The organism is Vibrio sp. Y176 (assembly GCF_033438945.1).
The window spans coordinates 361,633-419,303 of the sequence record NZ_JAWOQS010000004.1 but is presented as its reverse complement, the minus strand read 5'-3'; the positions used below and the strand labels follow the sequence as shown (position 1 = coordinate 419,303).

At 46.3% G+C, this 57,671-nt stretch carries 54 protein-coding genes (2 of these 54 only partly in view); 29 read left to right on the top strand and 25 right to left on the bottom strand.

Annotated elements, in window-relative coordinates; all coding sequences use genetic code 11:
• Both dtd and R7O13_RS13155 read left to right on the top strand, forming a co-directional pair.
• Positions 1-10, top strand: partial view of a D-aminoacyl-tRNA deacylase gene (gene dtd / locus R7O13_RS13160; RefSeq protein WP_005379282.1) — the end only. It extends 425 nt beyond the left edge of the window; 10 of the gene's 435 nt are visible here — the last part of the coding sequence; the start codon falls outside the window, past its left edge; it ends in the stop codon at positions 8-10.
• Between the two features lie 106 nt (positions 11-116).
• Positions 117-1,034, top strand: a complete 918-nt coding sequence (locus tag R7O13_RS13155) for a bifunctional GNAT family N-acetyltransferase/hotdog fold thioesterase (protein ID WP_318304009.1) — start codon at positions 117-119, stop codon at positions 1,032-1,034.
• Here the strand turns inward: R7O13_RS13155 and R7O13_RS13150 are convergent.
• The 4 genes from R7O13_RS13150 to hslR form a co-directional block, all read right to left on the bottom strand.
• Complete coding sequence (locus R7O13_RS13150; RefSeq protein WP_318304008.1) at positions 1,020-3,137, bottom strand: AsmA family protein; 2,118 nt, start codon at positions 3,135-3,137, stop codon at positions 1,020-1,022. The two genes, R7O13_RS13155 and R7O13_RS13150, sit on opposite strands and share 15 nt — an antisense overlap.
• A 190-nt stretch (positions 3,138-3,327) precedes the next feature.
• A complete protein-coding gene (gene pckA / locus R7O13_RS13145) occupies positions 3,328-4,956 on the bottom strand; it encodes a phosphoenolpyruvate carboxykinase (ATP) (protein WP_017820689.1) in 1,629 nt (542 codons plus the stop codon).
• A gap of 336 nt (positions 4,957-5,292) precedes the next feature.
• Entirely contained in the window at positions 5,293-6,168 is an 876-nt protein-coding gene (gene hslO, locus R7O13_RS13140; protein WP_031780788.1) for an Hsp33 family molecular chaperone HslO, read from the bottom strand.
• 31 nt (positions 6,169-6,199) lie between these two features.
• Complete coding sequence (gene hslR, locus R7O13_RS13135; protein WP_005379292.1) at positions 6,200-6,586, bottom strand: ribosome-associated heat shock protein Hsp15; 387 nt, start codon at positions 6,584-6,586, stop codon at positions 6,200-6,202.
• A 253-nt stretch (positions 6,587-6,839) separates the two neighbouring features.
• On the opposite strand from hslR, the gene gspC reads away from it, so the two are divergent.
• Genes gspC through R7O13_RS13075 form a run of 12 tightly spaced genes read left to right on the top strand, consistent with a single transcriptional unit; the run spans position 6,840 to position 18,148 of the window.
• Complete coding sequence (gene gspC, locus R7O13_RS13130) at positions 6,840-7,766, top strand: type II secretion system protein GspC (protein ID WP_115385654.1); 927 nt, start codon at positions 6,840-6,842, stop codon at positions 7,764-7,766.
• Between the two features lie 36 nt (positions 7,767-7,802).
• Complete coding sequence (gene gspD, locus R7O13_RS13125) at positions 7,803-9,821, top strand: type II secretion system secretin GspD (protein WP_005379295.1); 2,019 nt, start codon at positions 7,803-7,805, stop codon at positions 9,819-9,821.
• A complete protein-coding gene (gene gspE, locus R7O13_RS13120; protein ID WP_005379296.1) occupies positions 9,821-11,323 on the top strand; it encodes a type II secretion system ATPase GspE in 1,503 nt (500 codons plus the stop codon). The genes gspD and gspE overlap by 1 nt, the downstream gene beginning before the upstream one ends.
• Positions 11,323-12,540 carry a type II secretion system inner membrane protein GspF gene (gene gspF, locus R7O13_RS13115; RefSeq protein WP_033905910.1) on the top strand — a complete coding sequence of 406 codons (1,218 nt, stop codon included), beginning with the start codon at positions 11,323-11,325 and terminating at the stop codon, positions 12,538-12,540. Before gspE ends, gspF begins: the two co-directional genes overlap by 1 nt.
• 59 nt (positions 12,541-12,599) lie before the next feature.
• Complete coding sequence (gene gspG / locus R7O13_RS13110) at positions 12,600-13,043, top strand: type II secretion system major pseudopilin GspG (protein WP_005379298.1); 444 nt, start codon at positions 12,600-12,602, stop codon at positions 13,041-13,043.
• Positions 13,044-13,072: 29 nt separating this feature from the next.
• Positions 13,073-13,672 carry a prepilin-type N-terminal cleavage/methylation domain-containing protein gene (locus R7O13_RS13105; protein ID WP_213969808.1) on the top strand — a complete coding sequence of 200 codons (600 nt, stop codon included), beginning with the start codon at positions 13,073-13,075 and terminating at the stop codon, positions 13,670-13,672.
• The gene (gspI, locus tag R7O13_RS13100) at positions 13,659-14,048 is read left to right on the top strand and encodes a type II secretion system minor pseudopilin GspI (protein WP_017635009.1); all 390 of its coding nucleotides are present in this window, start codon (positions 13,659-13,661) and stop codon (positions 14,046-14,048) included. The genes R7O13_RS13105 and gspI overlap by 14 nt, the downstream gene beginning before the upstream one ends.
• Positions 14,035-14,712 (top strand): type II secretion system minor pseudopilin GspJ, encoded by a 678-nt coding sequence (gene gspJ, locus R7O13_RS13095; RefSeq protein ID WP_132936677.1) that lies wholly within the window; start codon positions 14,035-14,037, stop codon positions 14,710-14,712. The genes gspI and gspJ overlap by 14 nt, the downstream gene beginning before the upstream one ends.
• On the top strand, positions 14,705-15,715 hold the full coding sequence (gene gspK / locus R7O13_RS13090) for a type II secretion system minor pseudopilin GspK (RefSeq protein WP_005382999.1): 1,011 nt from the start codon (positions 14,705-14,707) through the stop codon (positions 15,713-15,715). The genes gspJ and gspK overlap by 8 nt, the downstream gene beginning before the upstream one ends.
• The gene (gspL, locus tag R7O13_RS13085) at positions 15,684-16,886 is read left to right on the top strand and encodes a type II secretion system protein GspL (protein ID WP_025768306.1); all 1,203 of its coding nucleotides are present in this window, start codon (positions 15,684-15,686) and stop codon (positions 16,884-16,886) included. The genes gspK and gspL overlap by 32 nt, the downstream gene beginning before the upstream one ends.
• Before the next feature lie 7 nt (positions 16,887-16,893).
• On the top strand, positions 16,894-17,385 hold the full coding sequence (locus R7O13_RS13080) for a type II secretion system protein M (protein WP_005383002.1): 492 nt from the start codon (positions 16,894-16,896) through the stop codon (positions 17,383-17,385).
• A gap of 1 nt (position 17,386) precedes the next feature.
• Complete coding sequence (locus tag R7O13_RS13075; RefSeq protein ID WP_318304006.1) at positions 17,387-18,148, top strand: type II secretion system protein N; 762 nt, start codon at positions 17,387-17,389, stop codon at positions 18,146-18,148.
• 303 nt (positions 18,149-18,451) lie between these two features.
• Here the strand turns inward: R7O13_RS13075 and cysQ are convergent, their stop codons facing one another.
• From cysQ to R7O13_RS13055, 4 genes are all read right to left on the bottom strand, one after another.
• Complete coding sequence (cysQ, locus tag R7O13_RS13070) at positions 18,452-19,279, bottom strand: 3'(2'),5'-bisphosphate nucleotidase CysQ (RefSeq protein WP_005379308.1); 828 nt, start codon at positions 19,277-19,279, stop codon at positions 18,452-18,454.
• 44 nt (positions 19,280-19,323) lie between these two features.
• Positions 19,324-19,893, bottom strand: coding sequence for an ADP compounds hydrolase NudE (gene nudE / locus R7O13_RS13065; RefSeq protein ID WP_005379309.1), 570 nt, complete (start codon positions 19,891-19,893; stop codon positions 19,324-19,326).
• A gap of 176 nt (positions 19,894-20,069) precedes the next feature.
• Positions 20,070-20,654, bottom strand: a complete 585-nt coding sequence (nfuA, locus tag R7O13_RS13060) for a Fe-S biogenesis protein NfuA (protein WP_005379313.1) — start codon at positions 20,652-20,654, stop codon at positions 20,070-20,072.
• Between the two features lie 97 nt (positions 20,655-20,751).
• The gene (locus tag R7O13_RS13055; protein ID WP_025998648.1) at positions 20,752-21,477 is read right to left on the bottom strand and encodes an amidophosphoribosyltransferase; all 726 of its coding nucleotides are present in this window, start codon (positions 21,475-21,477) and stop codon (positions 20,752-20,754) included.
• 84 nt (positions 21,478-21,561) lie between these two features.
• Between R7O13_RS13055 and bioH the strand changes: the two genes are divergently transcribed.
• Positions 21,562-22,329, top strand: a complete 768-nt coding sequence (gene bioH / locus R7O13_RS13050) for a pimeloyl-ACP methyl ester esterase BioH (protein ID WP_213886567.1) — start codon at positions 21,562-21,564, stop codon at positions 22,327-22,329.
• Positions 22,330-22,453: 124 nt separating this feature from the next.
• Complete coding sequence (locus tag R7O13_RS13045) at positions 22,454-22,918, top strand: hypothetical protein (protein WP_005379316.1); 465 nt, start codon at positions 22,454-22,456, stop codon at positions 22,916-22,918.
• 104 nt (positions 22,919-23,022) lie between these two features.
• Here R7O13_RS13045 and R7O13_RS13040 read toward each other — a convergent pair whose 3' ends face one another.
• Complete coding sequence (locus R7O13_RS13040) at positions 23,023-25,344, bottom strand: Tex family protein (protein WP_318304003.1); 2,322 nt, start codon at positions 25,342-25,344, stop codon at positions 23,023-23,025.
• A 229-nt stretch (positions 25,345-25,573) separates the two neighbouring features.
• Here R7O13_RS13040 and R7O13_RS13035 point away from each other — a divergent pair, with 229 nt between their 5' ends.
• The 5 genes from R7O13_RS13035 (at position 25,574) to envZ (ending at position 30,808) form a co-directional block, all read left to right on the top strand.
• Entirely contained in the window at positions 25,574-27,454 is a 1,881-nt protein-coding gene (locus R7O13_RS13035; protein ID WP_086013892.1) for an ATP-dependent zinc protease, read from the top strand.
• A gap of 117 nt (positions 27,455-27,571) precedes the next feature.
• Positions 27,572-28,063, top strand: a complete 492-nt coding sequence (greB, locus tag R7O13_RS13030) for a transcription elongation factor GreB (protein WP_005379321.1) — start codon at positions 27,572-27,574, stop codon at positions 28,061-28,063.
• A gap of 105 nt (positions 28,064-28,168) precedes the next feature.
• Positions 28,169-28,564: a DUF1090 domain-containing protein gene (locus tag R7O13_RS13025; protein WP_017635004.1), complete on the top strand. Its 396-nt coding sequence runs from the start codon at positions 28,169-28,171 to the stop codon at positions 28,562-28,564.
• Positions 28,565-28,693: 129 nt separating this feature from the next.
• Positions 28,694-29,413 (top strand): two-component system response regulator OmpR, encoded by a 720-nt coding sequence (gene ompR / locus R7O13_RS13020; RefSeq protein ID WP_005379333.1) that lies wholly within the window; start codon positions 28,694-28,696, stop codon positions 29,411-29,413.
• 102 nt (positions 29,414-29,515) lie between these two features.
• Complete coding sequence (envZ, locus tag R7O13_RS13015) at positions 29,516-30,808, top strand: two-component system sensor histidine kinase EnvZ (protein WP_017820700.1); 1,293 nt, start codon at positions 29,516-29,518, stop codon at positions 30,806-30,808.
• Positions 30,809-30,880: 72 nt separating this feature from the next.
• Here envZ and R7O13_RS13010 read toward each other — a convergent pair whose 3' ends face one another.
• The 13 genes from R7O13_RS13010 to R7O13_RS12950 form a co-directional block, all read right to left on the bottom strand.
• Positions 30,881-32,269 carry a uracil-xanthine permease family protein gene (locus tag R7O13_RS13010; RefSeq protein WP_165401604.1) on the bottom strand — a complete coding sequence of 463 codons (1,389 nt, stop codon included), beginning with the start codon at positions 32,267-32,269 and terminating at the stop codon, positions 30,881-30,883.
• A gap of 232 nt (positions 32,270-32,501) precedes the next feature.
• Entirely contained in the window at positions 32,502-34,583 is a 2,082-nt protein-coding gene (recG, locus tag R7O13_RS13005; RefSeq protein WP_205391079.1) for an ATP-dependent DNA helicase RecG, read from the bottom strand.
• Positions 34,584-34,836: 253 nt separating this feature from the next.
• Entirely contained in the window at positions 34,837-35,520 is a 684-nt protein-coding gene (gene trmH, locus R7O13_RS13000) for a tRNA (guanosine(18)-2'-O)-methyltransferase TrmH (protein WP_017635001.1), read from the bottom strand.
• A 52-nt stretch (positions 35,521-35,572) separates the two neighbouring features.
• On the bottom strand, positions 35,573-37,693 hold the full coding sequence (gene spoT, locus R7O13_RS12995; protein WP_005379340.1) for a bifunctional GTP diphosphokinase/guanosine-3',5'-bis pyrophosphate 3'-pyrophosphohydrolase: 2,121 nt from the start codon (positions 37,691-37,693) through the stop codon (positions 35,573-35,575).
• Positions 37,694-37,732: 39 nt separating this feature from the next.
• Positions 37,733-38,005 (bottom strand): DNA-directed RNA polymerase subunit omega, encoded by a 273-nt coding sequence (gene rpoZ, locus R7O13_RS12990; protein WP_005379346.1) that lies wholly within the window; start codon positions 38,003-38,005, stop codon positions 37,733-37,735.
• Positions 38,006-38,186: 181 nt separating this feature from the next.
• Positions 38,187-38,810 carry a guanylate kinase gene (gene gmk, locus R7O13_RS12985; protein ID WP_005379347.1) on the bottom strand — a complete coding sequence of 208 codons (624 nt, stop codon included), beginning with the start codon at positions 38,808-38,810 and terminating at the stop codon, positions 38,187-38,189.
• 448 nt (positions 38,811-39,258) lie between these two features.
• Positions 39,259-40,482 carry a tetratricopeptide repeat protein gene (locus tag R7O13_RS12980; RefSeq protein WP_017635000.1) on the bottom strand — a complete coding sequence of 408 codons (1,224 nt, stop codon included), beginning with the start codon at positions 40,480-40,482 and terminating at the stop codon, positions 39,259-39,261.
• A 9-nt stretch (positions 40,483-40,491) separates the two neighbouring features.
• Positions 40,492-41,124 (bottom strand): energy transducer TonB, encoded by a 633-nt coding sequence (locus R7O13_RS12975; protein ID WP_005379353.1) that lies wholly within the window; start codon positions 41,122-41,124, stop codon positions 40,492-40,494.
• Between the two features lie 4 nt (positions 41,125-41,128).
• Positions 41,129-41,536: an ExbD/TolR family protein gene (locus R7O13_RS12970; RefSeq protein WP_005379359.1), complete on the bottom strand. Its 408-nt coding sequence runs from the start codon at positions 41,534-41,536 to the stop codon at positions 41,129-41,131.
• Between the two features lie 25 nt (positions 41,537-41,561).
• Positions 41,562-42,089 carry a MotA/TolQ/ExbB proton channel family protein gene (locus tag R7O13_RS12965; protein WP_005379363.1) on the bottom strand — a complete coding sequence of 176 codons (528 nt, stop codon included), beginning with the start codon at positions 42,087-42,089 and terminating at the stop codon, positions 41,562-41,564.
• A 9-nt stretch (positions 42,090-42,098) separates the two neighbouring features.
• The gene (locus R7O13_RS12960; RefSeq protein WP_318304001.1) at positions 42,099-43,460 is read right to left on the bottom strand and encodes a MotA/TolQ/ExbB proton channel family protein; all 1,362 of its coding nucleotides are present in this window, start codon (positions 43,458-43,460) and stop codon (positions 42,099-42,101) included.
• Between the two features lie 3 nt (positions 43,461-43,463).
• Positions 43,464-44,228: a DUF3450 domain-containing protein gene (locus R7O13_RS12955; protein ID WP_005379365.1), complete on the bottom strand. Its 765-nt coding sequence runs from the start codon at positions 44,226-44,228 to the stop codon at positions 43,464-43,466.
• A 65-nt stretch (positions 44,229-44,293) separates the two neighbouring features.
• The gene (locus R7O13_RS12950) at positions 44,294-46,894 is read right to left on the bottom strand and encodes a TonB-dependent receptor plug domain-containing protein (protein WP_033905922.1); all 2,601 of its coding nucleotides are present in this window, start codon (positions 46,892-46,894) and stop codon (positions 44,294-44,296) included.
• Between the two features lie 820 nt (positions 46,895-47,714).
• On the opposite strand from R7O13_RS12950, the gene R7O13_RS12945 reads away from it, so the two are divergent.
• From R7O13_RS12945 to R7O13_RS12920, 6 genes are all read left to right on the top strand, one after another.
• Positions 47,715-48,740, top strand: coding sequence for an ABC transporter permease subunit (locus tag R7O13_RS12945; RefSeq protein WP_005384771.1), 1,026 nt, complete (start codon positions 47,715-47,717; stop codon positions 48,738-48,740).
• 1 nt (position 48,741) lies between these two features.
• A complete protein-coding gene (locus R7O13_RS12940; protein ID WP_005379369.1) occupies positions 48,742-49,785 on the top strand; it encodes an ABC transporter permease in 1,044 nt (347 codons plus the stop codon).
• Positions 49,786-49,822: 37 nt separating this feature from the next.
• Positions 49,823-51,649: an extracellular solute-binding protein gene (locus tag R7O13_RS12935; protein WP_318303999.1), complete on the top strand. Its 1,827-nt coding sequence runs from the start codon at positions 49,823-49,825 to the stop codon at positions 51,647-51,649.
• A 9-nt stretch (positions 51,650-51,658) separates the two neighbouring features.
• Positions 51,659-52,516, top strand: coding sequence for an ABC transporter ATP-binding protein (locus tag R7O13_RS12930; RefSeq protein WP_080960121.1), 858 nt, complete (start codon positions 51,659-51,661; stop codon positions 52,514-52,516).
• Between the two features lie 35 nt (positions 52,517-52,551).
• Complete coding sequence (locus R7O13_RS12925) at positions 52,552-53,391, top strand: ABC transporter ATP-binding protein (protein WP_005379372.1); 840 nt, start codon at positions 52,552-52,554, stop codon at positions 53,389-53,391.
• Positions 53,392-53,559: 168 nt separating this feature from the next.
• Positions 53,560-53,985, top strand: coding sequence for a phosphate-starvation-inducible protein PsiE (locus R7O13_RS12920; RefSeq protein ID WP_025768316.1), 426 nt, complete (start codon positions 53,560-53,562; stop codon positions 53,983-53,985).
• A gap of 55 nt (positions 53,986-54,040) precedes the next feature.
• On the opposite strand, the gene R7O13_RS12915 is transcribed toward R7O13_RS12920, so the two are convergent.
• A complete protein-coding gene (locus R7O13_RS12915) occupies positions 54,041-54,907 on the bottom strand; it encodes a YicC/YloC family endoribonuclease (protein WP_151514496.1) in 867 nt (288 codons plus the stop codon).
• Positions 54,908-55,091: 184 nt separating this feature from the next.
• Here R7O13_RS12915 and rph point away from each other — a divergent pair, with 184 nt between their 5' ends.
• A complete protein-coding gene (gene rph, locus R7O13_RS12910) occupies positions 55,092-55,808 on the top strand; it encodes a ribonuclease PH (protein WP_017634994.1) in 717 nt (238 codons plus the stop codon).
• Between the two features lie 104 nt (positions 55,809-55,912).
• The gene (gene pyrE / locus R7O13_RS12905; RefSeq protein WP_005379384.1) at positions 55,913-56,554 is read left to right on the top strand and encodes an orotate phosphoribosyltransferase; all 642 of its coding nucleotides are present in this window, start codon (positions 55,913-55,915) and stop codon (positions 56,552-56,554) included.
• A gap of 84 nt (positions 56,555-56,638) precedes the next feature.
• On the opposite strand, the gene R7O13_RS12900 is transcribed toward pyrE, so the two are convergent.
• Together R7O13_RS12900 and slmA are read right to left on the bottom strand one after the other, a co-directional pair.
• On the bottom strand, positions 56,639-57,589 hold the full coding sequence (locus R7O13_RS12900; protein WP_033905948.1) for a Kdo(2)-lipid IV(A) acyltransferase: 951 nt from the start codon (positions 57,587-57,589) through the stop codon (positions 56,639-56,641).
• 6 nt (positions 57,590-57,595) lie between these two features.
• Positions 57,596-57,671, bottom strand: the 3' portion of a protein-coding gene (slmA, locus tag R7O13_RS12895) for a nucleoid occlusion factor SlmA (RefSeq protein WP_005379386.1). It continues 515 nt past the right edge of the window; only the last 76 of its 591 coding nucleotides appear in the window; the start codon falls outside the window, past its right edge; it ends in the stop codon at positions 57,596-57,598.

Sequence of the window (57,671 nt, the reverse complement as noted above, 5' to 3'; positions counted from 1 at the left end):
GCAGGTCTAATCTGGTAACACAGGCGCCATAGTCTAAGCTTTAACTCCAAGCTCATGGAATTGGCTTGGAGTAATTTTTCCGACACTGATTAGTGTTGTGCTTTCAAAGGATTGATATGTTCAAACTCATTACTCCCAAAACCGATAATCAGATAAACAAGTATTATCAGTTTCGCTGGCAACTGCTTCGTGAGCCATGGCGTATGCCGATCGGCTCAGAGCGCGATGAATACGACGAAATGAGCCATCACCGCATGATTGTTGATGGTCGAGGTCGTCCTATGGCGATTGGCCGTTTATACATTACGCCGGATAATGATGGCCAGATCCGCTATATGGCGGTTAAAAATAATCGCCGTAGCAAAGGAATGGGGTCGCTGGTTTTGGTTGCACTAGAGTCGTTAGCGCGCCAAGAAGGAGCGAAACGCTTGGTGTGTAATGCTCGTGAAGATGCCATCGCCTTTTATGAAAAAAATGGCTTTGAGCGTCGAGGCGAGCTAACCGATGAGCGTGGCCCTGTGCGCCATCAGCAAATGGTGAAGCAACTGGATCCGATGGCCAATGTGTTACGTCGCCCTGAATGGTGTACTGAGCTTCAACAGCGATGGGAGCAACAAATCCCAATTAGCGACAAAATGGGGATCAAAATTAACCAGTACACGGGTTACCAGTTTGAATGCTGTGCGCAGCTTAATCCTAACCTTAACCCGCATAACACCATGTTCGCTGGGTCAGCTTTTACCTTAGCAACCCTGACAGGGTGGGGGATGACGTGGCTGCTGCTTAAAGAGCGTGGGCTGCACGGTGATATTGTGTTGGCCGACAGCTCGATTCGTTATCGTCAACCAGTCGAACAAAACCCCGTGGCGAGTACTTCGTTGGATGGGATCAGTGGTGACCTAGACCGATTGGAGTCGGGACGCAAAGCACGCATCGTTATTCACGTAGAGATTTATAGTGGTGACACGCCAGCTGTGGATTTTGTCGGTACCTATATGCTGATACCGAACTACTCGCAGTTACTCAGTTGCTGATGGGGTAAGCGCCGACTGATCTGCTGGGCGCTTATCTGTTTCACCTTCTTGCTCTGTCGGTGAGAGGGTTTGTTCTGCTGCGGAATTCGTGTCGGGTACTTCATCTTCTTCGATAACTTCTTCGTAAAGCTCTTCCTCTTGAGTCTCCAAATTGATGTTATCAATCACGATTGGTTGCTCGATGGAAGGTTCATTTTTCTGTGGAGTCTCAATATCAGTAGGCTCGGCCAGTTTTGATGCGTTCACGCACTCATTACGGTGGGTTTCACCACTTAGTAGATCGCCTTCAATGTTTCCGCACGACTCTTCCAATTGATAAGTAATGCCACTTAGCGGGTTGTTGGCCATATCAAATGTTCCCCAAACCTTACCATTTATGGCTTTTCCTGAAATTGTGACCGGCTTTATGGCAACTTCCCCTCGTTGCGCGCTTAAACGCAGTGGACTTAAGGTAATGGCTTTGAGCCAATGATCCGCTTGGGAATTCAAGCGGGTATCTCGGAGATTGGCTTCCACTTCACCCGATAAGCTGTAGGCCAGCATGTTGCGATCACCTGATAACCCTTGTAGATCGAGGCTAAGATCGGAAAAACCATCAATAGCCAGTGTGTCGGGTAAAAAATAATCGTGGAAGAGCGATAAGGGAATACCATCAGCATTGACGTTGAGCGCCCAAGGTTGGCTCGGGGTACTCAAATCTATTTGTCCGATGCCTTCTACGTAGCCTTGCTCGAGTGGCGCAAAAAGGCGAGTCAATTGCCAAAAGCCATCTTTGCTTTGCATGGCAAGTGCTGCGTGAGACGTGAGTATTTGGTCATAGCTAGCGTTGACAACGCTGACTTCCAATTCGCCTTGCCAAAGGCCCCAACGTTGAGCCGACTGTTTAATATCAAGCTGTTGCCCTTCGATATTTAAACCGGAAAGTTGCCAATAAGGTTCGTGAGATAGCTGGATAATTTGGCTGCGCTCAATGTCGAGTCGTTCGATTGCAACATGCTCTAACTCGCTGGTGGCGGCGTGCCACCAATTTAGGTTGTCTTCTGGCTGTGTTGCCCACTTGAGGCCTTGAATAGAGGCTTCTTTGAGCTTCCATTGTGTTGGCGTGAACAATCCAGAAACTTGCACTCGACCTTGCTGCCAATCTAAGCTGAGCTCGTTGAGCTGGATTACTCCTGGCTCGATAGCGGCACTCAAACGTGGCTCTATTGCGGTTTGCTGCTGGAATCGAACGCTATCCGCCTGCAATGACACTTGAGCTTTTGTCTTCCAGAGAGACAGTGGCAGTGTGGCGTTTTCCACAGAAAGATCCAAGTTCTGCCAGTGCCAGTCGCCCCATTCAATATCGGCGTTAAGCAAATCTAAGCTATTAATATGATTAATGTTGAATGGTAGATCGTGCCAAGGTTTTGCAAGCAGTGATTGGCGCTGCGTATTACTCAGTTTCAGCTTGTTGATGGTCACATTTACTAAAGACCAGCCTTGAGGATACTGCTCCCCTTGCCCAGATATTTGACTGTTACGCCAGTTAAAAGAGGTGCCATAAAGCGTACTGTCTTGCGGTTTGTAGTCTATATCGACTAAGACTTGATTAAAGGCTTCGCCATTCCAATAGAGTTGGTCAGCTGCAAGTTGAACTTCGCCATATGGTATTAATTGACCATTCCATTGTGGTGATTGAATTTGAAGATCAATGCCATTGGCAGAGAACTGCTCGTCGGCGTAATCAATATTTTTGAGCGCGATTTGATGGAATAAAACGTTGTCTAAAGGTGGGAGCTTTGGTGCGCCATACTGCAAGCTCATACCATCAATCAATAAACTATCAACGATCCATTTACCATCGCGATAAACATCGGGATTCATCCATAAATCGACTTGCTCGATGTAAGACGCATCGTCTCCGCTGGTGTTCACGCGTTGTAAAGTTAGGTGATAGGGAAAGCCATAACCCACGCTTCCGGCCCGGAAGGGAAGAGAAAAGGTGTTTGACAGCAAGCGCCAGGTTGCGTCCGCGTAAGATGTTGTTAGCAGCGCAATCGTAGCGGCTGGAATGGCAACTAAGATAACCAATAACAGAAGTAGAACTCGACGCGCTGTTTTCATCTTTGCTAGAACCTACGTGTGTTATGAAATAAAACTAGATAGGCTTTAGCTTGTATCAATATTCTGTGGTATTCAATAAAAAGCCCCTCAAAAGAGGGGCTTGAAGCAATTTTTGTAACTTGGCCTACGTAAAGGTGATAAGTTAATGCCAACTTTTCACTGCGTTTACGCGACGTCGCTGTTACTCGATTTAATCAATCTGAGGACCAGCCGCAACCAGGGATTTACCTTCAGCGTTGTCTGTGTATTTATCAAAGTTATTGATAAAGCGCGCTGCTAAATCTTTCGCTTTGCTTTCCCACTGAAGTGGGTCAACGTACGTGTCGCGAGGGTCTAGAATGCTAGGATCCACACCTGGTAGTGAAGTCGGTACTTCAAGATTGAAGATAGGAATGTGCTTAGTTGGTGCATCTTCAATCGAACCATCAAGAATGGCATCAATAATTCCGCGCGTATCTTGAATCGAGATACGTTTGCCAGTGCCGTTCCAACCTGTGTTCACTAGGTAAGCCTCAGCGCCTGCTGCTTCCATGCGTTTAACCAGTACTTCTGCGTATTTAGTTGGGTGAAGTGTTAGGAACGCCGCGCCGAAACAAGCAGAGAAAGTTGGTGTTGGCTCAGTAATACCGCGCTCTGTTCCCGCTAGTTTGGCGGTAAAGCCAGACAGGAAGTGGTACTTAGTTTGCTCAGGTGTCAATTTAGATACTGGAGGCAGTACGCCAAATGCATCGGCTGATAGGAAGATCACTTTATTCGCGTGACCGCCTTTTGATACTGGCTTAACGATATTATCGATATGGTAGATAGGGTAAGAAACACGTGTGTTTTCTGTTTTCGAACCATCATCAAAGTCGATAGAGCCATCGCCACGTACTGTTACGTTTTCTAGCAGTGCATCACGACGAATTGCGTTGTAGATGTCCGGCTCCGCTTCTTTCGAAAGTTTGATGGTTTTTGCGTAACAACCACCTTCGAAGTTGAAGACACCGTCATCATCCCAGCCGTGCTCATCATCACCAATTAGCGCACGTTTAGGATCAGTCGACAGGGTCGTTTTACCCGTACCAGATAGACCGAAGAATACCGCTACATCGCCATCTTTGCCCATGTTAGCGCTACAGTGCATTGATGCGATGTCTTTTAGTGGAAGGAAGTAGTTCATCATGGCGAACATACCTTTCTTCATTTCACCGCCGTACCAAGTACCACCGATAAGTTGCATGCGCTCAGTTAGGTTAAATACGGTGAAGTTTTCTGAGTTCAGGCCTTGCTCTTCCCATTTTGGATTAGTGCATTTTGCGCCATTCATTACTACGAAGTCTGGTTCAAATGTCGCTAACTCTTCTTCTGTCGGGCGAATAAACATGTTTTTAACGAAGTGCGCTTGCCATGCGACTTCTGTGATAACACGAATGCTCAAACGTGTATCTGGGTTTGCACCACAGTAACCGTCAACAACAAACAAGCGTTTGTTAGAAAGCTGGTTTGTGACCAGTTCTTTTAGCTCGTCCCACACTTCAGGAGTGATTGGCTTGTTATCATTTTTCACTTGATCAGACGTCCACCACATATGTTCTTCTGTCGTAGCGTCTTTGACGATGTATTTATCTTTTGGTGAGCGACCAGTAAAGATGCCAGTGTCAACGGCAACCGCACCTAGTTCAGTAACCACGCCGCGCTCATAACCGGTTAGGTCTTCACGCGTTTCTTCCTCAAACAACATTTCGTAGCTTGGGTTGCGAATAACCTCTTTTACGTTATGCAGTCCGTGCTTGGTTAGATCAAGTGTTGCAGCCTTAGTATGTTCCATAACGGTCATAGGTGCTCCTTATAAGGATTTTGTAGGGATTTTGTAAGAATGTTTTAATTTTAATCTGCTCACCATGCTAGCAACGGGGCGGGGAGAAAACAGGGAGATAGCTCAAAATTTACCCATGATTTCAATAAGGTTTTAGGTAACCCGTCACATATTGGTGGGAATAGTCTATCGTGCACGCAATCCTTTGCGCTAGGGCAAAATCATTATTAATTGTTTAAAATTAAGCAGTTGTTTTATTACGCTTGAGGTTAGTTATTACGAGGGGTTGATCACAAAAAGGCCAGCATTAAGCTGGCCTTTTGTAGGGTAAATTACGTGCTTGATAAGCTATGTAAATTAATGCAGGGTTTTCTTGTCCGTAGAAGCTTGTGCATACAGTTCAGTGACTTCAGATTCGTCGAACGTATAAGTTGTGCCACAGTAATCACAATGTAAAGAAACTGATCCAACTTCTGCCAAAATGTCATAAATTTCAGCTTTCTCAACGGTGATGATTGCGGCACCGCTACGCTCACGAGAACAGCCACAATGGAACTCGACAGGTTGCGGCTCGTACAGACGTACTTTGTCTTGGTTATATAGTCGATACAATAACTCGTTCGCTTCTAAACCAAACAATTCTTCATCTTTTACTGTATCAGTGAGCTGCTCTAGATGTTCGAAATCATCTGGAGAGCCAGTGCCGTCAGGGATCACTTGAATCAACATACCTGCTGCGTGTGCTTTGCCCTCATGCTCACCAGTGCGGATCCATAGGCGCGTTTTTAACTGCTCTGAGTTTGCAAAGTAGCCTTCTAGCACTTCTGCTAAAGTGTCACCTTCTAATCCAACGACACCTTGGTAACGCTCGCCGTTTTTCGGTTCGATAGTGATCACAAGGTAGCCCTTACCCATTAGATCGTGAATGTTTGCGTCATCGGCAATATCGCCTTCCCAGCGAGCTACGCCACGAACACGTTGGTTATGGTCACCGTTGATAACGGCAAGAGACACAGGACCGTCGCCTTGTAGCTGGATGGTGATCGAACCTTCGAACTTAAGAGTGGCAGTTAAAAGAGTAGTTGAAACGAGTAGCTCACCCAGCAGTTTCTCTATTGCTGCCGGATATTCCTTGCTGGAGATAACACGTTGGTACGCTTCATCTAATTGTACCAACTCGCCACGTACTGAAAGATCTTCGAATAGGTAGCGGTTTAAAACATTATTTGCCATGGAGTGCTTTCCTCGTTGGTAATTCCGGCTTTTATTGGTGTTTGAACTTAATGATGTCTCGGCGCTGCTTTTTATCTGGGCGGCGTTCCGGACTTGGGTTGTGGGCATTAAGCTTACGTTGAGTCGCGTGTTCCTCACGTTTCGCTATACTTTCATTAGTTTCGCGATATAAGGTTTGTGCGATGGGAGCGCCTCGGCGTTGATCTGAGATTTGTTCGATGATCACGATTTTTTCTTCGTTGCCTTGACGAAGTCTTACTTCAGCGCCCACTTCAACGATTTTACTCGGCTTGCTTCGTTGGCCATTATAGTGGACTTTACCGCCATCGACCATGTTACGCGCGATGGAGCGGGTTTTGTAAAATCTTGCGGCCCATAGCCATTTATCTAGCCTAACGGCTTCATTTAGGGAACTCATAGAACACTACGCTATCTAATCACTGCCCGAATACGGCAATGAGTGATGGATTATTCACCTACAGATGGAGTCAAGGCGTATTTTTTTCAAGGGAGTTGGCAAAAACTGCATAAGAAAAAGGTATGAAAGACAACTTGTGATATAGTTCACTGCTCTTTGTTGAGTAATAATTTTATTGCAAATTTAGCAATTTAAAGTCGATAGCTATCGTTATAGCTTAAATGACGGACGTTAGAATAAAGGAATCCATTCAGTGAAACGTTTAGAGCTAAGTGCAGGATTATCAAGCAGACCGCTACTGGCTCAGATCAAGTCCAATCATTATACCATTCAAGCCAAACTTAGCTTGTTGCTTACCTGTCTGTTTATTGCGATAACCGGATGGATACTTGGCAAAATTGTGTGGTTAGCCATACCTCAATCGTCGGAAGTGCCGCAATGGCGTCCATCGGCGAGTAGCGTTACTGCGAGTAATAAAGGCGACGCGATAGATTTTAATGCCCTTCAGAATGCCAACCTATTCGGTAAATTCACTGAGCAAAAAGCGGCAGTTGTAGAACAGCCTATTGTTAAAGACGCCCCTAAGACGCGCCTTAACCTCACCCTAGTCGGTGCGGTTGCCAGCAGTGATGCCAATACCAGCCTTGCTGTTATTGCTAACCGAGGTAAGCAAGCTACGTACGGTTTGGGTGAAGAAATCGAAGGGACACGTGCGACGCTAAAAGCGGTATTGGTGGATCGCGTCATCATTGATAACCAAGGTCGAGACGAGACCTTAATGATGCAAGGTATAGAATATAAGAAGCTATCTGAATCGCCGCAGGTAGCTAGGGCGCAAGCTCAGCGAGCAGAAGCAGCGACGTCTGACGTTGGAGAGAAATTAGAGCAAATCCGCGAGGAAATTGCGAAAGATCCACAAAGCGTTTTTAAATACATCACCATTTCACCCGTCAAAAAAGACGGAGACATTGTTGGTTATCGAGTATCACCTGGTCGTGATGCCGCATTATTTAATGATGTAGGGCTACAACCTGGTGATATTGCGGTTCAACTGAACGGGATCGATTTAAGTGACCCGTCTTCTTCAGTACAACTGATGCAAGTGATGAGCGATCCGCAAGAATTAAATTTAACTGTTGAGCGAGACGGCCAACAGTACGATATCTATATCCAATTGTAAGACTTAGGCAACCGGCGTAAGTTCAGGGAGACATACGTGAAACATTGGTTCAGCAAAAGTGCTTGGCTACTAGCAGGAAGTTTACTCTGCGTACCAGGTGCAATGGCAAACGAATTTAGTGCGAGCTTTAAAGGCACTGATATTCAAGAATTCATCAACATAGTGGGTCGTAACCTCGAAAAGACCATCATTGTTGATCCTTCAGTACGCGGTAAGATCGATGTCCGCAGCTATGACGTACTTAACGAAGAGCAATATTACAGCTTTTTCCTTAATGTCCTTGAAGTATACGGTTACGCAGTCGTAGAGATGGACAATGGGGTACTTAAGGTTATCAAAGCAAAAGACTCAAAAACCTCAGCAATCCCTGTGTTAGGTGATGGCAGCGCGCAAGGCGATAGTGTTATCACTCGAGTTGTCGCGGTGCGTAATGTGTCGGTCCGTGAGTTGTCTCCTCTACTTCGTCAGCTGATTGATAACGCCGGTGCCGGTAACGTGGTTCATTATGATCCAGCGAATATTATCTTGATTACTGGTCGTGCGGCAGTAGTGAATCGCTTAGCAGAGATCATCAAGCGTGTTGACCAAGCCGGTGATAAAGAAATTGAATTGGTGGAGCTGCGTAATGCATCTGCTGCTGAAATGGTACGCATTGTCGAAGCACTGAATAAAAGTGCGAATCAGAAAAGCACGCCAGAGTTCCTTGAACCTAAAATTGTGGCCGATGAACGTACTAACGCGATTTTAATTTCTGGTGATCCAAAAGTAAGAGCCCGCTTGAAACGTTTGATTCGTCAACTTGATGTTGAAATGGCGACAAAAGGTAACAACCGAGTTGTGTACCTGAAAAATGCGAAAGCTGAAGACTTGGTGGATGTATTGAAAGGTGTTTCCGATAACCTGCAAGCTGAAAAGCAAGCCGGTCAGAAAACATCAGGTGCATCGCGTGGTGAGGTCGTCATTGCTGCTCACGCTGCAACTAACTCGTTAGTTTTAACAGCGCCACCAGATATTATGATGGCATTACAAGACGTCATTTCTCAACTCGATATTCGTCGTGCTCAGGTTCTTATTGAAGCGTTAATTGTCGAAATGTCTGAAGGTGATGGTATTAACCTAGGTGTTCAGTGGGGTTCGTTAGAAACGGGTGCTGTAATTCAGTACGGTAACTCAGGAGCCCCGATTGGTCAGGTGATGGTTGGTCTAGAAGAAGCAAAAGATCAAACCCGCACTGAATACTATACCAACTCTAATGGCGAACGAACGCCATATGATGTTACTGAATCAGGTGACTACTCTACGCTAGCGTCAGCGCTTAGCGGAGTAAATGGTGCGGCAATGAGTATTGTCATGGGTGACTGGACAGCGCTAATTAGTGCTGTTGCTTCTGACTCCAACTCAAACATTCTATCTTCTCCGAGTATTACTGTAATGGATAATGGCGAAGCATCATTTATTGTGGGTGAAGAGGTTCCGGTTATTACGGGCTCTACGGCTGGCTCAAACAACGACAACCCATTCCAAACGGTTGACCGTAAAGAAGTCGGTATCAAACTCAAAGTAGTGCCACAAATTAACGAAGGTGACTCTGTACAGTTAAACATTGAACAAGAAGTTTCCAACGTATTAGGCGCAAACGGTGCGGTTGACGTTCGCTTTGCTAAACGACAGTTAAACACCTCTGTCATGATCCAAGATGGTCAGATGTTGGTTCTTGGTGGTTTGGTCGATGAACGCGCACTTGAAAGTGAGTCTAAAGTGCCGCTATTGGGTGACATTCCGGTACTTGGCCATCTGTTCAAGTCAACTAGCACGCAAACAGAAAAACGTAACTTGATGGTGTTCATCAAGCCGACGATTATTCGCGATGGTGTGACGGCTGACGGTATTACGCAGCGTAAATACAACTTTATTCGCGCAGAACAGCTTTATAAAGCGGATCAAGGGTTGAAGTTGATGGCAGACGAGAAGATCCCGGTTATGCCAGCCTTTGGCCAGGAGCGTCAGCACCCAACAGAGATTCAAGCGTTTATTGATCAAATGGAAAACAACTAATGGTTGATATGTTAGACACAGCGCCAAGTATGCGTCGTCTGCCATTCAGTTTTGCCAACCGCTTTAAACTGGTGCTGGAGACAGAGCATCCTGAGCGTCCACCTATTCTTTACTATGTCGAGCCGCTTAACCCTGCGGCTCTGGTTGAAGTCCGTCGTGTATTAAAGAAAAGCTTCGTACCGCAACCTATCGATAAAGAAGCCTTTGATAAAAAGCTGACCGAAGCATATCAACGCGACTCGTCTGAAGCGCGTCAGTTGATGGAAGATATTGGTGCTGATAGCGATGATTTCTTCTCTTTGGCTGAAGAACTGCCGCACGATGAAGACTTATTAGAATCGGAAGACGATGCGCCAATCATCAAATTGATCAACGCCATGTTGGGCGAAGCGATCAAAGAAGGTGCGTCGGATATTCATATTGAGACGTTCGAGAAAACCCTTTCGATTCGTTTCCGTGTCGATGGCGTATTGCGTGAAGTCCTGACTCCAAGCCGTAAGCTAGCGCCTTTGCTAGTTTCTCGTGTGAAGGTTATGGCTAAACTAGATATCGCAGAAAAGCGTGTGCCTCAAGATGGCCGTATTTCGTTGCGTATCGGTGGTCGTGCGGTGGACGTGCGTGTATCTACGATGCCGTCCTCACATGGTGAGCGCGTGGTAATGCGTTTGTTGGATAAAAACGCGACTCGTCTTGATTTACATAGTTTGGGCATGACACCTTCAGTGCATGACAACTTCCGTCACTTGATTGGCCGCCCTCACGGTATCATCTTGGTGACGGGCCCGACAGGTTCTGGTAAATCAACCACCTTGTATGCTGGCTTGCAAGAGATCAATAGCAACGAGCGCAACATTCTAACGGTTGAAGACCCGATCGAATTTGATATTGATGGCATCGGTCAAACTCAGGTGAACCCAAAGGTCGATATGACGTTTGCGCGCGGCTTGCGTGCCATTCTGCGTCAGGACCCGGATGTGGTGATGGTCGGTGAGATCCGTGACTTAGAAACCGCACAAATTGCAGTGCAAGCGTCCTTAACGGGTCACTTGGTAATGTCGACTCTCCACACCAACACCGCAGTGGGTGCGATTACGCGTCTACGTGATATGGGGATTGAGCCATTCCTTATTTCTTCTTCGTTATTAGGGGTGCTAGCGCAGCGCTTAGTTCGAACGCTTTGTCCAAGCTGTAAAGAGCCGTATGAAGCCGATGCGGAACAGAAAAAACTGTTTGGTATGGAAGCGCATGAACCGTTAGAACTGCACCGAGCAAAAGGCTGTGAAGCGTGCAACCAAAAAGGCTACCGAGGTCGAACAGGTATCCACGAGCTCATTATGGTTGATGAGCAAGTGCAAGAGTTGATTCATCGAGAGTCTGGTGAACAAGAAATTGAGAGAGCCGTTCGCGCCCATACGCCAAGTATTCGTAGTGATGGTTTAAGCAAAGTACGTCGTGGTATTACGTCACTTGAAGAAGTGATGCGAGTGACGAAGGAAACCTAATGGCGGCATTTGAGTACAAAGCGCTAGATGCAAAAGGCAAGCATAAAAAAGGCACGATAGAAGGGGACAACGCCCGACAAGTGCGCCAGCGACTCAAAGAGCAAGGGATGATCCCGATTGAAGTGGTCGAGACGAAAGCTAAATCGGCTAAGTCTTCAGGTTCAGTCAGCTTTAAGCGCGGTATCTCAACATCTGAGCTGGCACTCATCACACGGCAATTGTCTACGCTAGTCCAATCAGGAATGCCTTTGGAAGAGTGTTTGCGTGCGGTATCTGAGCAGGCTGAAAAGCCGAGGATTCGTTCTATGTTGGCTGCGGTTCGCTCGAAAGTAACAGAGGGTTATCCGCTTGCCGACAGTTTTGCCGATTACCCACACGTGTTTGATGAACTGTACCGCTCCATGGTTGCGGCGGGTGAAAAATCAGGTCACCTCGATACCGTATTAGAGCGTTTGGCAGACTATGTCGAAAACCGCCAAAAGATGCGATCTAAATTGCTTCAAGCCATGATTTATCCTGTAGTTTTGGTGGTATTCGCGGTTGTCATCGTTTCGTTCTTATTGGCGACAGTGGTTCCTAAAATCATTGAACCCATCATTCAGATGGGCCAAGAGTTACCTCAATCGACGCAATTTTTACTGGCAGCCAGTGAGTTTGTGCAAGATTGGGGGCTGATTATTTTCGTTGTGCTGGTGGTGCTTTTCTATGGCCTCAAACTGGCGTTGCAAAAGCCAGACTTTCGCTTAGCTTGGGACAGAAAAATCTTGAGCTTACCGCTAATAGGTAAGATCTCTCGAGGTTTGAATACCGCACGATTCGCACGAACGCTTTCGATCTGTACTTCCAGTGCGATTCCAATTCTAGAGGGTATGCGCGTTGCGGTAGATGTTATGTCTAACCGTTATGTGAAGCAGCAAGTGTTGCTTGCAGCGGATAACGTTCGAGAGGGCGCTAGTTTGCGTAAGGCGTTGGACCAAACCCGCTTGTTTCCACCAATGATGCTACACATGATCGCCAGTGGTGAGCAAAGTGGTGAATTAGAGAGCATGTTGACGCGGGCAGCCGATAACCAAGATCAAAACTTTGAATCAACAGTCAATATTGCTCTGGGTGTGTTTACTCCTGCGCTGATTGCATTAATGGCTGGATTAGTGTTGTTCATTGTGATGGCGACCTTGATGCCAATGTTAGAAATGAATAACTTGATGAGCGGATAATTTCGAATTAAGACGTGTCTACTAACGGCATGGCTTTAATCTAACTTTCGGAGAAAAAAATGAAGTTTAAGCGTAGTAAACAACAGGGTTTTACACTTTTAGAAGTGATGGTTGTTGTGGTTATCCTAGGTATTTTGGCAAGTTTTGTTGTTCCAAACCTATTGGGTAACAAAGAGAAGGCTGACCAACAAAAAGCGATTACGGACATCGTAGCGCTGGAAAATGCCTTAGATATGTACAAGTTGGATAACAGCGTTTACCCAACAACGGACCAAGGTCTAGAAGCATTGGTTAGTAAGCCATCTAACCCAGAGCCACGCAACTACCGTGATGGTGGTTACATCAAACGTCTTCCTAATGACCCTTGGGGCAACCAGTACCAATACTTAAGCCCAGGTGATAACGGTACAATCGATATCTTCACTCTAGGCGCAGATGGCCAAGAGGGTGGAGAAGGTCCAGCTGCAGATATTGGCAACTGGAACATGCAAGACTTCCAATAATTGAGCCTAAGCCAGCACTAATGAAACAAATGCGAAAACATAACGGTTTTACATTGATAGAAATTCTATTGGTGCTGGTTTTGCTATCTCTTACGGCTGTGGCCGTGATCTCGACGTTACCGACTAGCCAAAAAGATCTTTCCAAACAGTATGCTCAAAGCTTTTTTCAGCGTTTACAGCTGCTCAATGAAGAAGCGGTGCTGAGCGGTAAAGATTTTGGCGTTCGAGTGGATGATACCAAATCGACCTACGCTCTACTGAGTTTAACCTCAGAAGGTTGGCAGCCTCTGAAATTAAAGCAGATTCCGAGCAAAACCAAGCTAGAAGAAGATATTACGCTACAACTCGAGCTCGGAGGTGGTGCTTGGGATAATGATGAGCGCTTATTCAAACCAGGTTCTCTTTTTGATGAAGACATGTTCGCAGAAGAAGAGGACGAAAAGAAAATTGAGCCACCGCAAGTGTTTATCTTTTCCAGCGCCGAAGTCACGCCATTTACCCTGTCTTTTTTTCCGCAAAATGGTGATGCCTTTAATGACGGTTGGCGAGTCATTGGCAAAGAAAGTGGACAAATTTTGTTATTAGCTCCGGGCGAAGAAGTGAAAGAGGATGAGAATGCGCAATTTTAAGCAAGCTCGCCCAAATTTGAGTCATCGCCGGACGAGAGGCATGACCTTACTGGAAGTATTGGTCGCACTGGCAATTTTCGCTACCGCTGCCATCAGTGTCATTCGCTCTGTGAGCCAGCATATTAATACAATCAGTTATCTAGAAGAAAAAATGTTTGCAGCCATGGTTGTGGATAATCAGATGGCAAATGTGATGTTGAATACCGGAGAACTCAAAGCGAAAAACGGCACAGAAGAGCTGGCAGGACGCACTTGGTTCTGGAAAGTCACGCCAGTCGCCACGACGCAGCCATTGCTGAAAGCATTTGATGTGAGCGTCTCGGTAGAGAAAAGCGCGAGCCCTGTAGTAACGGTACGAAGCTATGTGGCGCAATAATCATCTCCGCGCAAACACGCGCCAAAGGGTAAAAGGTTTTACACTTATTGAAGTGTTGGTATCGATTGCCATCTTTGCCAGTTTAAGTGTCGCAGCGTACCAAGTGGTATCGCAAGTACAGCGTAGCAATGCGCTATCACAAGAACGAACCCAACGCTTAAACGAAATTCAGCGTGCCATGGTTATGATGGATAACGATTTTCGTCAAATGGCGATGCGTCAAACACGTACTAATGGTGAAGAGCCTGCTAGCCGGCTAATTTTTTGGTCCGATTACCTGTTGGACTCCGATACTAAAGGGCTGATGTTTGCCCGTTTAGGTTGGCACAATCCTCAGCAGCAGTTCCCTCGTGGAGAAGTAACCAAGGTTGGCTATCGCTTAAAAGAAGAAACACTGCAGCGAGTATGGTGGCGCTATCCTGATACGCCGGTTGGGCAACAAGGTACTGTTACTCCATTGCTAACGCAGGTCGAGTCATTTGATATGCGTTTCTATGATGGTAAGCAATGGAAAAAAGAGTGGGCTGAAGAAAAAGCGCTGCCGAAAGCGGTTTCTGTTGTTCTCACTCTCAAAGACTATGGAGAAATTGCCCGCACTTATCTCACTCCTGATGGCACATTGAGTCAGAAAGAGGAAAGTTCAGGAGACAGCAATAATGGTTAACCGTCAGCGCGGTGTTGCTTTGATTATAGTGTTGATGTTGCTGGCGATTATGGCGACGGTTGCCGCCAGCATGTCGGAACGTTTGTTCCTGCAGTTTCAGCGAGGCGCTAATCAAATCAATTACCAGCAAGCGTACTGGTACAGCCTTGGCGTCGAGGCGCTAGCAAAAGTGGGTATCGAGCAAAGTTATAAAGACACCGACACGATTAATATGAGTCAACCGTGGGCGATAAAAGAGCAAGTCTATCCGTTAGATTATGGTCAAGCGGCGGGACGAATTAGAGACAAGCAAGCGTGCTTTAATCTAAATGTATTGAGTCGTGTGCAACCAACGGGTCAGCAAATTACAAGACCATATTTAGTGAATGTATTGCAGCGCCTATTAGAAGAGTTGGATGTCGAGCCATATCAAGCAGAAATCATTGCAGACTCTACTTGGGAATATATTGATGCTGACGACTCTGTCCGTTCGACTACTGGGGTTGAAGACAGCACATATGAAGCGATGAAGCCTTCCTATTTAGCATCAAATGGTTGGATGGCAGATGCTTCCGAGTTACGGGCTGTCTATCAGGTGAGTGGTGAAATTTTCCAAAAATTGGAGCCGCTGGTCTGTGCATTACCAAGTGATGACTGGCGTTTAAACGTGAATACGATTGATGTTGAGCAAACTCCGATTTTGGTGGCAATGTTCTCACCAAACTTAAGCAGTAGTGATGCGATTCAGCTAATTGAAAAACGCCCATTTGATGGGTGGGATAGCATTGATGAATTTTTAGCAGAGTCAGAAATGGCTGGCTTAAGTGAAGATGTAAAGAAAAACGCCAAAGGCTATTTGGGTGTGGATAGCGCCTTTTTTGAATTGGATGCACAAGTGTTGGTGGATGAATCACGTGTACGTATCCGAAGCCTTTTACAAAGTACAAATAGAGAAACGGTGACCGTAGTTCGCCGTCGTTTTGGAGGGATCAGTGAGCGAGTTTCTGACCGTTCGGCTGAGTAGCGAACAACAAAGTACCATTCCTTGGGTGGTGTGGTCGACAGATCAACAGGAAGTGATTGCTAGCGGTGAAATCGCCGGATGGGAACACTTAGATGAGTTGGTCTCATATGCTGGTCAGCGCCAAGTTGTGGCGCTGCTGGCGAGTAATGATGTGGTCCTGACGCAAGTGGATATACCGCCTGGTGCAACACGCCAATTCGAGGCGATGTTACCGTACTTAGTGGAAGACGAAGTTGCTCAGGACGTTGATGGCCTGCACTTTAGCGTGTTGGGTAAACAAGCGGATAAAGCGCAGATTTGCGCAGTTGAACGTGCTTGGATTCAGACTGTACTGCAACGTTTCTCAAGCCAAGGTATCGCCATTAAACGCATTTTACCCGATGTGCTTGCGTTACCGGTTCGTGGAGATCACAGCAGTGCTGCAATGATTGGCGAGCAATGGCTGATTCGTCACTCTGCGACAGAGGGCGCGGTTGTCGACGCTTCTTGGTTAGACCTTTACCTCTCTTCTTATCTACAAAATCATGAAGGTTGGAAGCTCGATTGCTATAGCTCGGTCCCGGAATCTGCGTTACCTGAAATATGGGAGCCGCAACCAGAAGAAATGACGATGGCTTTACTGGCGAAGGGGGTGACAGAAAGCAAAGTCAATTTGCTGACTGGGATCTTCAAGCCGAAATCTTCTTGGGGTAAATACTGGAAGCTCTGGCAAAAAGCCACCATTGCTGCGGGGGTGCTTATCGTCGTCATGGTTGCGCAGCAGTTGCTCGTGGTCCACAAGTACGAAGCACAAGCTCAAGCGTATCGTGAGGAGAGTGAGCGTATTTTCCGCCAGGTGTTCCCAAATAAACGACGCATTCCTACCGTTAGTTACCTCAAACGACAAATGGATGATGAAGAGCGCCGCTTATCTGGTGGAAGTGGCCAGCAGGCAATGTTGTCATGGTTGGCGGCATTACCCGCGACGCTTGGTCAGGTCAGCGACTTGGAGATCACTAGCTTTAAATACGACGGACAACGTGGCGAAGTACGTATTCAGGCTCGTAGTTCAGACTTCCAACCTTTTGAGCAGGCTCGTGTGAAATTGGCAGAGAAGTTTAATGTTGAGCAAGGTCAGTTGAACCGTAGCGATAACGTTGTGGTTGGCAGCTTTGTTTTGAAGCGTTTGTGAGGTGATGATGAAAAATTTAATTTCTCAAGCTCAGGTTTGGTGGAGCAGCATCTCGCAGCGTGAGCAGCGTTTGGTCATGGGATGTGGCGCTATTGCCGTTATCGGTATTATTTATTGGGGTTTATTACAGCCAATGAGTCAACGTGCGGAGCTAGCTCAGTCACGTATTCAAAGTGAAAAGCAGTTGCTAGCTTGGGTACAAGATAAAGCGGATGGCATCACTGCACTGCGAAAAAGCAGCGGTGTGAGCTACTCTAGTCAACCGTTGAATCAGTTGGTTTCTTCTTCAGCTCGTCGTTATAAAGTTGAGTTGATTAGAGTACAACCTCGTAATGAGAGCGTTCAAGTGTGGATCAAACCACTCGCGTTTAATCAACTAGTGGATTGGTTACGTTACTTGAAAGAGCAACAGGGTATTGAAGTCGAATTTTTAGATATCGACCGAACAGAGCAAGCGGGCATGATCGATGTAAACCGCCTTCAGTTTAAGCGAGGTTAAGGTGAAGCGAGCAGTACTTTACGTTGTTATCTTTATCGTCTTTTTTTCAGTCAGTCTTTTAATGGGATTACCAGTCTCTTGGGTGTTACAACAAGCACCAACAGTGAGAGGCCTGGACATTCAAGGAGCCAACGGTTCGGTATGGCAAGGTAAAGCTTCTAGTATTCGTTGGCAGCGCCAGAACCTTGGAGAAGTTAATTGGGATTTCCAATGGTCGAGTCTACTGACAGGTAAAGCTGAGTTTGCTGTGCGCTTTGGTCGTGGTAGTGAAATGGACGTTCGTGGGCGCGGTTTTGTCGGTTATAGCTTAAGTGATGGCCCTTATGCCAAAAACTTAGTTGCCTCGATTCCGGCGGTAAAAGTTGTTGAGCAAGCGCGCCTCCCTGTGCCTGTTGGTGTTGATGGGCAACTTGAGCTGAATATTCGTCATGCGACTTATGCTGCGCCTTGGTGTAAGAACGGTGAAGGCACTTTAGTATGGAATGCCAGTGGTATTCAAAGCCCCGTTGGCAGCTTAGATCTCGGTCCTGTGATTGCCGATATAAACTGTCAGGATAGTGTATTGACGGCAACTGGTGAGCAGAGCAGCAAACAAGTCTCTGCGGCGTTTTCCGCTGAACTGATGCCTAATCAACGGTACTCAACCAAAGCGTGGTTCAAACCTGGTGCAGAGTTCCCATCCAGCATGGGGGAGCAACTGAAATGGCTGGGTAAGCCGAATGCTCAAGGTCAATATGAGTTTAATTACCAAGGGCGCTTCTAACCTATCGTGACAAAATCCAATATCTTAAAAGAGCTGCTATTGTGCAGCTCTTTTTGCTTTTGGATCATCGTAAGCTAAAACCTCTATTCGCTGTACATTCGATCTTGATTGGGAATGAGTGAAAGTTTAAAGCCATGATTTTTAATCGATTTGTTTTCTTTCGTTCAGCTTTGCAGGCAATTGGAACATAGTAGGCCAAATGCTCCAAGTGCTGTACAGAAGGTCAAAAAGAAAAGGCCACGAAGATATTCGTGGCCTTTCTATTGCTAGAATTTTGTGCTCTAAATTTTACCGATAAGGCGCTTAATCTTTGCGTTGTAAAATCTCATTCCAAGGTAAATCCGCATCACCAAGAACAATAAAGTTCGGGTTTTCTAGTGTTTCCCGCTCGTTATATGACAGCGGTTCTAATTGCGTGCTGAGAATACGTCCGCCAGCTTCTTCAACAATGCATTGTGTCGCAGCGGTGTCCCACTCACCTGTTGGACCTAGTCGGAGATAGCAATCTACCGCCCCTTCCGCGACGAGGCATGCTTTCAATGCTGCAGAACCGAGCGGTATTAAGTCGTAATTCCAGGCGCTGCTCATACGGTTAGTAATACGATTGATGTCTTGGCGACGACTAATAGCAATTGCGATGCTTTGCTCTGGCTGTTCGTGTTTGTGTGTATGGATTTTGACGCTGTCCGACATGTCGGGAATTTTCCAGGCGCCTTTGCCATTATAAGCGTAGTAAGTCACGCCAGATACAGGGCCGTAAACGACGCCCATGGTTGGTCGATTGTTGTCGACCAACGCAATAATAGTGGCAAAGTCACCACTGCGAGCGATGAATTCTTGAGTACCATCAAGAGGGTCGACTAACCAATAACGTTCCCACTGAGCGCGTTGCTCTAAGCTTATGTCTGCGTCTTCTTCTGACAACACGGGAATGTCAGGCGTCAGATCACTCAAGCGTTCAGTGATGAACTTGTGAGCTGCAATATCTGCACTTGTTACGGGAGTTTCGTCACTTTTGGTGTAGGCCTCGTATTGCTTCTTTTCATATATTTCGAGGATCATTTGCCCAGCACTGCGGGCAATCTCGATGACTTGAGGAAGTAGGTGAGATAGATCTTTTGTCATTGGCATAAGTGATAGTCCTTACTCACAGTGTTATTCGGTTCTAATGACCGTTATTGGTTATGCTTGTGAGTGGTGTTTGGTAAGTGTTTCAGTGCCAACATTAGCGCTGTGATGCTTCGTGCTTCACAGAAATCCATGTGAGTTAATAACTCTTCGGCTTGCGCAAGTGGCCAACGCACAATTTCCAGTGGTTCAGGCTCATCGCCTTCTTGCTTCTCTGGATAAAGCGCCTGTCCTAAAAATAGAGTCATTTTGCTCGAAAAGTAAGATGGCGCGAGGATAACTTGTTTCAACGGGGTTAACTGATTACAGCCAAAGCCGATTTCTTCTTTTAACTCACGATCCGCAGCTTGGTGTGGTGTTTCTCCTGGGTCAATCAGCCCTTTTGGGAAACCTAGCTCGTAGCGTTCAGTTCCAGCGGCGTATTCACGCACCAGTAATAAATCGCCTTGTTCTGTTACAGGGACTACCATTACAGCATCTCGTCCACTTGGCTTCATACGCTCATAAGTACGGTGCTCACCATTGGAAAAACGAAGGTCGAGCGCTTCCACAGCAAACAGTTTGGATTTTGCAACCGTCTGGCATGAGAGTATCTCTGGTGGGGTTCGTTTCGGCATGACGCTGGCTCCTTGGTGTCGTTGGCGTTTACGAGATGCGTAAGATTCTTAATATATGAGAACTCCGCCTGAGTTTCTAGCGGATTTTACGAGTCGAGCTAAGCATCTCAGCATCACCTCAGTATCGATACAAAAATGGGAGACCGAAGCCTCCCATTTTCTGACAGTGTTTACTCTTAGTAGTAAGAGTGATCACCACGGTCATGTTCTGTAGCATCACGAACTGCGGTTAGTTCACCAATGAACTGGTTTAGCAGCTCTTTCTCGATGCCTTCTTTTAGTGTTACGTCAACCATAGAACAGCCATTACAACCGCCACCAAATGCAACAATCGCAACACCGTCTTCAGTGATCTCAACCAAGTTTACGTGACCACCGTGGCCAGCAAGTTGTGGGTTCACTTGAGTTTGGATAACGTACTCAACGCGCTCAACCAGTGGTGCGTCGTCCGCAACTTTACGCATTTTAGCGTTAGGTGCTTTTAGCGTTAGCTGAGAGCCCATTTTATCGGTAACAAAATCGATTTCAGCGTCTTCAAGGAATGGCAGGCTTAGCTCATCCACGTAAGCTGAAAAACCGCTGTAAGAGAGTTCAGTGTCGGTCGATTCTACTGCTTCTGGTGGGCAGTAAGACACGCCACACTCAGCGTTTTGTGTACCTGGGTTCACAACGAAAATACGAATGTTAGTGCCTTCAGGTTGTTGACCTAAAAGGTTAGCGAAATGCGTTTGCGCAGTTTCTGTAATAGTAATATTTGACACGACGAATACCCGAGTAAATTTGTAGGTTACTGCTGCTATTCTACTCTTGTTGACGTATGGGTCTAGTCTTTTTGATGCTAAGGCATGGCGAAGCGATCTAGAGAGAACGAGGAGCAGGTGTTCTGCAGATGCAGTAAATATCGATGCTTTCTACGCCAACTTCAAGTAGTAAATGACATAATTGTCGGACGGTACTGCCTGTGGTGACTACATCATCGACGATGGCAACATGGGAAGAGTGAGGTTGCTTATTGAGAATAAACGCGCCTTTTAAGTTTTGTTCACGGCTTGTTTTGGTATTACCACGCTGTGATTGGGCGAGCTTTACTCGACGAAAGACCTTCGCATCAAAATTAGTCTGCAATTGCTTGGCGAGGTGTCGGGCTAAAACATCACTTTGATTAAAACCCCGGCGCAGGTAACGCTGCCAGTGCAATGGCACACTGGTAATGATTGGAGCTGGCGTGGTGATGCGCTGTGCCAGTTGCTCGGTTAATGCTTTTACATGCCAAGACTCTCCGTGATCTTTAAAGCGTTGTACTTCCCGTGAAAGGGGAAAGTCGTAATCGCCTAACGTGTATAGCCTTTGCCATGGCGGTGGCTCTGAAAGACATTCACCACAAATACTATCCGTACTCATTTCTTCTTTCTGTAATGATAAACCGCAGCGTTGACATCGTTTTACCGGAGTTAGGTATTTTAAACAGTGCTCGCACCAGCGCAGAGTATTTGTGTGGCTTGGTGTTTGAATAGGGAACCGACACAGGCCGCATTGACTGCTCAATACACGATGCATGATGTTTTGCCAGTGATGAGATAACATAGCGTTTATTCATGGTGATATTTTACTCAGCCTAACGTTTGGCTGAAGCCGTAGGGAATAAAATAAGTGGGAGAGATTGAGAGCATGAGCACGAAATTACACTGGCAGTCATTTGGTCAGGGACCAGATTTGGTGTTACTTCATGGTTGGGGCATGAATGGTGCGGTATGGCAGCAGACAGTCGAGTCTCTTCAACCTTATTTCCGAGTTCATGTGGTTGACCTTCCGGGGTACGGACATAGCGCCGAATCTCATGCTGAAGATTTAGACCATATTGCTAACTTGGTGGTGCAAGGTGCGCCAAAGAACGCGATTTGGCTTGGTTGGTCCCTCGGAGGTTTAGTGGCGACGCATGTGGCATTAAATATGCCCGAGCGCGTGGCTAAGTTGATTACGGTTGCCAGCTCACCTAAATTTGCCGCAGAAAAACCGTGGCGTGGCATTCAACCGAATGTACTGAGTGCGTTCACCTCTCAGTTGCTAGAAGATTTCTCACTGACCATTGAGCGCTTTATGGCGTTGCAAGCGATGGGCAGCCCATCAGCGCGTAAAGACGTTAAACAGCTCAAGCAAGCGGTACTATCGCGCCCTCAGCCAAACCCTGAATCGCTGTTGGTTGGGCTAAACATCCTTGCTGATGTGGATCTGCGCGATGCGTTGACGTCTCTTTCTGTTCCAATGTTGCGTCTTTATGGCCGTTTAGATGGGTTGGTGCCAATTAAAGTAGCTAACGATTTAAGTGAACAGTTGCCTCATACCCAGCAGTTTGTTTTTAATCAGTCCTCTCATGCGCCTTTTATCACCGAACATGACGAATTTTGTGTTCAAATCCGAGAGTTTGCTCACGATTGAGCAAGTACGAGCGGAAATACCTCAAGTTGTTTAAAAAGTGGTCGATATAAAGGGTGGTGAGGTTTTATTAGCCAATAAAGCTAAGCCATATTGACGAGTTGGGCGACTCTGAGGAGGGTTCGCAATGATTGTGTCACCGACCAACGTAAGTGTGCCACTGATCGCCCCATCCGTGAATGTGCAGACGGAACAAGCAGCTCGCGACAATAAAGTCCGAGAGCCTGTAACGCCAACGGTCGCATTGGCCAAAACCAATGCAGAGCGAAAAGTAAAAGGTGACGACAAGCGCCGACGTCAGTCTTCTTGGGATCCTTCAGAGCATCCTGATTATGATATGGAAACGGAAGTCGACACGCGTTATCAAGAAGAGCCGGAAGATACACTAGAACGGCTTTTTAGTTTGCTTGCGCTCAAATCGTATAGTGAAGACCAGGGGAAAGGCTACGCGATCCGCTTTCGCTTACCAAAGCGCATTTTGGATGCTGCGATCAATGAAGGATTAATGGAAAAGCGCAGGAAGGTGATCAAGTTTCATTATGGTCATGCAGTCGCTCCCCATACCCCGTCAGAAGTGATAGCAGTATTATGACGACTCAATATCCTACTCAAACAAAAACGCTCCAAGCAGGTTGACTGATTGGAGCGTTTTCTTTTTAGTTATGAAAGCTCGTTAGCGGTGAAGCCTAGGTAAGGTTACTTTTTCGCTTTAGCAAACGCTGCAGCAAACGCACCGCCCATCGCGCTGTTCGATGACGAATCATCACGGCGAGGCTGACGACGCTGCGGTTGGTCATTACGACGTGGCGCTGCTGATGAGCGTTGGCTGCGGTTGTCTTGACCCGGTTCGTCGTTCATACGCATCGATAGACCAATACGCTTACGCTGCACGTCAACTTCCATCACTTTCACTTTGACTATGTCGCCCGCTTTCACCACTTCACGTGGGTCAGACACATAACGATCTGTCAGTGCAGAAATATGCACAAGACCATCTTGGTGAACGCCGATATCAACGAAGGCACCGAAGTTGGCTACGTTAGACACCACGCCTTCTAGAATCATGCCCGGTTCCAAGTCAGATACCGAGTTTACACCTTCTGCAAAGGTCGCCGTTTTGAATTCTGGACGTGGGTCACGACCCGGCTTGTCTAACTCTTTGATGATGTCTGTAATGGTTGGAACGCCGAAGTTATCGTCGGTGTAATCGACCGCATGCAGACCTTTAAGGAAGCTTGAATCACCAATCAGTGCTTTGATATCTTTGTTGTTCTTCTCAGAAATCGCTTTGACCACTGGGTACGCTTCTGGGTGAACCGCAGACGCATCAAGTGGGTTCTTACCATCCATAATACGCAGGAAGCCCGCACACTGCTCGAACGCCTTAGGACCTAAACGAGGTACTTTCTTCAAGGTTGTACGTGCTTCGAAGCGGCCGTTCTCATCGCGGAAGTCGACAATGTTCTGCGCGATGGTGCTTGATAAGCCTGCTACGCGCGTCAGTAGCGCCGCAGAAGCAGTGTTCACATCAACACCAACCGCGTTTACACAGTCTTCCACAATCGCATCTAGGCGTTTTGCTAGCATTGATTGACTAACATCGTGCTGGTACTGACCCACACCGATCGACTTAGGATCGATTTTCACTAGCTCAGCCAGTGGGTCTTGCAGACGACGAGCAATCGACACCGCACCACGCAAAGATACGTCCATATTCGGGAATTCTTTCGCTGCAAGCTCGGATGCTGAGTAAACCGATGCCCCCGCTTCACTTACGATGATTTTCTGAACTTTCAGGTTGCCACGTTTGATGACGTCTGCGACAAAGCTGTCGGTTTCACGTGAAGCCGTACCGTTACCGATCGCAATCAAATCCACGTTGTACTTGCGGACCAACTGATCAACGATTTGCGCTGATTTGTCGTATTGCTTTTGTGGCGGGTGAGGGTAGATGGTTTCGGTTGCAAGCACTTTACCAGTCGGATCGACAATAGCGATTTTAGAGCCCGTGCGCAGACCCGGATCGAGACCAAGTGTTGCACGAGGGCCAGCCGGTGCTGCCATCAACAAGTCTTTTAGGTTAGTGGCGAATACTTCAATCGCTTCGATTTCAGCGCGCTCTTTCATTGCGCCCATTAGCTCGGTTTCCATGTGCATTGATACTTTGATGCGCCATGCCCAGCTGATCACTTGCTTACGCCAGGTATCCGCCGGTGCGCTGCTTAGCGTCACGCCATAATTGTCGGCGATAATCGTTTCGCAGTAAGACTGACGAGCGCCTTCTTCCTGTTCTGGATCAGCATTCATTGCCAATGTCAGGAAGCCTTCGTTACGGCCGCGTAGCATCGCCAGTGCGCGGTGCGATGGCACTTTGCTTAGGGGCTCGTTGTGGTTGAAGTAATCTTTAAACTTCTCGCCTTCTTGCTCTTTGCCTTCAACGACTCGTGAGACCAGTTCCGCATTGCGATTTAAGTGGTTGCGAATTTTTTCCAGTAAGTTTGCGTCTTCTGCGATGCGCTCCATGATGATCGCGCGAGCGCCATCCAATGCAGCTTTGGTGTCTGCGATGCCTTTGTCTGCATCAAGGTATTTGCTTGCTTCGCTTTCTGGCTCGGTTTGTGGATGATTCCAAAGCTGATCTGCGAGCGGCTCAAGACCAGCCTCAATCGCGATCTGACCTTTCGTACGACGCTTGGGTTTGTAAGGTAGGTATAAGTCTTCAAGACGAGTTTTGCTGTCTGCCTGCGCGATCTCTTGTTCTAGCTCTGGCGTCAGTTTGCCTTGCTCTTGGATTGATTTGAGGATGGTTTGGCGGCGATCATCCATTTCACGAAGGTAAGACAGACGGCTGTCCAAAGTACGCAGCTGGGTATCATCAAGGCCCCCCGTCACCTCTTTGCGGTAACGTGCAATAAAAGGGACAGTGTTGCCATCATCAATTAGGGTGACAGCGGCGTTGACTTGCTCTGGGCGAACATTCAGTTCTTGAGCAATCATGCGACAGATAGCTTGGCTCATCCGTGTTTTCTCTTTTAATTCAGTTTTGGTTGTATAGAACATTGGGGTCGTTCGAAGAATTTGCAATGTTTTAAATTAACGAGGCAAAAATTTACCGGGCGCTGGTGGACATCAGTCAGATTTATGTCAAAACTGTAATTAAATTGAGAACTTATATCCGCAGTTATCGACTAACCTAATTCCACGGTTGTTGATATCACTAAATGTACCTCGGCTTATACGGATAATCATGATGAAAAAAATGTCTTTGGCGTTAGCGCTTACGAGTGCCTTACTTGTCGCCCCGCTTAGTTGGGCGCAGTCTATCTCAGGAACCACACAAGCTCCCGTTTATCAGCTCGATAACAAATTGGTACTAGGGCGTGTGGAGAGCGTCTACTACAGTGACATTCCGGAACTAAAAGCGGTGCCATTTATTGGCAAGATTGATACTGGTGCAGATACGACATCGATGCATGCGGAGAATATCCATGTCAGTAGCTCACACCCAGATTACCAAGATTTGAAAGATAACGAGTTACTTTGGGCGATTGTCGATGACTTAGGTGGTACGAAGGCAAAGTGGGACGCCGACAGCTTTAAGCCATATCAAGTAAAGGTTAGCTTTACGGTTCCTCACCCTTATACAGGGAAGGAAATACAGATTACCGATGATCTGGAAAGAGTGAGCGCGATTCGCAGTCGAACAAGCAAAAAGCCCATCCTACGCCCGACAATAAAAATGCCGATGACAATCGCTGGTCACACCGTTGATACGGAAGTGAACCTGACCAAGCGTACGCAATTCTCTTCTCCTATCTTGATTGGTAAAACCTATCTCGATGATAACGCATGGGTCTTCGCTGGTTACGATTACCTTCAAGAACAGCCACGCGCAAAAATGATTGGCAAAAAAGAGACGGTTGAAGTCGAAGGTGTGCCATATAAGATCAGCATCTCAACTTCTAGCCGTTATACCAACGTCCATGCACTGGACATCAAGGTAGACAAAAAGCATAACGAAGTCTCTTTTATGTTAGAGGGCGAGAATGGCAAGCGTCATCCAATGACATTACCCTTGGTACGAATGCTGAAAACGACCAAAAGCGAGCGCCCTTTAGTCTATTTACCCGTCAAAGTCGGCGAAAATGAAACTCAACGTTGGTTGGTGTATCTGCGTGATCGCAGTAAGTTCAGTTCGCAAATTCGCTTAGGTCGGGACGTCGCGAGTCAGCACTTTGTTATTGATACGGACAGAGAAAATCTACTGGGTGGCGTAGAAAAAACGTTCAAAAGCGCACTCAAATCAAAACCTCTTGTCGTTTCACCAGAAGAACAGGTCACCATTGATGGTTATACCGTCCCTGCTTACCCCACTTTTACTGTGAAAACGCCATTACTGCGTGTAAATGGGTTTGAAGTAACAGAAAAAGGTAAGGATGAATCCGTCACGTTTTATTTAATGAACGATGAGGGGAAAGAAGAAAAAATCACCAAACCAGTGTTGAAAAAGCTCAAGGTTGGCAGCGCGGTTCGCCCTGTTGTCGAAGGAGACTTTCTTCTCGGTAGAAAAGACACATCAATGAAGTTTGCGCTCGATGTGCTTGATGAGGGTGACACTCAACCCTTTTTCGTCTTTGGTCATGACATAGCCAAGGGTGGTGTGTTACTGAACACTCGCGCAGACCATCTACTAGATGCAAGGCCACTTTTCAAAGCTGGCCATATCGAAGTGGCTGAAGTTGAGGGGATGTCTTTCCCTGTGAAGTTAGACACGGGTGCAGATGTAAGCTCAATCAATGCTAAGAACATCAAGCAGTTTAAGAAAGACGGCAAAGACATGGTGAGCTTTACCTATGAGAACGATCTTGGCATGAAACAGGCGTTTACCAAGCCTGTTGTTGATGTCATGCGTATTAAAGCGAAGAAAGGCGAGAAAGCGAACGTACGCCCTGTGGTTGAAATGCATGTTAAGCTTGGCGAATTAGAGAAGAAGATCCGAGTCAACTTACAGGACCGAGGTCGCTTCCATTACAGCATGATTTTAGGTAAAAACTTCCTAAAACATGGCGCGGTTGTTTCGAGTGATACGAATTACATCGTGACGCAAAAACCGGATTACGAAAAGTAACACTCTGGCCGCCTTATCACCTTGATACCCAAAGCCTGAACAACATTGGATCTTTGGGTATATCATCTCCTTAATGCTGCCAAAGAGCAGCATTTTTTAGTTGAGATAGGAGTTAATTTGAAAACTAAGCTGATTACACGAGAAGGTTACAACAAACTCAAACAAGAGCATGATTACCTTTGGAATGAAAAGCGCCCGGAAATCACCAAGATCGTCACTTGGGCTGCGAGCCTGGGCGATCGCTCAGAAAATGCGGATTACACCTTCAATAAACGTTTACTCCGTCAGATCGACCGTCGTGTCCGCTTCCTTCGTAAATTCCTGCCAGAAGTCACGATCGTTGACTATTCTCCGCAACAAGAAGGCAAAGTCTTTTTTGGTGCATGGGTGGAAATAGAAAATGAGGCAGGAGAAGTGAAAAAGTTTCGTATTGTCGGGCCTGAAGAGATTTACGGCGATGCGAAAGACTACATCTCTATCGATTCACCTATGGCGCGAGCGATGTTGAAAAAACAAGTGGATGAAGAGTTCACGGTACGCACCCCAGAAGGTGAAAAAGAGTGGTTCATCAACTCAATTGAATATACTCAACCGGCCTCGGAAGACTGAGGCTTTATCACCGATTCAAGTCTCATGAAGTTCACTAGAAGTGACTTGGGTCTCAACGTCAGAATATTTGGTATAAAGGCATGGTGCCTTTCTCGGAGAAGTAAAATGAACAAAGCAGTCATGTGTAGTGCTGCACTAACAATAGGATTCTCACTTTCAGTTTTTGCTCAAGATGAAGTGAAAGGCTGTGACGCTAAAGAGTTAGCGGTAGAGCAGCAGCTTGAGTATGCAAAAGCGCAAGGTAATGAGCATCGCATTAAAGGCTTGGAGCAAGCACTTTCCGCTATCCAGAATGAATGCTCGGAAGGTGAGCTGCGCCAAGAGCTGCAAGCAGAAGTGGAAGAAAAGACTAAAGAAGTTGAGGAGCGAGAGGAAGAATTAGTCGAAGCTCAGCATTCAGGGAAAGCAGACAAAATTGAGAAAAAACGTCACAAGCTGGCTGAGGCACAGCAAGAGCTGCTTGAGGCCAAACGTGAACTGGAATGGAATTATGGTCAATAGTAGGTGCTGAAAATACCTGCTAGAGAGAGAATAAAGCGCTTAAGATAAAAAGAGTAACAATTTGCTTGAGCACGTTAGGAAAAACAGTGATACATTTTCGACAATAGACGCTTCTGAAAGGATGTTTCAATGCAAGAAAATCATAAAATTTTAGTGGTTGATGACGATGCTCGTTTACGTGCTCTATTGGAGCGTTACCTTTCTGAGCAAGGTTTTCAGGTACGAAGTGTCGCCAATGGCGAACAGATGGATCGCCTACTAACGCGCGAAAACTTTCACTTAATGGTGCTGGACCTAATGTTGCCAGGTGAAGACGGTTTGTCAATTTGTCGTCGTCTACGCCACGCGAACAATATGTTGCCAATCTTAATGCTCACCGCGAAAGGTGATGAAGTGGACCGCATCGTAGGTCTTGAGGTAGGGGCGGATGATTATTTGCCAAAACCGTTTAACCCACGCGAATTATTGGCTCGCATCAAGGCCGTATTACGCCGCCAAACTGTAGAGTTGCCGGGTGCACCAAGCACGGAAGAAAAAGTGGTGGAGTTCGGGGAGTTCCGACTCAATCTAGGCACTCGCGAGATGTTCCGCGGTGACGAGGCAATGCCACTCACCTCTGGAGAGTTTGCTGTTCTAAAGGCGCTCGTGATGAATGCACGTGAGCCAATGTCACGAGACAAATTGATGAACATGGCGCGTGGCCGTGAATATTCTGCAATGGAACGTTCTATTGACGTACAAATCTCACGTTTACGTCGCATGTTAGAAGACGATCCGAGCAAGCCGCGCTACATTCAAACCGTATGGGGCCTAGGTTATGTTTTCGTCCCAGACGGCAAAGAGGTGTAACCTCTTCACTCCATAGCCAGCACTTGGCTATAGCAACTTCAGCCTTCATTACCTTCCCTTTGAAGGCTGAAATTTCGCGATTAGGACCACTAGGAACGTTCCATGCGCATCCGAAGTTCACTGACACAATCTATTCTGCTGTTCATCTCTTTGCTTCTCGCGAGCCAAGTTTTCTCTTACTACGCCGTTTTTAACTACGCGTTGATGCCGAGTTTGCAGCAGTTCAATAAAATTCTCGCCCATGAGCTCAATTTGGTGCTTGATGATGAAGGACCTTTAAAGTCTGATGCACCGTTAAGGCGTCAATTATTAGAAAGATTAGGGGTGACGGTTCACAGCCTTGACAGCGATAAGGCGATTGAATTTCATCACGCAATGTCGATTGATTTGATGTCTGAAGAAATGAGCCAAGAGCTAGGTTCGCCCACCGAAGTACGCTTATTGCTTGGCGATGAAAGTTACATTTTGTGGATGCACATCGAAAAGTTGCCGAACTCCATCATTCGTATTCCGTTATCTGAGCTGCAAGAAGAAGATTTTGCACCGCTGTTTCGTAACAGTTTGATTATGGCGCTGCTGATCATTGCTGGTGGTTGGTTGTTTATTCGTTTGCAAAACCGTCCACTTTTGGCTTTAGAGAGAGCCGCGAAAGACGTCGGTCGAGGCGAAATCCCGCCCCCCTTAGCAGAGAAAGGCGCATCGGAGATTCGCTCTGTAACTCGAGCCTTTAATCAAATGTCGAAAGGTATTCAAGAGCTAGAAGAAGACCGAGCCTTATTAATGGCGGGGATTAGCCATGACTTACGAACGCCTCTGACGCGTATTCGCCTAGCGACAGAAATGATGTCTCCTGAGGACAGCTATCTTGCGGAGGGGATCATTAGCGATACGGAAGAATGCAATGAGATCATCAGTCAGTTTATGGATTATCTCAAACCGGTGAACCAAGAATCGTTTGAAGCGGTTGATATCAGTACGATTGCCAGTGACGTCGCCAGTTCTGAAGGTGGTTATGAGGTTGAAATTGAAACAGATCTTAATCTTAACTTGCCGCCAGCCAAAGGAAGCGCGATTGCGATTAAGAGGGCGATCAGTAACTTAGTTGTGAATGCGCTACGTTATGGTAATGGCTGGGTCAAAATCAGCACTGGTGTGACAGCAGATAAGCAGCTAGTGTGGATTTCAGTAGAGGACAACGGACCGGGTATCGAGCATTCTCAAATCGCGAGGTTATTTGAACCCTTTACGCGTGGTGACACCGCTCGCGGTAGTGAAGGCACTGGGCTAGGGTTGGCGATTGTGAAGCGTATAATCAGCCAGCATTCAGGCTCTGTAGTGATGCGTAATCGCAGTGAAGGCGGTTTAATCGCTCAAATCAGCTTTCCTACCAAGTAAGTCGATGGCCCGCACCCTTTCAAACAAAAAGCCCAACCTAAATAGGTTGGGCTTTTCTTATTCTCAATAATCTTAAGACTCTTTCACTTCCTGAGGAAGTTCATCTTCGTCTTCCAGTTTCTCTGGCAGAAGTAGATTTAAAATGATCGCTGTGATGCCACCTGCTGCAACACCAGTTGAGAAAATACTCTTAATAAATTCTGGCATAAATTGCAGGATCTCTGGTTTTTGTGCGATACCAAGTCCCATTGAGAAGGATAAGGCCATGATCAGAATTGCGCGGCGATCGAGCTCAACACGAGAGATAATACGCACACCAGCGGCAGCAATCGTACCAAACATGACAATCGTTGCGCCGCCAAGTACTGGCTCAGGAATCAACTGAACAAAGCTAGCGACGCCAGGAAACAAGCCAAGAATCACTAACATGCCTGAAATAAAGTAACCCACGTAGCGGCTCGCGACTCCTGTTAGCATGATGATGCCGTTATTCTGGCTAAACGTTGAGTTCGGGAAGCTGTTGAAAACGGCTGCGATTGCAGAGTTTAAGCCGTCTGCTAACACACCGCCCTTAATGCGTTTCATGTACACTGGGCCTTTTACTGGCTCACCAGACACTTCAGATGTTGCGGTAATATCACCGATGGCCTCTAGTGCGGTAATAAAGAAAATCAGTACCAGCGGAATGAACAGAGACCAGTCAAACGATAAGCCATATTGCATTGGTACGGGCAGTGCTACGATCTCAGTTGCGCCTAGCTGAGAAGTATCTACCATCCCCATAAAATACGCCATGATGTAGCCCACTAGCATCGCAATCACGATTGAAGCCACACGGATGTATGGGTTTTTCGAGCGGTTTAAAATCACAATTAATCCAAGTACCGTCCCAGCCAGAGCAAGTTTGTCTAAGCTGCCGAAGGTTCCTTCATTTAATGCTGCGTAGCCACCGCCCATTGATACTAAGCCGACTTGAATCAGTGTGAGACCGATAAGAGTGACGACGATGCCTGAAACGAGCGGAGTGATGATTCGGCGGGCATGATCCAATACGCGAGATAGGAAAATTTCTGCAAATGATGCGACTAAAATCGTACCAAAAATGGCAGCCATCATGGTGCTGATGTCTGCTCCACCGGCTTTCAGCGATAGGCCTGCTCCAATAATAGGACCTAAAAAGTTAAAGCTGGTGCCTTGAACAGAGAGCAAACCAGAGCCAATTGGGCCAACGGTGCGAATTTGAATAAACGAAGACACGCCTGACGCAAACAAAGACATGCTGATGATGGTATTCGTTTGGTCTGCTGGTACACCCAAAGACTGACAGATGATCAGTGAGGGAGTGATAACCGCGACGAACATCGCCAATAAGTGCTGAAGTGCGGCAAAAATGGTTTGAGGCAAAGGTGGTCGATCGTTGAGTTGATAGACCAGTTCCGAAGATCGGTTTGAAGTTGTCATTGTTTGTCTCGCTAGTCGCAATATTTCCCTAGTTCTCGCTGAATGGGAGAGCAGGGTGGAGTTGACGTCGTTACCTGTGATTGCTGTTAATCAGAGTCAACTCAGGTTGGTGGAGTGTGATCTAACACACTTAAAAATTTGTGCGCGATTATAGAGAGATTTACTCAAAAAGCAAACGTTTGCTTTGTTTTTGGCGCATTAAAAAACGAGCCATTTGGCTCGCTTTCAATCATTACGCTTTGGAGTAAATATCCCGCTCACCCAACCAGCGATCGATAATCGCTGTTGCGTTAGTCGGGTAATTGTCATGAATATGACGCGCAATACGCTGAACTTCGGGAATCAGGCGTTGATCTCGAACTAAGTCTGCGATTTTGAAATCAGCAAGACCTGTCTGCTTTGTACCCAATAGTTCTCCAGGGCCACGAATTTCTAGGTCTTTCTGCGCAATGACGAAGCCATCGTTACTTTCACGTAGTACTCCGAGACGTTTTTGCGCGGTTTTTGACAGCGGAGAGTGGTACAGCAGCACACAATGGCTAGCAACGGAACCTCGGCCCACGCGACCTCTTAACTGGTGTAATTGTGCCAAACCAAGACGTTCAGGGTTTTCTATGATCATCAAGCTAGAGTTTGGCACATCCACACCAACTTCAATCACTGTCGTTGCGACCAGCAAATGCAGTTTATTGTCTTTGAAATCTTGCATCACCGCTTGTTTCTCTGCCGGCTTCATTCGTCCGTGTACTAGACCAATTTTTACGTCCGGTAGCTTACGTTGAAGCTCTTCAGCGGTATCTGCCGCGGCTTGCGCTTCTAATACTTCCGACTCATCAATCAGAGTACACACCCAATATGCCTGCTTGCCTTCGTTTAAGCAGGCATTTCGGACACGCTCGACGATGTCGTCACGTTTTGTATCTGGAATGGCAACGGTTTGAATCGGCGTTCGACCCGGTGGTAGCTCGTCAATCACGGAAGTTTCCAGATCGGCGTAAGCGGTCATAGCTAAGGTGCGAGGAATAGGCGTCGCCGTCATGATCAACTGATGTGGGTAGGCGCCTTGTTTTGCGCCTTTTTCACGCAATTCTAATCGCTGATGGACACCGAAGCGGTGCTGTTCATCAATGATGACCAAAGCAAGGTGATGAAATTCAACGTGCTCTTGGAATAGCGCGTGAGTACCCACTACCATTTGTGCTTCACCACTGGCAATACGAGCCAGCTCGGCTTCCTTTGCCTTACCTTTGAGTTTACCCGCTAACCAACCGACTTGAATGCCCATGGTTTCAAACCAGTTTGCGAAGTTGATAGCGTGTTGCTCGGCCAATAGTTCGGTTGGCGCCATGAGTGCCACCTGATGGCCATGCTCAATGGCTCTAACAGCGGCCAAAGCGGCAACCAACGTTTTCCCCGAACCAACATCGCCTTGCACTAATCGCATCATTGGGTGCGGTTTTTCTAGATCGGCTTCAATCTCTTGTACTACTCGGGTTTGAGCGTTTGTAGGAGAGAAAGGCAGTTGGGCTAAAAGCTGCGTTTTTAGTTTATTACAAGGACCGAGAGGTAGCGCTGAATCCTTCTGACCTTTGCTACGCACCGCCAGCATCGATAAGTTTTGTGCTAGCAATTCTTCCATAATTAAGCGGATTTGGGCAGGATGTTTGCCTTCGTCAAACTCATCTAAATTAATGGTTGGTGGTGGGCGATGAATGGTGTGCAGCGCTTGCGACATCGTGATTTGATGGTCATACAACCCAGCTGGAAGTAATTCCTGCACTGCGGTTTTATCAAGCAGGGCTAAAGCTTGTTCGGTAAGGTTGCGCAATGTGATTTGGCGTAAACCATCTGTAGTGGGATAAACAGGAGTTAAGCTCTGTTCTACATCGGGCTTTTGCTCGCTAACGTAAAACTTGTAGTCAGGATGAACAATTTCCAAACCCATGCCACCGCGCTTAATTTCACCGTAAGCATGTACTAACTTACCTTGCGTGAAATTGTTCTTCATGGCTGCGGTAAAGTTGAAAAAGCGCAGCGTGATAGTGCCATTACCGTCGCTGATTTTTACCGTTAGCATTTTGCGCTTACCGAAGATGGTGTCGACTGCCATGACCTTACCTTGCACGGCCGCCCAAAGGCCAGCATGCAGTTTGGCAATAGGGTAAATACGAGTACGATCTTCGTAGCGTAACGGAAGGTGAAACAGCAAATCTTGAACGCTATGTAAGCCAACTTTGGCGAGTTTTTCTGCGACTTTCGCGCCAACTCCAGAAAGGGAGGTTAATGGGACGGCAGATAACATTTGGGCGGACATAGAGGGCTCAAGAAAATGGTTAACATAGCAGTATGTTAACCATGGAGCTGTGTTTTTGTACAGGAAAAAATAGTCATGCTTTAGTTAGTGTCATGATTTGACTGATAACCTATCATTCCGAGGAGCTTTAGCGACATCAGGATTCTATTTCCAACAAGTATGTCGCTGAAGTTAACACAATCAGCATCTGTATATTTGAGAATTAGATCCTGAACCACGCTCCTTCGCCGCCGTTCAGGATGACGAAAGTCTGTTACTTGCTTTGCATCTCTTGCCACCACGCGTCATCGGCGATGATTTGACCTTCTTCATCGAGTGGTGGGTAAACGAGCCCTTTTCGTTTCGCGACCTTTGCCAGCACTGGGTGACCACGTTCAAAGAGAATACGGTTGATTGTCTCTTTAGGCAGAGCGCTTTCTTCTCGGTCGTACATGCCTGCGGCTTCACGTTGACGTTGCGCTTCATACAAAATTACGGCACTGGCAACCGATACGTTTAGTGACTGCACCATGCCCACCATTGGGATAATAATGTCTTGATCGGCAAGCTGTTTGGCTTGCTCCGAAGCGCCAACTTTTTCACTGCCTAAAATGATTGCCGTTGGTCTGGTGTAGTCGATCTCGCGAAAATCGACGGCGGTGTCCGAAAGATTGGTCACCAAAACCTGCATACCTTGCGCTTTGAGTTCGGTAATCGCAGTTTCAATCGAATCGTGAGTATCCACTTCAACCCAGTTACGCGCGCCAGCTGAGGTATGGCTCAGCGTACGCATTTTGTCTGGCCAAATTGCGTGAACTTTGTGTAAGCCTGTCGCGTCAGCGGTGCGGATCACTGCAGAGACGTTGTTTGGCTTATGTACTTCTTCGAGACAAAGTGTCAGATCAGTTTGGCGAGTTTTTAGGACTTGGTGAATACGGTTGTAACGTTCTAGGTTCATATTTATTGAGGTATAAAAAATCGCCACCTAACAGAGTAGGTGGCGATAGAGGTTAGTTCTTTCTGCGTCTGACTCGGGTTGCTTGAGGCATTGCCTTAATCTTACGCATGATACCAGCAAGGTGGACACGATCTTTCGTCGTCAACAGCACAGTCACAGTGTATAGACGACCATCACGTTCTTCCGTTGAAAGGCCATGAATGTTTGATCCTGTTTTCGAGATCACGTTGGTAAGTTCTGCAAGAGCACCTTGGTTGTTAAGCATGTCGACTTTAAGTTCAGCAATGAACTCTTTATCGTAGTCTTCAGACCAAGCGACAGCCATATAACGGTCTGGCTCTTTCTGATAACCACGAACGTTCGGACATGTTTCTCGGTGAACAACCAAACCACGACCAGGCGATACGTGAGCAATAATGTGATCATCTGGGATAGGATGACAACAATTTGCAAACGTCAGCAATAAGCCTTCTGCGCCACGAATCGGAAGCTTCTTCTTCGAGTCCGTTGGGATTGAACTTGTTGTCGTGAGCTCTTCGGTGTCACCAAGGAGACGACGTGCGATCACAATGCTCATCAACTCACCCAATCCAATAGCAGCCAATAAATCATCGATGCTTTCTAGGCGAAGATCATTCAAGACTTCTTGGATATTTTCTGGATAAATTGAATCAATCGAGTGACGGCCAAGTGCGTGATTAAGTAGGCGACGACCTAAAGTAATCGACTCTTCACGACGCATCGTTTTCAGTACTTGTCGAATCTTAGTGCGGGCACGAGAAGTCACGACATAGTTCAGCCATGCCGCATTCGGACGCGCACCAGGGGCACTGATAATTTCCACTGTCTGACCGTTTTTCAATGCCTTACTCAATGGGTAAGGGTTACGATCAACACGAGCACCAACACAAGAGTTGCCTACATCGGTATGTACGGCATAGGCAAAGTCGACAGCCGTTGCGCCTAAAGGTAGTTCAACGATACGACCTTTTGGTGTGAAGACGTAAATCTCATCTGGGAAAAGATCGGATTTTACGTTTTCAATGAATTCGAATGAGTTACCCGCGCTTTGTTGTAGCTCTAACAGGCTTTGCATCCAACGCTGAGCTTTCACTTGCGCAGTGGTACCAGACTTGTCGCCTTTGTCTTTGTAAGACCAGTGTGCCGCGACACCTTTGTCCGCCATTTGATCCATATCTTCAGTGCGGATCTGAACTTCAACAGGTACGCCGTGTGGGCCAACCATGGAAGTGTGTAGCGATTGATAGCCGTTCGCCTTTGGTACCGCGATGTAATCTTTCATGCGACCAGGACGTGGCTTATACAAGCTGTGTACTTGGCCTAAAACGCGATAACAAGTATCAGCGGTATCAACAACGACTCGGAACGCATAGATATCCATGATGGTGTGAAAGCGCTGTTCTTTGGTTTTCATCTTGTTGTAGATAGAGAACAGGTTTTTCTCACGACCAACGACGCGAGCATTCAAGCCAAAATCTTGCAGACGGCCTTCTATTTCGCTGTGAATGCGTTGGATCATCTCTTTACGATTACCACGTGCGGCTTTAACCACTTCTTTTAGTACGCGGTAGCGGTTGGGATATAGCGCCTCAAAGCCCAACTCTTCGAGTTCGGTTTTGATATTGTGAATACCAAGACGATGAGCGAGGGGCGCGTAAATTTCTAACGTTTCACGAGCAATACGACGCTTTTTATCTGGTCGAAGCGCGCCAAGCGTACGCATGTTGTGCGTGCGGTCAGCCAGTTTGATCAGAATGACGCGGATATCTTGCACCATGGCCAGAACCATCTTACGAAAGTTCTCAGCCTGAGCCTCTTTCCTATCGCGGAATTTGAGTTTGTCCAGTTTAGATACACCATCAACCAATTCTGCGACAGTGTTGCCGAATTTCTCTTCGAGATCTTCTTTAGTTACATCACAGTCTTCAATGACGTCATGCAGCAAAGCAGCTTGGAGGGTTTCGATATCAAGGCGCATTTCGGCCAAGATACGAGCCACAGCGACAGGGTGGATGATGTATGGTTCACCGCTAGAGCGGGTTTGCCCTTCATGGGCATCTCTCGCTACCACATAAGATTGACGCAGAGCCTCAATCTGAGGCTCTGTTAGGTATTCTTGGGCAACGTCTTTGAGGCTATCGAATAGATACAAATTATAGGCCCGGGAGGTTGTTGAATTCTAAAGTCAGAATTAACGGTTGTGAGCGATGCTGCTTACTGCCGCTAGCTCTGCCGCTTCTTGCTCTTGCTGTTCTTGACGTTCACGAGCGTCTAGAACTTCTTTAGTAATTAAACCTTCTTCGATTTCGCGTAGAGCGATAACCGTTGGCTTATCGTTCTCTTCTGGCACTAGTGCATCTTTACCGCCAGTTTGCATTTGACGAGCGCGGCGAGCCGCAATCAGTACTAGGTCGAAACGGTTGCCAACTTTTTCAACAGCGTCTTGAACAGTTACGCGTGCCATGAGGACTCCAAATAGTTAACTAAAATTTTAGAATGACGAGAAAGTATACAACCTAACTACTTTATTTACTAGCAATTAGACAAGCCACCGTTTGTGGACTTTCTCAGGTAGTTTATCGTGTTTTTCGCACTGGGCAAAAAACGGGAAATTCTTTATGTTTTACAGCGTGACTTTTTTGAAGTTACTCTGCTAACAACGCGTCAAGCATACCTTTATATTTAGCAGCTTGCTTTTCTTCCTTCAATCTTTCAGCACGCAAGATAGCTTTAAAATCCATCAAAGCGGTATCAAAATCGTCGTTTACGATCACGTAGTCGTACTCGTTGTAATGAGATATTTCCGACTTGGCTTCAGCCATACGCTTTGCGATCACTTCATCGCTATCTTGACCACGAGTGTTCAAGCGACGCTCTAACTCACCGTTTGATGGTGGCAGGATGAAGATGCTTTTGGCTTCTGGCATTTGTTCACGGATTTGGCGTGCGCCTTGCCAGTCGATATCTAGAAAAACGTCGATACCTTTATTTAATGTTTCTTCAATCCATACACGAGATGTGCCGTAATAATTACCAAACACTTCTGCGTATTCTAGGAAGTCACCTTTAGCGATCAGGGCTTCAAACTCATCTTTCGCTACAAAATGGTAGTGGACACCATTTTCTTCACCAGGTCGCATGTTGCGCGTGGTGTGAGACACAGACACTTTCATTGCGTAGGTTGGGTTGCGTTCCAACATCGCTGAGATCAAGCTAGATTTACCTGCGCCGCTAGGTGCAGATACGATATAGAGAGTACCTTTGCCCATTGTACTGTTCCACTTTTGATTGGATTGATTGAGTGCCGAAGGAAAGTTCGACATTCTTATAACGATAGTACTGGCATTGAGAAATCAACCACCAAAGGGGTGGATATTGGTGATAATCCCGCCAGAAAAATGGAGGCGAAGAGTATCATGATCTCTATTTTGTTACCAGTTGATCTTTCTGTCTGTGATCGTCTCTGATGAAATAGTTACTTACGCCAGAGTGTTCCTAAACAGCGAAGAAGGAGCGTGATACAGGACTTACCATCCGCGCACTCTGTTATTAAAACCATTTCTACAACCGTTTAGTGTGCTGATTTTAGGTTTAGAGTCCCTATTTGGCTTGCGTGAGTGACTCTGGTTAAAAATAGGGGTTAATAATGATAAGACGGAAAAAAGGGGAAGCTTTCACTTCCCCAGGCGTGCGACTGACTCACACTTAATCTTCGAATTATCCTTGAGACTCTAGGAAATTTATCCAAGGGCTAACGGTTGACCTGAATTTTGGCGATTGAGCAGCGCCTTTCATCGCCTGCAAGGCCTTTTGTGGCTGCTTAAGCTCGAAATAGGCCATCCCGCGAATGTATTCAAGTTCTGCCTTTTGCTCTTTAGAGGCACTGGATGCCGCGCTTTCTACAAAACGAGTTGCTTCAGAATACTGCTTGTCTTGTATCATTAAGCGAGCAATCTGAATTTGCGTTTTAGCAGAAGGAGCTAGGTTATATGACTTTTTATAAGCGAGAATTGATTTATCTAGCTCTTTAGCTTGCTGCCAGAAGCTGGCTAGGCGGTCATAGTTTTCCTTCGTCTTTTCAATGTTTCCAGCTGCCATTTCCTTTTCAAGAGTTTTGGCTGCTTTATATGGAATACCTTGATAAGCCAAGAAGTTTACAAAGCGTAAATATTCCTTCTCTCCTTCTAGTTTCCCCATTTTGTAAACCATTTCTAGGGTGGCTAGAGAGTTGCGCTCTTGACCTAGCTCCATGTAGACACCAGAAAGTTGCATCCAGTAACGCTTTTTCTGAGGGTACTTTGAAGTCAGAGTTTTGAGTACACTGGCAACGCTTTTCAGCTGGCCTAACTCGTAGTGAGATGCAACGAGAATTAAGTACCAAGACTCACTTGGGCTCTTGCTCATCGCGATGGCTTTTTTGGTTGGTGGGATTGCATTTCTGTAATCTTCCAACTGAACATAAGCGCTCGCTAACGTGATATAAGCATGAGCTTGAGGCTTCTCTTTGGTTGTTTCTGCAACCTTGAACCATTCCTTCATCGTTTTTACAGACAACGTATACTTTTCTTCAGCTAGGTAAAGCTGAGCCAAGCTGTAGCGAACTTGTTGAGCAACAGGAACGGGAAGTGCGTCGAGCTGTAATGCTTCGGCAAAGTATTTTGCTGCTTGCACATAATTGTCTTGTAGCGAATACAAAAAGCCAGTCTGCTGAAGTAAAACTGCTCGGTCGTATTTTTTCGAACTTGTGCTTTCTAAAGCGCTTGCTAGTTTTTCTTTCGCTGCTGAATATTTTTCAGTTGCGATCAACTCTTGCACTTTGTTAACGGTTCGAAATGTCCGATCTGATAACTGAGGAGCTTCTTTTGCCATCGTAGGAGCGGTCATTGCCACTCCTGCGAAGAGAATTAAAGAAGCCACTTTGCTTTTCCATAAACTTTTCATCGTGACTCCTTAATTGGTTGAGAACTCTATTTCTTGCGATAGGCGCGAGCTAACAGGTTTCCCGTCAACCAATTTTGGTTTAAATGTCCATTTAGAGACTGTTTTTCTTGCCGCTCGACCGAGGCCTAAGCGTCGTGGTTGCTCTTTAAGAACTTTGATGTCCTCTACGGCACCACGTGCGTTTACAGTAAACTCTAATAAGACGACCCCTTTTTCTATTCCTGCTTTCGCAGCCTTCCTAGGCATTTGAGGTTGGAATGTCGCTAGAGGTGTTGGACCTCCGCTACCCGCGAGTTGCGCACCTCCACCCTGGCTATAATGTCCAAGCACCGAACCACCTGTAACATTTACGGGTAGGTCAAGCTTTGGCATATCCATTGGGGTCTGCTCCATCACCGGTTTTACTGTCGCTGTCACTTTCATTTCTGGCGGCGGCGGCGGACGCTTAGGCGGTGGTGGCTTTGGAAGTTCGCGTTTTTTCTCCTGTATTTTTTCGTCTGGTTTAATGCGAATAAACTCGACCATACGCAGGTCATCATTCGACACTAACTCGTGGCGCTCTTTGTTTACTAGCTTGTCCATCCCCCAGAACAACCCGAGGGAGACAATGAGCGCCAGTGCAATTGAGGCCAGATACCGCATAAGCTTAATCCTTATTGGTTGCGGCAATGGAGATGCTTTCTACACCTGCCATTTTGATCTGGTCCATAACCTTCACGACTACGCCAGCATTTGCTTCAGTGTCGGCTTGGATAACAACTGCGCCATCAGGGCTTTCTGCACGAAGACGTTCAATATTCGCGCGAACCGCGTCCACTTCGATGCGGCGTTTATCAACCCAAACATCACCCGCCGCACCAACTGCGACCATGATGTTACCTTTTTTCACGGTTTGCGCAGAGCTTGCTGTCGGGCGGTTTACTTCTAGACCAGCTTCTTTTACGAACGATGTTGTTACGATAAAGAAGATCAACATGATGAATACGATGTCGAGCATCGGTGTCATATCGATAGCGGTTTCATCACTGCTATCACTGCTATAGCGTCTTTTCATGTCCTATACCTCTAATTCCATTTACTCAGGCAATATGCTTTAGCTTATCTTCCAGCTTTTGCGTTGTGACTTTGGCTAAATGATCAAGACGTGAACTAAAGAACAGTCCTGATAGAGAAGCCACCATCCCGGCTAAAGTTGGGATTGTTGCCTTTGAGATCCCCGAGGCCATTGCTCGAGGGCTTCCTGTTCCTGTTACCGCTAAGATGTCGAATACTTGGATCATGCCAACAACGGTGCCGAGCAAACCCAGTAAGGGACAAAGCGCAATCAACACTTTCACGATTGGCAGGCCCTTTTTATTCTCAATGTCCTGACGAGAAACAATTTCTTGTCGGATCATCTTAGCGTTCCAGCTCTGGTGCTCTGATCGCCCCTGCCATGAGCCAACGGCTTTTTTCATGGCTTTTGGAGCGACGGCAGCAAAATAGAACCAACGTTCTAACAATACTGCCCAAAGCATAAAGCTGAGGATGAAGATGGCGACGAGTACATCGCCACCCATTCCCAAGAAGCGCCTAATTGATTCAAGTTCTCCAACTAACCACCACATAACGCCTCCTTAGCTTTCGGCTTTATGTAGTTTTTCCTGATAGCGAGCGATGAAGCCTGCACTCTGTTCTTCAAGAGTTTGAACCAAACGACGACCTTTACTGTGTACGATGGTGTACAGGAACAGTAGAGGAATTGCGACAACCAGACCAAGCATCGTAGTAACAAGTGCTTCAGAGATACCGCCAGCCATTAGCTTAGGATCACCTGTACCAAATAGTGTGATTGCTTGGAACGTACCGATCATACCCATAACCGTACCCAGTAGACCTAGAAGTGGTGCTACAGAAGCGAACAGTTTGATTGAGCTGATAAAGCGTTCAATGCTCGGTGCGTTACGTAGGATGATTTCGTCCAGTTTCGCTTCAAGATCTTCAAGGTTGTCACCTTTGTGTTCTTGGTAAGCTTGGATAACTTCACCCAGAGGGTTACCAGGAATCACGGTTTCTGATTTCGCTTGCTTACGCATTTTACCGCCAATCACTTGAAGGCGTAGGAAGCAAACTAGAGCAATGATAGCGCCAACTGCACCCATACCAAGGATGACGTAACCTACAATGCCACCTTGATCAATACGTTCTTGAACGGTAGGGCTTTGTACAAGTAGAGACAGAATTACACCACGGGATGGGTCAATAAACAGTGGCTCATAGCTGTTTGACGCTGACTCAAAGCCCGCAACATGACGTGTAATATTGGTGCGAGGCTGTCGAGAGAGTTCTTCGAACTTACCTGTTTGAGGTACATAAGTAACGTACTTACCATCGGCAATCGCGTTAAATTCACCGACAAGAGTAACATCGCGAACCGCTTCTTTACCTTCGCCATAAACAACCGTTGCTTGGGTTGTTGCTGTCTCGCCTGAGGCAACCACTTGTTGAAGAATGGTATGCCAGAATGCTTCTAGCTCTTGTGTTGATGGCAGTTCTTTGCTTTCAGCCAGTTTCGTTAGTAGAGCGTCACGCTCTGGGAAATGAACAGCGTTTTGAGAGGCAGCAAATAAGCCCTTAAACTCGCCCGCATATTGGCGGACCACACCAAACATTTCGCCCAAAGTACCAGAGCGAACACGTAAGGTTTCTGTTAGTTCAGTCAGCTGCTTATCGTTTTCATCAAATGTCGCTTTAAGTTGATCGCCCAGTGCTTGCTGCGCAGCTAACTCTTCACGAGCCTGTTGCAATAATGCTGCTTGCTTATCTCGGTTGTTCTTGAACTCAGCTTCACGGGCTTTGTTCTCTTTTGACTCAACGATGCTTTCTGATTTTACGTTTTTGAGTAGTTCAGATAGGTTTTTAGGCGTTTCTGCTTGTACGCCTGAAGCCATAAATAAGCTCGCTAGTAGACCAGCGGCTAGAGTTTTGAATCCTTTCATCTCTTATTCCTCCCCAGCATATACAGGCAATTTGATTAGCGCTGGTGGCGCTTGCTTCTTCGCGATACGAAGGCCTTGCTGTACCGCTATGCGGTAGCTTTCCGGTAATGTTTCCCATTGACGTGTTTGTTGGTTCCACATACCTGTCTCACCACCGTCTGGAGATTGGAATAAAAGCGCCGTGCGACCAATACGTAGGAAGTCGTAAGTCACGGTTTCCCCATTTCTATCTAGGCTAGCTTTGTAAGATTCAATTGAGCGAGAGAAGCCTTCTTCAATTTGGTAGGCTTCCATCACTTTACGGAATTTCTCAGAAGTTGTTACGTCGGCGCGATCCATGAGACGACGCAGTTCTTGGACACGTTTATTACGTTCTTTTTTCTGGAAAGGCAGATCGAGAGTCACAAACTCATCGAGTGCATCGATCATTTTAAGTGTTAGTGGCACTACTTCTGTTGCCGTTTGATCGATCTGAGCAATTTGGTTATTTAATGAGTCCAATTCACCTTGCTGTGATTGAACCATACGATTAATTTGCTCGTTGTAGACTTTCATGCTGTCGATTTGACGTAGTAAGCCTTTGTATTCTGCCAACATGCCTTCAGTACTTTCGGCATAATTGTCGATTTTTTGTTGCGAAGCTTCTGAAGATTGATTTGCTTTTGCTTGTGTGGAAACGACAGCACCAGAGTTGGCCGCTATAGAGCTACTACTGATAGTAAGCAATGCTGCAGCTATGGCACTGAGACCAAATTCCTTGAATTTCATGGTTGCATCCTTGTCAGTGTTTTAGTCAGTCGAAAAGGGCGCGGAAAACCCGCGCCAAATATTTTTTAGAAGTCGTACGATGCCTCGACGTATAGCTGACGTCCGATTGGATCGTCATACCCAGTTGCATAGAATGGAGAGGTATCGCTTAGAGGATCTGCAGGCGGTACTTTGTCAAACATGTTGATAGCACCAAGAGTTACACGACCACTCTCGTTGAATTGGTAAGAAGCCGTTAGGTTCCACGTTGTCATACTAGCGATTTCTGCTTTGTAACCCGCTTTTTTAGCAGAATCACAGTCATCAAAGTAGTAACGGTTTGCGTAGCTTGAACACATACGGTCGCGGTATTTACCAAATAGGTTGATAGCGACATCTTCATATGCCCAGCCAAGATTTAACGTTGCGGTGTATTCAGGCATGAAATCTCTTTCATCCGTTACAGGCTCGCTGTCGTTTTCTTGATATTCAGCAATCAAGATCTTCGTTACAGCAACACGCGTGTTAAATGAACCGAACTCATTAGTGTCGTATGCGTATTTGATCGCTAGGTCAATACCAGAACGCTCTTCATACGACTGGTTCACTGGACCATAGGATACCGACTTGATGGTGCCATCTGGGTTACGAACGACTTCAGTACCTGGGTATTTACCTGGATCGTTAATTACATCTTGGTAAGTTGGTGCAGTTACGACGTCTTCCATCTTGATGTGGTACCAGTCAACAGTTACACCAAGATCATCCACAGGCTCCCACGCTAGGCCCAAGTTAATGTTTGTACTTGTTTCTTCTTTCAGCTCAGAGTTAGGGCCATTAAGCGTATCGAAGTACTGAGTATCACACTCTGGGTACTTATCTTTATCTTGTGGGCCGCTACCACCAGCGTTGGCACAAAGCTCTGGGTCAAAGCCAGAACCAAAGCCTCGAGTTTGATCACCAAATAGTCGCTTCAAGTCTGGAGCTCGGAAGCCTAGACCGTAGCTACCACGTAGCAATAGGGTGTCAGTAGGACGGTATGCTAGGGCTACTTTAGGAGTGAATGCGCCACCAGTTGCCGAGTCGTCGAAGTAGTGGTCGTAACGACCAGCGACAGTCATTTCTAAATCTTCAATGATAGGAATAAGAGCTTCAACACCAAGACCAATCTGATCACGGTCACCGCCGCCTGATGTTCCACCTAGGCCAGAGAAACCACCAGCTGCTGTTGTAGCATCAATCGTCTCATTGTAGTCAGTACGGTTCCATTCACCATAAACAGCAAAGCCAGACATACCTGCAGGAAGTTCAACCAAATCACCAGCCAGTGAGCCGTTAACAGAGTAAAGCTTTGAGTAGGCTTCTTTGCTTGAAGTGCCGCTGTATTTGTCTACAACGTCTTGAGAGATAGGCCCTAGAAGATCGACATCACCATTTTGTACAGCTTGGTCGAGAGTTAGGAAGATTGCTGGGTTGCTTGTTTCAACGCTTTGCTCAGAGTAACCAGCGGATAGGTCCCAATCATACGTATCAGCAAGCAGGCCGTTCAAGCCTAAGGTTAAGCCAAAAGAATCGGCTTCAGTGTTACTTTCGCGTGGTCCAAATTCGACCATACGGCGAGTGTATTCGCCTTCGCCGCGGAAGTGAGTGGCATCAACTTCAACGCTGTAAGGGTTAGGTTCGAATTCAGATTCTGTAGACTTGTAGCCAAAACGGGCTTCTGCCATGGCAGTGACATTGTCGTTAATGTCCATTTCACCACGTAAAAGTAGGTCTACTTGTTTGTTTTCTGGTTTTAATGTTCGGTATGCAGAGCGGTTAACACCACACTTTCCATCCGCTCGTTCAATCGCGGCATCACCAACGACTTCTTTACATGAAGAACCAGCATCAGCTGGTGTTAGAAGTGTTCCGTTGGCGCCTTCAAAGTTTGCACCGTAGCTAGAGTAGCCACTTAGCTGAGAACGGCTAGAACCGTCATCGCCAGCCCAATCATCTCGGTCAGATTGCTTTAGCATTTCGTTGCCCGCAAATTGGCCAACGAAGAGAATACGTTTGTCGTCAAAGTTTTTGCCAGCTACAACGTCTAAACGACCATTTTGGTAACCACCATCCGTCGCGTCACCCGCGCGTACTTTTACAGAAACGCCATCAAAGTCTTTCTTTAAAATGAAGTTTACGACACCACCGATTGCGTCGGAGCCGTAGATAGCAGAACCTGAGTCGGTCATTACTTCAACACGCTCAATAGCGGCGACAGGGATTTGGCCGATATCTTGGAAGTTAGATGTACCATCTTGTGCTAGCGGGTATTGAGGAAGACGACGGCCATCAATAAGAATCAATGTGCGTGACGCGCCAAGGCCACGTAAGTTGACTGACTGCGCTGCTGGTGTAAACGAGAAAGAGTCTGTTTGAGCCATTACACCACCTGTGTTTTGGGTCAAACTGTTCAATACGTCTTGCGCGCTGTTAAAGCCTTTAGACTCAATGTCTTTACTATTAATAACAGTAACTGGTGAAGGACCTTCCATATCCGTCGTGGAGATACGCGAACCAGTAACTTTCATCTTTTGAAGTTTTTCAACTTGCTGCTCTTCTGCCAGTGCTGTTGCTGGGGCTGCAACTGCTGCTGTCCCCAAAGCAAGGCTTATCGCAACAGATAAAGCGGTTGTGTTTTTATACATCCTTGTTGCTCCGATTATTATTATTTCCTATGTCTGGCCGCATAGCGGCCAAATGTGACGTTAATATTTCGTTAACGTTCGGCCAATGTATAACCGAGATGAAAAAAGGAAGTCAAACCAGTGGTAAACGGGGATGCTTAAATGTAAAAAAGATGTAAATAACCAGGCTTTGTTTAAAAGGCGGAATAAAAAACCGAATAAGGTTTATGCATCGAGATTAAATTTCAATAAAACACCGTATTTTGTGTTTCTTATAAACTTTAATGACTTATCTTGCCTATGGTTTTTTAGTGGGTAATTGAATCTGGAAAAAGATATTTTTCCAGTGAATTGTTCTGAGATGAGTTTTATATCGAATCCATACTTTGTTAGCTCGAACTTATTAGGTGGTATCAAAATATGATACCCATTGCTGTTAAAGGGCTCACTCGTATTTTTAGGTCAAATATAACCTTGGATTATGTGTCTATTTATGTGTGTATGGTGCATTTTTATGTAGGGTTTTGGCTCTAAACAGCCTAGATTGATATTCTGTATGAATTATTTTTGTGGTTTTTTATAATTTTTTACAAAAACATTTCTGTTTTTCGACATCGAAGGAAGTTTGTCATGTTTTGGTTTCAAACACTTGAAGCTGATGTGGATTCAAGATAAATATGACGCTGAAATTATTGCAGTAGTAGAAAAGTCTAGCTCTTGAGGCGCAGGGAGTGTGCTTCAACAGTTTTAGTTACTACGAGATAAATATGCACCATTTTGGGCGGAAAATATCCTCTTTCACTCCGTTTGAACTGGACAGTAGACAAGGAGCAAGTTGTATATGCTGTCGTACTTTTTACGCCGTTTGGCGTTGGTTATCCCAACGTTTCTCGGGATAACTATTCTCATCTTTGCTATCACTCGTTTCGTGCCTGGCGGACCTGTTGAACGCATGTTGTCACAAATGCAGTCCCAGGGGGACGGCGCCGCATCAATGACGTCTGCGGGTGGTAATACGGCCCTTTCTGACGATCAAATCGCGGAGCTGAATGCGTTTTATGGCCTGGATAAACCAGTAACGGAAGCGTACGTCGAATGGTTAAGTCGTTTGGTAATGCTAGATCTTGGCGAGTCGACGCGTTACTACGAGCCTGTCTCGGACATGATCGCAGAGCGTTTGCCAGTGTCGTTGTTTTATGGCGGCATGACCTTCTTTATTAGTTATTTTATCTCGATTCCTCTTGGTTACTATAAGGCGCTCAAGCACGGTTCTGTGTTTGATTCCGCCTCTTCAGTACTCATTTTCGTAGGCTACGCGCTACCAGGTTATGTGGTGGGTGTATTGCTGATCACGTTATTTAGTTATCACTTGGAATGGTTTCCGATGGGAGGCTTTGTCGGCGATGACTTCGACGATTACGAAACCTTCTTTGAACGCGCTAAAGACATTATGTGGCATGCGGTGTTGCCTTTGATCTGTTACCTCATTGGTGATTTTGCCACGCTGACGATGACAATGAAAAATAACCTGATGGAAAACCTTTCCTCAGATTACATCCGCACCGCAATTGCGAAAGGATTACCTTTCAAAAAAGCAGTTCGTAAGCACGCGTTGCGTAACAGCTTAATTCCGATCGCGAGTCACTTTGGTAACTCTTTGTTGTTCTTCATGACCGGTGCCTTCCTGATTGAAGTTATCTTCAATATTGATGGCATTGGCTTATTGGGTTACGAATCAATCATGGAGCGTGATTACCCTGTTGTTATGGGTATTGTCGCCATTAATGCGTTGTTACTTCTCATTGGTAACATCATTTCAGATATTTGTGTTGCTTTAGTCGACCCACGTGTGAAGTTTGGAGCGTAACATGATTAAAGTTAGTCCATTAACTCAAAAGAAAATTCGTCACTTTAAAGAGATCAAACGAGGCTATTGGTCGTTTGTTGCTCTTTCTATCATGTTGATCCTTTCTCTATTCGCCGAACTTTTGATCAACAGTAAAGCGCTAGTCGTCAAGTACGATGGTAGCTACTATTTTCCTGTTGTCAGTGACGTACGTTTAGGTAGCGAATTCGGCCAAGAGTCATCCAGTGAAGCCGATTATCGTGTACTGCAAAAAGCGTTTGAGGCTGAAGGGGGCGACAACTTTGTTATTTTGCCGCTTGTGCCGTGGAACCCATACGAACAAGATTTTAGTGGTGATTTCCCGCCAACAGCACCTAGTGCCGAAAATAAGCATTATTTAGGTACAGATGTGATAGGTCGCGATATTTTGGCGCGACTCGTCTACGGATTCAGAACGGCGATGGGATTTGCGTTGCTTACGATGGCCATTTCCTACGCGATCGGTACTGCAGTCGGTTGTGCTATGGGTTTTTGGGGCGGTAAATTTGACTTGTTTGTACAGCGACTTATCGAAATCTGGTCAATGGTCCCGTTTTTGTACGTCATTATGATTCTTGTCTCAATCGTTCAGCCGACGTTTGCTCTCTTTGTCGCTATTAACGTGCTTTTCACTTGGATGGGTATGACATGGTACATGCGGACCATGACCTATAAAGAAGCGGCACGAGAATATGTAATGGCGGCTCGTGCTTTAGGGGCATCGACCGGACGTATCTTGTTTAATCACATCTTGCCAAATACGATGGTGATGATTGTAACCCTAGCGCCTTTCACTATTGCAGCTAACATCACAGCACTGACTGCTCTCGATTACCTAGGATTAGGCTTGATGCCACCAACGCCAAGTTGGGGTGAACTACTGCAACAAGGTAAGTCAAACTTAGATTCGCCATGGATTGTTGCGTCAGTAGTGACTTCTATAGTTCTGGTTCTGGTAATGGTGACCTTTATTGGTGAAGCCATTCGAGCGGCTTTCGACCCGAAAAAATTCACACGCTATGTTTAAGCGAGCATTGTGAGCAAAACATAAAAAGGGAAGTTTTATGAAGAAATTATTTTTAGCGTCCACGCTGAGCGCCCTGAGTTTTGGTGCAATGTCAGCAACGCTTCCGACAGACTTAAACTGGCAAACAAACTGGGATGAGCCTCAATATGGTTCGCCAGAAGCGAAACGTGGAGGGACTTATCGCACCTTTATGTCAAGTTTCCCGCAGACGTTACGTAGTGTTGGTCCAGACGCTAATGCAGGGCTACGTTCTTTTATCTTAGATGAAACACCAGGCTTGGTGGTCCGCCACCCAGATACTTTAGAGTTCATCCCTGAGCTTGCTAACGAGTGGGCGTTAGCAGGTGACAACAAAACGGTCTATTTTAAACTCAACCCTGAAGCCAAATGGTCGGACGGCAAACCTGTGACTGCCGACGATTTCGTGTTCATGCTGAAGTTTTATCGTTCCAAGGACATCTTGGAACCTTGGTACAACGATTACTACAACAAAACGATTGCGGATGTTATCAAGTACGACACTCATACGTTTGCTGTTAAGGCGGCGAAAGAGTTCAATCCGGAAGAGTTGCTGTTACGAATGGGGGCTCTGCGCCCACGCCCCGCACATTTTTATGCTAACCCTTCAAAAGATGAAAATGGTGACGGTATACATGACAACTTTGTCCGCTACTACAATTTTAAAAGTGAACCAACGACCAGTGCATACTACCTAGATGACATTAAAAAAGGTAAAAGTGTTACCTTCAAACATGTCGGTGAAGACTGGTGGGGTTACAGCAATAAGTATTATCAACATCGTTATAATGTCGACAAAATCCGCATCACAGTGATTCGCGACAGTGATATCGCGATGAAGCACTTTGAGAAAGGGAAGCTGGACGCATTTGGTCTTGTTTTACCAAGCTTATGGCATGATAAATCGAATACGGAACCTTACCAAAAGGGATACATTCAAAAGTTCTGGGGTTACAACCAATTTCCAGTTGGGGCTGGTGGTGTATGGATGAACACCGCGATGCCTTTGCTGGATGATTTAAACATTCGCAAGGGCATTACTTACGCGATTGACTTTGATGGCATGATAGAGAATGTCATGCGTGGCGACTACTCCCGTAAACCGAACCCGACCGGTTATGGTCATGGTAAATACACCCTACCAGATGCTAAGGCACCGACGTTTGATCCCACAAAAGCGGCCGAGGCATTCGAAGCCGCAGGCTTTAACAAAATTGGTTCTGATGGTATTCGTGTCAATGATAAAGGTGAGCGCTTAAGCTTCGAGCTGACCTACGGAACACCTGTTCATACTCCTCGTATTGCCTTTTTGCGTGAGCAAGCCAAGCTAGCAGGGCTGGATATTGAGCTCAAGTTAGTTGATGGCTCATCCATGTTCAAATACGTACGTGAGAAAAAGCACGATTTGGCTTTCTTAGATATGGGTACGTCTGAGATCCCAACGTATTGGGAGTACTTCCATTCAGTCAATGCGAACAAGCCGCAAACTAACTCTTTCACAAACTACAGCACGCCTGAACTGGATGAAAAGATCATCGAGTATCGTTTTGGCATGGATATGGATAAAAAGATCCAGCTAGGTCATGAGATTCAGCGTGACATCATTGATGCTCACGTTATCGTCCCAGGCTACATGGTTCCTTATGTCCGCTATGGTCACTGGCGCTGGTTAAAGTTTCCAGATAAGCCAATGAATCGCATGACAGAGGCGCTGTTCAGTGGTTCAATCATAGGCGATGGCACTTACTGGATTGATAGTGATATCAAAAAAGAAACGAAACAAGCGATGAAGTTAGGCAAAGCTTTTGAACCTGTTGTTGTCGTAGATGACACTTATAAGCTGTAAGGATTGGTTATGGAAAACGATGTAATCCTAAGTGTTAAAGATCTCGAAGTTGAATTTACCACCGATGATGGGCCAGTGAAGGTTCTGCATGGTGTGAACTTTGATGTGAGAGCTGGACGTACACTCGGTCTGGTGGGAGAGTCAGGTAGTGGTAAGAGCGTAACCTCAATGTCGATCATGGGGCTATTACCTAAGCCATATGGCAACATCATTAAAGGTGAAGTGAATTATCGCGGCACCAACCTAGTTGATTTGCCTGCGGAAGAGATGTACGCCATGCGTGGCGATCGCATTTCGATCATCTTCCAAGACCCGATGACTGCGCTCAACCCAGTGCACACCATTGGTCGTCAAATATGTGAAGTGCTTGAGCTCCATCGACCTGAGCTCGACAAAAAGGAGCGGGAGGCGTACGCGATTGAGATGCTGGCAAAAGTAAAAATTCCAATGCCAGAGAAGCGATTGAATGAGTATCCCCATAACCTATCTGGTGGTATGCGCCAGCGTGTCATGATCGCGATGGCATTGGCCTGTAAGCCGGATATTCTGATTTGTGATGAACCGACTACAGCGTTGGATGTTACGGTTCAGGCGTCTATCCTTGAACTGATGAACGAGCTTCAGGAAGAAACGGGCATGGCGATGATCTTCATCACTCACGATCTCGGGGTTGTGGCAGAAGTGTGTGATGATGTTGCCGTGATGTATGGCGGACGTATTGTCGAAAAAGCAGAAATTTTTGAGTTGTTTGATAACCCGCAGCACCCATACACAGAGCGTTTGATGGGGTTGATGCCGAGCTTAGATAATGAGCCGAAGCAGATGATCGATATCAAGCCTATTGATGCCAGTATGTTTGCCAGTTAACTGGGCAAAGTGAACCAGTCATAAAAGAGGATGTTATGGCAAAAGAAGTATTAAGAATTGAAAATCTTAAGCAGCACTTTGTTTCTGGTAAAGGGCTGTTCAAGAAAGGCTACACCATCAAAGCGGTAGACGGGGTTTCACTGTCTGTTTCTGAAGGTGAAACACTGGGGCTAGTTGGTGAGTCAGGTTGTGGTAAAAGCACCCTTGGTCGCACGATCTTAAAGTTATACGAGCCAACAGAAGGTAAGATTTTCTTTGAAGGTAAAGACATCACTAAATTGTCTGTTAAAGAGATGCGCTCGCTGCGTAAAGACATGCAAATCGTCTTTCAAGACCCAATGGAGTCACTCAATCAGCGTCATACCATCGGTATGATTCTGGAAGAACCGTTTGTTATTCATAAAATTGGCACGCCAACAGAGCGTAAACAGTGGGTAAAAGAGCTTTTAATCAAAGTGGGATTACCAGAAACGGCAGTAAACCGTTATCCACATGAATTTTCAGGCGGACAACGGCAGCGTATCGGTATTGCTCGCGCGATTGCATTGAAGCCTAAATTACTGATTTGTGATGAATCGGTATCTGCGTTAGATGTGTCGGTACAGGCGCAAATCTTGAACCTATTGCTACAGCTGCAACAAGAAATGAACTTGGCGATCATATTTATCTCTCACGATCTCTCGGTGGTGAAACATGTTTCTGACAAAGTTGCCGTGATGTATTTTGGTAAAGTGGTAGAAGCAGGCAGTGCTAAAGAAATTTATGCAAACCCGCAAAACGAATACACCAAAAAACTCCTATCTGCGATTCCGATCACTCACCCTAAATATCGGAAGAAAAAGCGCGTAGCTGAAAAAAAGCAGCAAGTGGCGTAAGTGATGCCACAGGTCCTATAACACAAAAGCGCTCCGCCAAATAAGCGGAGCGTTTTTATAAGCAAATGCCAGGACTTGGAGTCGATTTGCACTGATGTTTATTCTGATTGATTGAAGATCGTTGCATGCTAAACTCAAGGCCTATTTTCTTTGTTTGGATAATGGACCATGCCGTCGAATTTACCGAAATCCTTTAGTCGACCTTTCCTGAAAATCTTCCATATTTTGGAGGCGGTGTTATTAGTCTCTATTACCTTGGCGACGTTGTACGCCATGATGCAAGAGTTTGTGCACGTATTTGTAGAGAAGCGTGTCTTACTCACAGATATTCTTTTGATGTTTATCTATCTGGAAGTGCTCGCCATGGTGCAGCAGTTCGTGATGAATGGTAAAATTCCGGTACGCTATCCTATCTATATCGCGATGATGGCGATCGCCCGCTACATCACACTCGGAATGAAAGAGCTGGATGCGGTTTTGGTTGTGTGGTTATCTCTGGCTGCGTTTATTTTGGCTGCGGCTACTTTGCTGATCAGAATTGGGCACCATTATTGGCCCTACGTTGATAACAGTACCTTGGAAAAAGACGAATAAAAGAAAGCCCCGTATTAGCGGGGCTTTTTTGTTTCAATACTCGATGACTTTTAGATCATTCAATGTTTTGGATCTGCTCACGCATCTGTTCAATTAGAACTTTCAGTTCAACGCCCGATGCGGTGATGTCGGTGCTGATGGATTTCGACGCTAGCGTGTTCGATTCACGGTTGAACTCTTGCATCATGAAGTCCAGACGACGACCGACTGCGCCACCTTTTTTCAGAATGTTTGTGGTTTCTTTTACGTGAGAATCAAGACGGTCTAGCTCTTCTGCTACGTCTGATTTCTGTGCCAGAAGGATAAGCTCTTGCTCAACGCGAGATGGTTCTAACTCTACTTTCGCATCTTCAAATTTAGAGAACAGACGCTCACGTTGCCACTCTAGTATTTCTGGCATGCGTGCGCGCACTTTCACAACTTCTGATGTGATCGCTTCTAGGCGTTGCTCAATTAGCGCCTTCATGTTCTCGCCTTCACGAGCGCGCGCTTCAATAAATTCATCCATTGCGCCATCAAACGCTTCTAGTAGCACTTTATTTACCGCATCCATGTCTTGCTCTGGCGTTTCCATTACCCCCGGCCATTGCATGACTTGAAATGGATTGATTCGGCTCAGTTCACCAGTCATGTGCATGACTTGTTCAGCGGCTTTAATTACCTGGCTAGCAAGCGCTTCATTGATGCTAAGCTCACCTTTTGCGGCAGGGTTTGCTTCAAAGCGTAGATTACATTCTACTTTGCCTCGCGCTAAGCGCTTACGAAAACGCTCACGTAAAACGGGCTCTAACCCGCGAAATTGCTCTGGCATGCGGAAGTATGTTTCTAAATAACGCTGGTTCACGCTGCGGATTTCCCATACCGCAGAACCCCAATCGCCTTTTACTTCTTTGCGTGCATACGCTGTCATACTGTAAATCATCGAATTTTCCTGTCTTCATTTTTTGAAAATTACTTCAAGAGTGTATCACGCTGCGTCGATAGGTGCGCGGGATGTATGGATTGTTTATGTTGTGCCAGATGCGTAACCTATGAATCCGGAATCGATTCCGTTATAATCTTCGCCCAACCAAATCGTCTTCTCCTCATATTTAAGGTAGATGCCCATGCGTCCAAACGATCGCAAGGCGGATCAAGTTCGCCCTATCAAAATTACTCGTAACTACACAGCTTACGCTGAAGGGTCAGTGCTAGTTGAGTTCGGTAACACCAAAGTGTTGTGTAATGCGACCGTCGAAGAATCTGTGCCACGTTGGCTAAAAGGTCAAGGTAAAGGCTGGGTTACAGCTGAATACGGCATGCTACCTCGAGCAACACATTCGCGTACTCGTCGTGAAGCGGCAAGTGGCAAACAAGGCGGCCGTACGATGGAAATTCAGCGTCTTATCGCGCGAAGCCTACGCGCTGTTGTCGATCTAAAAGCCATGGGTGAGTTCATGATCACCGTTGACTGTGATGTTATCCAAGCTGACGGTGGTACGCGTACTGCATCCATCAGCGGTGCAAGTGTTGCAATGGCCGATGCGTTCCAACACCTAGTAGATAGCGGCAAGCTAAAAGCAAACCCAATGAAAGGCCACGTAGCGGCAGTTTCAGTTGGTTTGCTAGGTGATGATGTTCTGTGTGACCTTGAGTACGTTGAAGATTCAGCGGCAGACACAGACATGAACGTAGTAATGACCGAAGAAGGCAAGATGATTGAAATTCAGGGCACCGCAGAAGGTGAACCGTTCAGTCACGAGCAGCTGATGGCTCTGCTAGAGTCGGCGAAAGTCGGCATTACGGAAATTGTCGCAGCGCAGAAGGCGGCGTTAGCCAATTGATTTAAATAGCTCCCATTATGGGGGCTATTTTTTTATCTCGACAATAGAGAAATGAATGATTGTCGAGAAGAGACACAAGAAACCAAGGACATAGAGAGAAAATAATGAAAGCATACCAGCGTGAATTTATTGAGTTTGCACTTGAGAAAGAAGTTCTTAAGTTTGGTGAGTTTACTTTGAAATCTGGCCGTAAAAGCCCGTACTTCTTTAACGCTGGTCTTTTCAATACTGGTCGTGACCTAGCGCGTCTTGGTCGTTTTTACGCAGCCGCGCTCGCTGACTCTGGCATTGAGTTTGATGTACTGTTTGGCCCGGCGTACAAAGGTATCCCAATCGCGACGACAACAGCAGTCGCGCTGGCGGATCACCACGATATCGACACGCCTTACTGCTTCAACCGTAAAGAAGCGAAAGATCACGGCGAAGGCGGTAACCTTGTGGGTTCAGCGCTTGAAGGTCGAATAATGCTAGTGGATGACGTAATCACAGCAGGTACTGCGATTCGTGAATCGATGGAAATAATTCAAGCAAATGGCGCAGACCTTGCTGGTGTGTTGGTTGCGATTGACCGCCAAGAAAAAGGCAAAGGTGAGTTGTCTGCGATCCAAGAAGTGGAGCGTGACTTTGGTTGTGCAATCATCTCAATCGTTAGCCTGACTGACCTTGTGACTTTCCTTGAAGAGAAAGGCACAGACAAAGAGCATCTAGAAGCAGTTAAAGCGTACCGCGCAGAATACGGCATTTAATTGGTTACTTTTTCTGAAAAAGTAAAAAGGGCAGATGGATATTCATCTGCCCTTTTTTGTTTTTGGATTTATCGCCGTGACCACTTACTTATAGCGAATGCCTTTCTCGACATGCTCATCTTGCATGGTTTTATAGCGTTTATGGAGCCACATCCATTGCTCTGGAGCGCGTAGAATGACTTCTTCCACATACTTGTTCATATAAGCGGCAGCGGCGACTTCGTCTTTTTGTGGATAGTCGGCTTCAATGCACTTATCGGCGATGATGTCGTATTTTCCTTCGTCATTGCGAAACCCTGAGCCTGGGATGATCGCACATTTTGAGGTATACGCCAGAATGCTCGTGCCTGTTGTCGTACACGCATCGTCTACGGCAAAGAAGGGCACAAATACTGATTTTTTGCGACCGTAATCGTGATCCGGTAAATAGAACAGACGCTCACCGCTGCGTAAAACACGAATCATCTTTTTTACATCTTTACGATCAATCAGTTTATTGCCGTTATGTGTTCGTCCCCAATACTGGATAAAGTTATAAGCAGGATTATTATGCGGACGAAACGCGCCGTACCCGGCCACGCCTAACACGGCGAAAGCACGCGCAGTGATCTCTAGATTAAGAGCATGGACACAACAAAGTAGGACGCCTTTACCTTCTTTGGCTTTTTCACGCAGTGCGCCGAGATCTTTCTCGACGATCAGGTTTTTAAAGCGCCAAGTCGGCCAGAACCAAGTGATTCCGGTTTCTATCAGTGCCATACCGGTATTTTTGAAGTTCTCTTCAACAATATGTTGAATCTCTTCAGGTGTTTTGTCTGGAAAGGCCAATTCTAAGTTACGCTGAGCAACGTGGACACGCTTTTTACCGTAGCGCATGCCAAGTTTACCGAGTGAACGACCTAATGAAAGCAGCAGCCGATAAGGAAGAATATTGACGAGGATGGCCAACAGACCAAAACCAAGCCATACGCCCCAGTTACGAGGGTGAAGAAGTGAAAGAGAAAACTCGGGCTGCGTGTATTTGTCTTTACTCATAGTCTTTTACTTTATTTGTGCACTTAAAAGCGCCCAGTACTCGTCAAAGTTTGCAGTCGGCTGGTATTTAAAGTCGCTACGC

What these genes read in the sequence shown, in the direction of transcription:
- R7O13_RS13155 (WP_318304009.1), top strand. Translation starts at nt 117, where the DNA reads ATGTTCAAACTCATTACTCCCAAAACCGATAATCAGATAAACAAGTAT.
- R7O13_RS13150 (WP_318304008.1), bottom strand. Translation starts at nt 3,137, where the DNA reads ATGAAAACAGCGCGTCGAGTTCTACTTCTGTTATTGGTTATCTTAGTT.
- pckA (WP_017820689.1), bottom strand. Translation starts at nt 4,956, where the DNA reads ATGACCGTTATGGAACATACTAAGGCTGCAACACTTGATCTAACCAAG.
- hslO (WP_031780788.1), bottom strand. Translation starts at nt 6,168, where the DNA reads ATGGCAAATAATGTTTTAAACCGCTACCTATTCGAAGATCTTTCAGTA.
- hslR (WP_005379292.1), bottom strand. Translation starts at nt 6,586, where the DNA reads ATGAGTTCCCTAAATGAAGCCGTTAGGCTAGATAAATGGCTATGGGCC.
- gspE (WP_005379296.1), top strand. Translation starts at nt 9,821, where the DNA reads ATGGTTGATATGTTAGACACAGCGCCAAGTATGCGTCGTCTGCCATTC.
- gspF (WP_033905910.1), top strand. Translation starts at nt 11,323, where the DNA reads ATGGCGGCATTTGAGTACAAAGCGCTAGATGCAAAAGGCAAGCATAAA.
- gspG (WP_005379298.1), top strand. Translation starts at nt 12,600, where the DNA reads ATGAAGTTTAAGCGTAGTAAACAACAGGGTTTTACACTTTTAGAAGTG.
- R7O13_RS13105 (WP_213969808.1), top strand. Translation starts at nt 13,073, where the DNA reads ATGCGAAAACATAACGGTTTTACATTGATAGAAATTCTATTGGTGCTG.
- gspI (WP_017635009.1), top strand. Translation starts at nt 13,659, where the DNA reads ATGCGCAATTTTAAGCAAGCTCGCCCAAATTTGAGTCATCGCCGGACG.
- gspJ (WP_132936677.1), top strand. Translation starts at nt 14,035, where the DNA reads ATGTGGCGCAATAATCATCTCCGCGCAAACACGCGCCAAAGGGTAAAA.
- gspK (WP_005382999.1), top strand. Translation starts at nt 14,705, where the DNA reads ATGGTTAACCGTCAGCGCGGTGTTGCTTTGATTATAGTGTTGATGTTG.
- R7O13_RS13080 (WP_005383002.1), top strand. Translation starts at nt 16,894, where the DNA reads ATGAAAAATTTAATTTCTCAAGCTCAGGTTTGGTGGAGCAGCATCTCG.
- cysQ (WP_005379308.1), bottom strand. Translation starts at nt 19,279, where the DNA reads ATGCCAATGACAAAAGATCTATCTCACCTACTTCCTCAAGTCATCGAG.
- nudE (WP_005379309.1), bottom strand. Translation starts at nt 19,893, where the DNA reads ATGCCGAAACGAACCCCACCAGAGATACTCTCATGCCAGACGGTTGCA.
- R7O13_RS13055 (WP_025998648.1), bottom strand. Translation starts at nt 21,477, where the DNA reads ATGTTATCTCATCACTGGCAAAACATCATGCATCGTGTATTGAGCAGT.
- bioH (WP_213886567.1), top strand. Translation starts at nt 21,562, where the DNA reads ATGAGCACGAAATTACACTGGCAGTCATTTGGTCAGGGACCAGATTTG.
- R7O13_RS13045 (WP_005379316.1), top strand. Translation starts at nt 22,454, where the DNA reads ATGATTGTGTCACCGACCAACGTAAGTGTGCCACTGATCGCCCCATCC.
- R7O13_RS13040 (WP_318304003.1), bottom strand. Translation starts at nt 25,344, where the DNA reads ATGAGCCAAGCTATCTGTCGCATGATTGCTCAAGAACTGAATGTTCGC.
- R7O13_RS13035 (WP_086013892.1), top strand. Translation starts at nt 25,574, where the DNA reads ATGATGAAAAAAATGTCTTTGGCGTTAGCGCTTACGAGTGCCTTACTT.
- R7O13_RS13025 (WP_017635004.1), top strand. Translation starts at nt 28,169, where the DNA reads ATGAACAAAGCAGTCATGTGTAGTGCTGCACTAACAATAGGATTCTCA.
- ompR (WP_005379333.1), top strand. Translation starts at nt 28,694, where the DNA reads ATGCAAGAAAATCATAAAATTTTAGTGGTTGATGACGATGCTCGTTTA.
- envZ (WP_017820700.1), top strand. Translation starts at nt 29,516, where the DNA reads ATGCGCATCCGAAGTTCACTGACACAATCTATTCTGCTGTTCATCTCT.
- R7O13_RS13010 (WP_165401604.1), bottom strand. Translation starts at nt 32,269, where the DNA reads ATGACAACTTCAAACCGATCTTCGGAACTGGTCTATCAACTCAACGAT.
- recG (WP_205391079.1), bottom strand. Translation starts at nt 34,583, where the DNA reads ATGTCCGCCCAAATGTTATCTGCCGTCCCATTAACCTCCCTTTCTGGA.
- trmH (WP_017635001.1), bottom strand. Translation starts at nt 35,520, where the DNA reads ATGAACCTAGAACGTTACAACCGTATTCACCAAGTCCTAAAAACTCGC.
- rpoZ (WP_005379346.1), bottom strand. Translation starts at nt 38,005, where the DNA reads ATGGCACGCGTAACTGTTCAAGACGCTGTTGAAAAAGTTGGCAACCGT.
- gmk (WP_005379347.1), bottom strand. Translation starts at nt 38,810, where the DNA reads ATGGGCAAAGGTACTCTCTATATCGTATCTGCACCTAGCGGCGCAGGT.
- R7O13_RS12980 (WP_017635000.1), bottom strand. Translation starts at nt 40,482, where the DNA reads ATGAAAAGTTTATGGAAAAGCAAAGTGGCTTCTTTAATTCTCTTCGCA.
- R7O13_RS12975 (WP_005379353.1), bottom strand. Translation starts at nt 41,124, where the DNA reads ATGCGGTATCTGGCCTCAATTGCACTGGCGCTCATTGTCTCCCTCGGG.
- R7O13_RS12970 (WP_005379359.1), bottom strand. Translation starts at nt 41,536, where the DNA reads ATGAAAAGACGCTATAGCAGTGATAGCAGTGATGAAACCGCTATCGAT.
- R7O13_RS12965 (WP_005379363.1), bottom strand. Translation starts at nt 42,089, where the DNA reads ATGTGGTGGTTAGTTGGAGAACTTGAATCAATTAGGCGCTTCTTGGGA.
- R7O13_RS12960 (WP_318304001.1), bottom strand. Translation starts at nt 43,460, where the DNA reads ATGAAAGGATTCAAAACTCTAGCCGCTGGTCTACTAGCGAGCTTATTT.
- R7O13_RS12955 (WP_005379365.1), bottom strand. Translation starts at nt 44,228, where the DNA reads ATGAAATTCAAGGAATTTGGTCTCAGTGCCATAGCTGCAGCATTGCTT.
- R7O13_RS12950 (WP_033905922.1), bottom strand. Translation starts at nt 46,894, where the DNA reads ATGTATAAAAACACAACCGCTTTATCTGTTGCGATAAGCCTTGCTTTG.
- R7O13_RS12945 (WP_005384771.1), top strand. Translation starts at nt 47,715, where the DNA reads ATGCTGTCGTACTTTTTACGCCGTTTGGCGTTGGTTATCCCAACGTTT.
- R7O13_RS12940 (WP_005379369.1), top strand. Translation starts at nt 48,742, where the DNA reads ATGATTAAAGTTAGTCCATTAACTCAAAAGAAAATTCGTCACTTTAAA.
- R7O13_RS12935 (WP_318303999.1), top strand. Translation starts at nt 49,823, where the DNA reads ATGAAGAAATTATTTTTAGCGTCCACGCTGAGCGCCCTGAGTTTTGGT.
- R7O13_RS12930 (WP_080960121.1), top strand. Translation starts at nt 51,659, where the DNA reads ATGGAAAACGATGTAATCCTAAGTGTTAAAGATCTCGAAGTTGAATTT.
- R7O13_RS12925 (WP_005379372.1), top strand. Translation starts at nt 52,552, where the DNA reads ATGGCAAAAGAAGTATTAAGAATTGAAAATCTTAAGCAGCACTTTGTT.
- R7O13_RS12920 (WP_025768316.1), top strand. Translation starts at nt 53,560, where the DNA reads ATGCCGTCGAATTTACCGAAATCCTTTAGTCGACCTTTCCTGAAAATC.
- R7O13_RS12915 (WP_151514496.1), bottom strand. Translation starts at nt 54,907, where the DNA reads ATGATTTACAGTATGACAGCGTATGCACGCAAAGAAGTAAAAGGCGAT.
- rph (WP_017634994.1), top strand. Translation starts at nt 55,092, where the DNA reads ATGCGTCCAAACGATCGCAAGGCGGATCAAGTTCGCCCTATCAAAATT.
- pyrE (WP_005379384.1), top strand. Translation starts at nt 55,913, where the DNA reads ATGAAAGCATACCAGCGTGAATTTATTGAGTTTGCACTTGAGAAAGAA.
- R7O13_RS12900 (WP_033905948.1), bottom strand. Translation starts at nt 57,589, where the DNA reads ATGAGTAAAGACAAATACACGCAGCCCGAGTTTTCTCTTTCACTTCTT.